The sequence below is a fragment of the Ruegeria sp. C5 genome (assembly GCF_056537605.1).
Genome location: NZ_JBQFRX010000007.1, coordinates 1 through 54,088 on the forward strand (window position 1 = coordinate 1; position 54,088 = coordinate 54,088).

Consider the following 54,088-nt stretch of genomic DNA (forward strand, 5'->3'; position numbering starts at 1 on the left):
CCGATCGCGATGGAAGACGGCCTGCGCTTTGCGATCCGCGAAGGCGGCCGCACCGTCGGCGCCGGCGTCGTCTCGAAAATCATCGAGTAATTCGCGTAAGCGAATATACAAAGAAAGGGCGTCCCTCGGGGCGCCCTTTTTCGTTTTTGCCTAAGCCAACAGTAATGCTAACTTCTTTAGTATTGAGACATTGCAATTAGAAAGAGGTCATAAGATGCACTTTTGGGCGCGTTCAGTTTGTCTTGTCGCAGCGGTTGCTTTCTCATCTACTTCTGCGTCCTCACAACAGATCGCGGATCGGATCTATTTGGGCGGACCAATTGTAACGATGAACGATACGGCTCCGTCCGCCGAAGCTGTCGCAGTCAAAGACGGGCGCATTCTTGCGGTTGGGTCGCTATCTGACTTGTCGGTGCATCAGGGTGAGGAAACCGAAACCTATGATCTGGAAGGGCGCGCGATGCTTCCGGGTTTCGTTGATAGCCACGGACATGTCGTCATGGGCGGCTTGCAGGCACTGTCCGCTAACCTTCTTGCGCCACCGGATGGGGATGTCATTGATATCGCCAGTCTGCAATCCACGCTGACTGACTGGGCCGAGGAGAATGCGCAAGCCGTTGAGCAGGTCAAAATGATCATCGGCTTTGGTTACGACAATGCTCAATTAAGGGAACTCCGTCACCCAACACGACAAGAGCTGGACATTGTGTCTGAAGACTTGCCGGTCGTCATTATTCATCAGTCTGGACATATAGGTGTCGCAAACTCGAAAGCTTTGGAATTGGCTGGTATAACGGCGGCTTCCGAAGCACCTCCGGGCGGGGTGATCCAACGCGATGAGGCCGGAGAGCCAAACGGTGTTCTGGAGGAGTACGCGTTCTTTTCTGTTCTCGTTCCCTTGCTGGGAAATCTGGGTGAAGAGGGTCTGGCAGCATTTGCCCGAGCTGGAACCGACCTTTGGGCAAAGTTTGGATATACGACCGGGCAGGAAGGCCGATCATCAGGTCAGATTGTCGAGGTTCTCAGGAAAGTTGCTGCGGAAGAAGCTCTTCCAATCGATGTAGTAGCCTTCCCGGATGTTCTTGAGTCGAAAGAGTTTATTGGTGCGAACACTTCGAAAAGCTACGAAAACAGGGTTCGGGTCGGGGGCTGTAAACTTACAATTGATGGCTCGCCGCAAGGTTTCACCGCTTTAAGGGATCGGCCCTATTATGATCCGGTTGGGAACTATGCTGCCGGCTACGCAGGATACGCAGCCATCACGATTGAGCAACTCCAGGACGCGGTGAATTGGTGTTACGACAACGATTTCCAAATCCTCGTGCATTCCAACGGTGAAGGGGCATCTGACATGCTGATTGCTGCACTAGAAGAGGCACAGATCAAGTATGGCGATCCCGGCAACCGCCCCGTTCTGATTCACGGTCAGTTCCTTCGAGAGGATCAGGTCGCAAGCCTTAAGCGCCTTGGTGTGTTTCCGTCGCTCTTTCCGATGCATACGTTCTATTGGGGCGATTGGCACCGGGATCATACTGTCGGGCCGATAAATGCGGAAAATATTTCGCCTACAGGATGGCTGCACGAGCGTGGCATGATGTTCGGCACGCATCACGATGCGCCGGTCGCCTTTCCGAACAGCATGCGTGTTCTCGCCGCGACGGTAACCCGCCGCACACGGTCTGGTGACATTTTGGGCCCCCATCAAAGAGTCGACGTTATGACCGCCTTGAAAGCCATGACAATCTGGCCCGCCTGGCAGCATTTTGAAGAAGACGAGAAGGGGTCTATCGAAGTTGGAAAAGTCGCGGACTTTGTGATTTTGTCGGACGATCCTACTGCCGTCGATCCGGAAACACTGGCGGAGCTTGAAGTGCGTGTAACGATTAAAGGCGACGAGGTGGTCTATGAAGCGGAAGGCGATGTCAGAGAGGGAAATCTGCAATTCTCGCCATTTTCAAATGACCCTGTGATTGCACACCTTTTCATGCACGCGGTCTATCAAGGCATGAAGGTTGAAGCCCCGTGGCTTGTTAGGAACTAGCCTGTGGGTTTTGGGAACTGAGACGTCACCGAATTGGTTTTATCCGGCGACAGCTTTGGCTTCACCGTTGAGCTGATCGCGCCGATCGCGATGGAAGACGGTCTGCGCTTCGCGATCCGCGAAGGCGGTCGCACTGTCGGCGCCGGTGTTGTGTCGAAAGTCATCGAGTAATCACGGTAGGTCGGGGTTCAGCCCGGCACATCGGTGAGCCTAAGTAGGCCGCTCCAAAAGGGGCGGCCTTTTTTACATTGCTAAGAACATTTTGATGATCTACTCAAGAGAGAGTTGCCGTAAGCTCAGGGTTGAGCCCCGCCTTCAAGTAGCTCTAAATGCTCCTTTAAAGTGGACGGGTGCGTTCGAGTCGCACGCGGCATCATGTTTTTCGCGAGAACGCTATGTACGAACTGAACAGAACACTGGCGCGGCGGGCGTTCAAAGAAATGCTGGGTCAAGCTAACCATTTCCTGATCACAATTTTGGTCGGTTTGAACGGAGTTAGATCGGGCCGTGCGGGTATTGAGAAAGAGTTCCACACAAGCTGGAATCCACAATCTGTCCCGCGATCAGCGGATCGAAGTAGAGAGTTCGTCTTAGACCTTGCCTTGGTTCGCGCAATTGACGCGTTTGATACATATATGATGACGACTGTTCGCAAACCGTGCGCGCTTTCAGAATCTGATTTTCTAACTAAAATGAATGCGACTGGCCAAAGCGTAGCGAGGCGGCTTGAAGTTTTCGACGAACGACTTGCTCCTTTGCCGCGCTACCAAAAAGCGGCACTTTCAGTTGCCATTGATTGGCGAAATAGACGGGTTCACAGCCTTTCAACGCCTTCGTTGGATAAGCGCACAGCCAGACTACTTTTGGGTAACTCAAAAACGTTTTCAAGTGAGTATAGTGGCTTGAAAATTGAAGAATTTGTTTCTCATTTCAAAGCTGGTTCACCTCCAACCTTTAAAGAGGCAGCATCGATAATCCGAATGGTTCACGAAGCAGTTGAACATTACGATCAGTATTTGCTTCGACATGTTCCAATCGAGAGCTACCTGAAAACTGCACTTCTACAATTTTTGAGCGCTGGTGTATCGAGCCCAGCAAATGGTATTCACAAGACTTGGAACAGCCCCAAAAAAGAGCGCAAAGTTAAACGTCTTTTGAGAATGGTAGGAGTGAACGAAACTGAGCAGGCTACAGGTAGAAAAGTACCCGATGATTTTGTTCAGCAGCTGATAACTCTTCAAAGCAATGAAGTATTGGAATTTCTTCAGGTGTGACAGTCTATTTATTGGAGACAGTAGAATTGCCCTTGCCAAACCCCACCAACCCCACTAATACGCGCGAGTTCTCAACAAGAACATCAAGGCGGGGTGATTCCCGCCTTTTGGGTTCGATGAGGGTTGGCGATGCGCGTCTGTCCTCCTCTCAACCTCAACGCCTGATAAAAGGCTGTATCTATGCAAAGCCAAAACATCCGTATTCGGCTGAAGGCATTTGACTATCGCGTTCTGGATGCCAGCACGCAAGAGATCGTCAACACTGCCAAGCGGACCGGCGCGAACGTGCGCGGCCCGATCCCGCTGCCGAACAAGATTGAGAAGTTCACGGTTCTCCGTGGCCCTCACGTTGACAAGAAATCCCGCGACCAGTTCGAGATCCGTACGCACAAGCGTCTCTTGGACATCGTTGATCCGACCCCCCAGACCGTTGACGCGCTGATGAAGCTCGACCTCGCTGCTGGTGTGGACGTCGAGATCAAGCTGCAGTCGTAAGATCGGAGGGTATAGATTATGCGCTCTGGTATTATCGCAAAAAAAGTTGGCATGACCCGCCTGTTCATGGAAGACGGCAAGCAGATCCCTGTGACCGTTCTCCACCTGGACAACCTGCAGGTCGTTGCACAGCGCACCGCTGACAAAGACGGCTACACTGCCGTTCAGCTGGGCGCCGGTGCTGCCAAAGCAAAACGCACCTCGAAGGCCATGCGCGGTCACTATGCCGCTGCCAAGGTCGAGCCCAAGCGTAAGCTGGCCGAGTTCCGCGTCTCCGAAGATGGCCTGATCGATGTGGGCGCCGAGATTTCGGCGGAACACTTCCTGGAAGGTCAGAAGGTTGACGTTTCGGGCACCTCGATCGGTAAAGGCTTTGCCGGTGCAATGAAGCGCTGGAACTTTGGTGGTCTGCGCGCCTCGCACGGTGTTTCGATCAGCCACCGTTCGCACGGTTCGACCGGTCAGTGTCAGGATCCGGGCAAGGTGTTCAAAGGCAAGAAGATGGCCGGTCACATGGGTGCTGCCCGTGTTACCACTCAGAACCTGGAGGTTGTCAAAACCGACGCCGACCGTGGTCTGGTCTTCATCAAAGGCGCCGTTCCCGGACCGAAATCGGGCTGGGTCACTGTCAAGGACGCCGTCAAGAAGAAAGCACCGGAAGGCCTGCCTTTCCCGGCTGCTGTGAAATCGGCTGCAACCGAAGCACCTGCGGAAGAAGCCCCCGCGGAAGGTGGTGAAGCATGAAACTTGATGTAATCAAACTGGACGGCGGCAAAGCCGGCAACATCGAGCTGGATGCGGACCTGTTCGGCCTCGAGCCGCGCGCGGACATCCTGCACCGTGTGGTCCGTTGGCAGCGCAACAACGCGCAGGCCGGCACCCACAAGGTCAAGACCCGCTCGGAAACCAGCTACTCGACCAAGAAGATCTATCGCCAGAAGGGCACCGGTGGCGCACGCCATGGTGACCGTAACGCACCGATCTTCCGTGGTGGTGGTATCTACAAAGGCCCCGTCGTGCGTTCGCACGGCCACGACCTGCCGAAGAAGTTCCGCAAGCTTGGCCTGCGCCACGCTCTGTCGGCAAAAGCCAAGGCAGGTGAACTGGTCGTAATCGAGAACGCCGAAGCCGAAGGCAAGACCGCCGCTCTGGCCAAACAGGTTGCAAACCTGGGCTGGAAACGCGCTCTGGTCATCGATGGCGCGACCGTGAACGAAGGGTTCCTGAAAGCGTCCAAGAACATCGAAGGTCTGGATATCCTGCCGTCGATGGGCGCAAACGTCTATGACATCCTCAAGCGTGACACTCTGGTGCTCACCAAAGCGGCTGTCGAAGCACTGGAGGCTCGTCTGAAATGAGCGCGAAGGCAGAACACTACGACGTGATCCGCAAGCCGGTCATCACCGAAAAGTCGACCATGGCGTCCGAAAACGGCGCGGTTGTCTTTGAAGTGGCGATCGATAGCAACAAGCCGCAAATCAAAGAGGCCGTTGAGGCTCTGTTTGGTGTGAAGGTCAAAGCGGTGAACACCACCGTGACCAAAGGCAAGGTCAAGCGGTTCCGCGGCCAGCTGGGCCGTCGCAAAGACGTCAAAAAAGCATATGTGACCCTGGAAGAGGGGAACACCATCGACGTGAGCACCGGTCTTTGATCCGACGCTTACTGCGACTATTCACGGCCCCGGCGGTTCAACCCGCCGGGGCCGATTTCGTTTCAGACCCTGAAACTGCCCGTGCGCAGGTGTTGGAGAAGATGCGGGCTTTCAGCGCCGAGCCCTATTTTCAGATCGCCGATGAAAAGCTGGGGCTTTTGTCGGTTTTCGACGATCTGAAATACGACCGGGCGGATGTGGACATGATCTCTCCGGCGATGCGCAATCATGTGGTCGATAAGCTTGGTCCGCTGGGGTTTCGCCAGACCTCGGGTACGGTGTTGGAACACGTCGAGGCCGAGATGCGTGTGCACATCCCCAAGTTCCACGCCCTCGGTGCGTCGCCCTTCGACATCACGCGCTATACCGAGAAACGTCCGCAGGATTACTGTCTCCTTACGCCCACACAGGTGGCCTGCCAGTACGTGGATCACTACGTGCTGGACGAAGCGGTGCAGCGGATCGAGGCGTTAATTACGAAGCACCCTATCAACCTGCTCAAACTGGCGGATTATCTGGAAGGGAAACCCAAGCACCGCGCATTTCGCGAGGTTTTGGGTCATATCAAACTCAAGCAACGTATCGCGGTAGAGTCTGAGCCGCTCTGCAGAAGGCGGTCGTTGGGGTAAGAGTTGCGTTGACTCATCAGAAACGCGTCAGAAGCACGTGCAACCCTGGAAGAGAGACCACACATCGATATATCCGGCGGTCCGTGATTGGACGCGTCTTTGGGGAGAGGTAAGTGGCGTGCTCATGGGGGTTGTTCTTACGCGGCGACACAAAAATTTGAGCACTAAACTCTCATATTTTGCACAATTCGCTTGCTATGTCGCGCGGGTAGTCTATCCGGCTTCCAACAAGCAAAAGACATGGCAGGCGCATGACCGAAACCTCTCTCTCGACCCGGGAAAACCCGGATAGAACTGCCGCGCGGGATTGGGTTTCGACGCTTGCCAAATACCGCGAACCTAATCAATGGCGCAGTTCCTTTGAGCTGGGTGTCAGCATTATCCCATTCTTTGTGCTTTGGGCGCTGTCCTGGATGGCATTATCCATCAGCTACTGGCTGGCATTTGCCATTGCGGTCCTGAATGCGGCCTTCCTGCTGCGCCTGTTTGCGATCCAACACGATTGCGGGCACGGGGCGTTCTTCAAGAACCGGACAGTCAGCGACTGGGTTGGACGGGTGATCGGGGTGCTGACCCTTACACCCTATGATGTCTGGCGCCGCACTCATTCTTACCATCACAACAGTTCGGGTAACTTGGACAAGCGGGGAATGGGGGATATCCACACGCTGACAGTGGCTGAGTACCAATCCAAGTCTCCCATGAACCGGTTCTGGTATCGCGTTTACCGCAATCCGGTCACACTGTTCGTACTTGGTCCCGGCTATTTGTTCCTGCTCCAAAACCGTCTGCCCTTGGGTTTAACTGGTAGCGCTCGGTTCTGGGTCAGCGCGATGGGTACCAATATAGCTATTCTGACCGCCCTTTTTGCTGTCTACTACTATGGCGGCTTGATGCCGGTCCTATTGATTTTTCTGCCCTCAACCCTGATTGCGGCAACTGCAGGAGTATGGCTGTTTTATGTTCAGCACCAATTCGAAGAAACGCATTGGGAATCGGACAAGGATTGGCAGTTGCACGAGGCGGCCCTGCACGGAAGCTCGCATTATATTCTGCCGCCGGTGCTACAGTGGTTCAGTGCCAATATCGGCATCCACCACGTGCACCATCTGTACAACCGCATTCCGTTCTACCGCCTGACCGAAGTGCTGCGCGATCACGACGAGTTGGCAAACAGCAACAGGATGACCATTCGTGAGAGCATTGCCAACGCGCGGTTGCACCTGTGGGACGAAAAACACCGCCGCCTGTTGTCCTTCGCCGAGGTTCGCGCATTGTATCAGTGAGTGGCAAGTTACCTGAGTTCTTCCGGCCGAATAAGTAATACCCACTGATCGCGCGACTTGCGAAATTGAAACCTGGGGCAAATGTTGCGGTGACTTTTTCTTTGGTCTCCATAAGAATCTTGGGCCGCACCCTATAGACACCCATCCCCAACACTGCTACACGCTCCCAATCTTGCGGCCTCGGATTCGTTCCGGGGCCTCTGATATTTGTAACCGGGGACCTTCGGGGCCCTATACCCTTGGCACCTACGGGGGCCTATCACATAGCGGGGAAATCCCTGCACTTGCTAAACGGAAGACAGAAAGCATGGCACTCAAGTCGTACAAGCCGACGACGCCGGGCCAGCGCGGGCTGGTGCTGATCGACCGTTCGGAGCTTTGGAAAGGACGTCCGGTCAAGTCTCTCACAGAGGGTTTGACCAAATCGGGCGGCCGGAACAACACCGGACGGATCACTTCACGCCGCCGCGGCGGTGGCGCAAAGCGTCTCTACCGGATCGTTGACTTCAAACGGAACAAATTTGATGTCGCGGCAACCGTCGAGCGGATCGAATATGACCCGAACCGGACCGCATTCATCGCACTGGTAAAATACGAAGACGGCGAGCAGGCATATATCCTGGCTCCGCAGCGTCTGGCTGTTGGTGACAAAGTCGTGGCATCCGCCAAGGCCGACATCAAGCCGGGCAACGCAATGCCCTTCTCGGGCATGCCCATTGGTACCATCGTCCACAACATCGAGATGAAGCCTGGTAAAGGCGGTCAGATCGCACGTGCGGCCGGTACTTACGCTCAGTTCGTTGGTCGCGATGGCGGCTACGCTCAGATCCGTCTGAGCTCGGGCGAGCTGCGCATGGTCCGTCAGGAATGCATGGCCACCGTTGGTGCCGTGTCCAACCCCGACAACAGCAACCAAAACCTCGGTAAAGCCGGTCGTATGCGCCACAAGGGCGTTCGTCCGTCGGTTCGTGGTGTTGCAATGAACCCGATCGACCACCCGCACGGTGGTGGTGAAGGTCGTACCTCGGGTGGCCGTACGCCGGTTACTCCGTGGGGTAAGGACACCAAGGGTAAGCGTACCCGCAACAAGAACAAAGCGTCCCAGAAGCTGATCATCCGCTCGCGGCACGCCAAGAAGAAGGGACGTTAATCTATGTCTCGCTCTGTTTGGAAGGGTCCTTTCGTCGATGCTTACGTGCTGAAAAAAGCCGAAGCAGCGCGCGAGTCGGGCCGCAACGAAGTCATCAAGATTTGGTCGCGTCGTTCCACCATTCTGCCCCAGTTCGTGGGTCTGACCTTTGGTGTGTACAACGGCCATAAGCATATCCCCGTCAACGTCTCGGAAGACATGATCGGTCAGAAGTTCGGTGAATACTCTCCGACTCGTACCTATTACGGTCACGCCGCTGACAAAAAAGCGAAGCGGAAGTAAGTCATGGGCAAGGAAAAGAACCCCCGCCGCGTGGCTGAAAACGAAGCAATGGCGAAAACGCGCATGCTCCGTACTAGCCCGCAGAAACTGAACCTGGTTGCGCAGATGATCCGTGGCAAGAAAGTTGAGAAGGCTCTGACTGACCTGACTTTCTCGAACAAGCGTGTCGCGCAGGACGTCAAGAAGTGCCTGCAGTCTGCAATCGCCAACGCCGAGAACAACCACAACCTGGATGTCGACGAACTGATCGTCGCCGAAGCCTGGGTTGGCAAGAACCTGGTCATGAAGCGCGGTCGTCCGCGTGCCCGTGGCCGTTTCGGCAAGATCATGAAGCCGTTCTCGGAGATCACCATCAAGGTGCGTCAAGTTGAGGAGCAAGCCTAATGGGACATAAAGTCAATCCGATCGGCATGCGCCTTCAGGTCAACCGCACCTGGGACAGCCGCTGGTACGCCGACACCAAGGACTACGGTGATCTTCTGCTGGAAGACCTCAAGATCCGTGAGTTCATCAACAAAGAGTGCAAGCAGGCCGGTGTTGCCCGTGTGATCATCGAACGTCCGCACAAGAAGTGCCGCGTTACGATCCACACTGCACGTCCCGGTGTCATCATCGGCAAGAAAGGTGCAGACATTGAAGTTCTGCGCAAAAAGCTTGCTCGTATGACCGACAGCGAACTGCACCTGAACATCGTCGAAGTGCGCAAGCCCGAGCTTGACGCGCAGCTGGTTGCCGAGTCCATCGCTCAGCAGCTGGAACGTCGTGTTTCGTTCCGTCGCGCCATGAAGCGCTCGGTTCAGAACGCCATGCGCATGGGCGCCCTGGGTATCCGGGTGAACGTCGCTGGTCGTCTGGGCGGCGCCGAAATCGCACGGACCGAGTGGTACCGTGAAGGCCGCGTGCCTCTGCACACCCTGCGTGCCGACATCGATTACGCACATGCCGAAGCGATGACTCCTTACGGGATCATCGGGATCAAGGTCTGGATCTTCAAAGGTGAGATCATGGAGCACGATCCGCAGGCACGTGACCGTAAAGCACAGGAACTCCAGGACGGCCCTGCACCTCGTGGTGCTGGTGGCGGTCGTCGCTAAGGAGGGAAAGATATGCTTCAACCAAAGCGTACTAAATTCCGCAAGATGCACAAAGGCCGGATCAAGGGGCTCGCCAAAGGCGGTTCCGATCTGAACTTTGGCACCTACGGTCTGAAAGCACTGCAGCCCGAGCGCGTCACCGCGCGTCAGATCGAAGCTGCACGTCGTGCCATGACCCGTCACATGAAACGTCAAGGCCGCGTCTGGATCCGGATCTTCCCGGATACTCCCGTGACCTCGAAGCCGACCGAAGTCCGTATGGGTAAAGGTAAAGGCTCCGTTGACTTCTGGGCCGCGAAAGTAAAGCCCGGTCGTGTGATGTTCGAAATTGACGGCGTCAATGACGACATCGCCCGCGAGGCCCTGCGCCTGGCCGCGATGAAGCTGCCGATCAAGACCCGCGTTGTGGTCCGCGAAGACTGGTAAGCGATTGGGGCTTTGATCCCACTCGTTACAAGAATGACCCTCGTCGGGAAACCGGCGGGGGTTTTCTTTTGGTTCGGCAGCCCGTGCTTCGTGGATCGTGAAAAACGTCGACCTCCCTCTGCCGCACCACTAGGCTAGCTTGCAGGAATGGGAGGGCCCTATGGTTCAGCTACGCAAAAAGATGCTCATTAAGGAAGTCATAACCAACGACCAGTTGGGCCAACCTTGTGATCCGATCAGTCGAGTCGCAGCGATGGCGGTGATGCAGAACCCTTTGGCCGGGCACTTCTCGGACGATCTTTCAGAGTTGTTCGAGATCGGCGCCATTCTGGGCCCGGAACTCGCCGCTGAGGCAGTTTCTCAGCTTGATGGGCCGCCGGTTTCGTACGGCAAAGCCGCGCTTGTCGGCATGAACGGCGATCTTGAGCAGGGCGGGGCGGTGATCCACCCCAAACTCGGTGCGCCCATGCGCGCTGTGGTGGGCGGAGGTGAGGCGGTGATACCGTCCAACGCCAAGCTGGGCGCGCCGGGTTGCGCGATTGATCTTCCGCTGGGGCACAAGGACAATCCGTGGTCGTTCGATCATTTCGACACGATGACGCTGAACATCCCAGATGCGCCGAAACCGGATGAGATCGTGCTGTGCCTCGCCTATGCCGACGGAGGTCGCCCGATACCACGCTGTGGCAAAGGGCCCATCAAGACCTAAGCGGCTGGTCTTGCCGAGAGGGCTGGGGTATGCCCAGCCCATGGCACAGATTGAATCACTCTTCGTCACCCGTCTCTATCGCGCAAACTTGTCCGAATTCGATCCCAGGATCGACGCGGAGGAATTGGAAAGTTCATGCCTTGTTATTGCTGAAGATGATGAGGCCGGGCAGGACTGGTGTGAAGCGAACGCGTATCCCGGCTACACCAGTTATGCTTCGCTGACCGATTTGCCTTGGCGATTTCCGATATTTGCCGATCTTGTCAAAGTGCTGGATCAGCACGTCGCGGCTTTCGCCAAGGATTTGGAGTTTGATCTGGACGACCGCGCGTTGAAGCTTGAGGATCTGTGGATCAATATCCTGCCCGAGGGCGGAATGCATGCCAGTCACCTGCATCCGCACAGTGTCATTTCGGGCACGACCTATGTGTCCATGCCGGAAGGGGCCAGTGCACTGAAACTGGAAGACCCACGTTCGGGCCGTATGATGGCCGCCCCGACGAGGCTGAAAGGCGGGCGTCGGGAATTACAGCCTTTCATCTACATGAAGCCGCAGGTGGGCGACGTCCTGCTGTGGGAAAGCTGGCTGCGCCACGAGGTGCCGATGAATATGGCCGAGGACGAGCGGATTTCTGTTAGCTTCAACTATAAATGGGAGTGAAGCGTCTTAAAGCGTCAAGGTGAAAGCGCTCCAGTTACTTCGTCGGAGGATACTATGACCAAAACAGCTCTCGTCACAGGCGCATCATCCGGAATTGGTCGGGAATTGGCACGTTATCATGCGTCGCGAGGCGGCAATCTGATCATCAGTGCGCGACGCGGAGATGCGTTAGATGCCCTCAGATCAGAGCTTGAGGCAGCCCACTATGTTACTGTCACTGCCATTCCGCTTGATCTGGGTGCTGTTGGAGGCGCGGAAAAACTTTATGAGGCCGTCAAGTGCAAAGACCTGACGGTCGACTACCTGATCAACAATGCTGGATTCGGAGGGCATGGGGCTTTTTTGGATCGCCGCCTTTCGGACGATCTGAATATGATCCGGCTGAACGTCGAAGCCCTTGTCTCTCTGTGTCATCTGTTCGGCACGGATATGATCAGTAGCGGTGGCGGAAAGATACTGAATGTCAGTTCGACTGCGGCGCATATGCCGGGTCCATTGCAGGCGACCTATTTTGCCACCAAGGCCTATGTTTCGAGTTTCAGTCAGGCGCTCGCGGAGGAGCTGAAAGGTAAGGGCGTCACTGTGACGGCGCTGGAGCCGGGCTATGTCGTGACCGAATTTGCTGCTGCTGCAAATCTTGAGGGAACGAAGCTTGTTGCCCAAAAAGGGGCGACCGCTGAGGCCGTGGCCAAAGTCGGCTATGACGCCATGATCGATGGAAAGCTCACGGTGATCAACGATAAGTCGCTCGCGTTTGTGCTGGGTTGGGTCATGCCGCTGCTGCCGCGACGCGCGCGCCTGAAAATGGTTCGGAAAATGCAGGAGAAGGGTACCTGAGCACTCGGCCGCGTTTGTCGGGATCCAGAAAGGTCGCGGTAGTGATCTGCTGCCCGGTTTCAGAGGGCAGCGGTAATTTGGAAACAGGTAGTTTCATCTGCTCGAAAACGGTTTGAAACTTTCCCTTGCCACCCACCCCCCAAACCCTTATACGGCGGCATCCTGCGATCTCCCGGCGTTGTCGGGCGATTCGTATGTCTATCATTCATCCACCAGGTCAAAGGTGACCCTGTAAGGGGGCCTTCTGGTGTTTTGAGCAAAGGAAAAAGGCGATGAACGCCCAAGAACTGCGTGACAAGACCCCGGACCAGCTCCGCGAGGAACTGGCCAACCTGAAGAAAGAAAGCTTTAACCTGCGCTTTCAACAGGCAACCGGTCAGCTGGAAAACACAGCCGGCATCAAAGCGGCCCGCCGCAATGCTGCCCGTGTCAAAACCATTCTGAACGAAAAGGCCGCTGCAGCGGCATCCGAGGAGTAATCAGATGCCCAAGCGTATCCTGCAAGGCACCGTAACCAGCGACGCCAACGAACAGACCGTAACCGTATCCGTCGAGCGTCGCTTTACGCATCCGGTTCTGAAGAAAACCATCCGTAAGTCCAAGAAATACCGGGCTCACGATGAAAAGAACGCCTTCAAGGTCGGTGACACCGTACGCATCATCGAATGCGCGCCGAAATCGAAGACGAAACGTTGGGAGGTTCTGGAGGCGTAAGCCCCCAGGACTTTTCATTTGTCGAAACCCTGGGGGATTTAACGAGACCAGCCCCCACAGGTCGGGAGAAACCACATGATCCAGATGCAGACCAATCTGGATGTCGCTGACAACTCCGGCGCACGCCGAGTTCAGTGCATCAAGGTCCTGGGTGGTTCCAAGCGTAAATACGCCTCCGTAGGCGACATCATTGTCGTCTCGGTGAAGGAAGCCATCCCGCGCGGCCGCGTGAAGAAAGGGGACGTCCGCAAGGCCGTCGTCGTACGCACCGCCAAGGAAGTCCGTCGCGAAGACGGCACCGCGATCCGTTTCGATCGCAACGCCGCCGTCATCCTGAACAACAACAACGAGCCCGTGGGTACCCGTATCTTTGGCCCCGTTGTTCGTGAACTGCGCGGCAAGAACTTCATGAAAATCATCTCGCTGGCTCCGGAGGTGCTGTAATCATGGCTGCTAAACTCCGCAAAGGCGACAAGGTCGTCGTGCTGGCCGGCAAGGACAAGGGCAAAGAGGGAACTATCACCTCGGTTGATCCTAAAGCCGGTAAAGCTGTTGTCGATGGCATCAACATCGCCATCCGCCACACCCGTCAGTCGCAAACCTCGCAAGGTGGTCGCCTGCCTCAGGCAAACCCGATCGAGCTGTCGAACCTGGCACTGCTGGACAAAAACGGCAAAGCAACCCGCGTTGGCTTCCGCATGGAAGGCGACAAGAAGGTGCGCTTCGCCAAGACCACAGGGGACGTGATCGATGCTTGATAACGCAACCTACACCCCGCGTCTGAAAGCTCAGTACGCCGAAACCATCCGTGCCGCTCTGAAAGAAGAGTTCGGCTACAAGAACGACATGCAGCTGCCCAAGCTGGAAAAAATCGTTTTGAACATCGGTTGTGGTGCTGAGGCCGTCAAAGACTCGAAAAAAGCGAAAGCTGCTGTCGAGGATCTGACTGCGATTGCTGGCCAGAAGGCCGTTGCAACCAAGGCGAAGAAGTCGATCGCGGGTTTCCGCGTCCGTGAAGACATGCCGCTGGGTGCGAAAGTGACCCTGCGCGGCGACCGGATGTACGAATTCCTGGATCGTCTGATCACCATCGCGATGCCTCGCGTTCGTGACTTCCGCGGTGTGAAGCCGTCTTTCGATGGTCGTGGCAACTTTGCCATGGGCATGAAAGAGCACATCGTGTTCCCGGAAATCGACTTCGACAAGGTCGACGAGGTCTGGGGCCTGGATATCGTAATTGCCACCACAGCGAAAACCGACGCTGAAGCAAAGGCATTGTTGAAAGCATTCAACATGCCGTTCAACGCGTAAGCGCCGGGAGGATTGAGACATGGCTAAAAAAGCAATGATCGAACGCGAGAAGAAGCGCGAACGCCTGGTGGCCAAATATGCCGCAAAGCGTGCCGAGCTGAAAGAAATCGCGAATGACGAGAGCAAGCCGATGGAAGAGCGTTTCAAAGCGCGTCTGAAACTGGCGAAACTGCCGCGCAACAGCTCGGCTACCCGTCTGCACAACCGTTGTCAGCTGACCGGTCGTCCCCACGCTTACTACCGTAAGCTGAAGGTCAGCCGTATCGCGCTGCGCGAGCTGGGTTCTGCTGGTCAGATCCCCGGCATGGTGAAATCGAGCTGGTAAGGGAGACATAGATATGAATGATCCTATCGGCGATATGCTCACCCGTATCCGCAACGCGCAAATGCGCGGCAAGTCCACCGTTTCCACCCCGGCTTCCAAGCTGCGCGGCTGGGTTCTGGACGTGCTGGCGGACGAAGGTTACATCCGTGGCTACGAAGCGACGACCGGTGAAAACGGTCATCCGGCCATCGAAATCAGCCTGAAATACTACGAAGGCACCCCTGTTATTCGCGAACTCAAGCGGGTTTCCAAGCCTGGCCGTCGCGTCTACATGGGCGTCAATGACATCCCGCAGGTCCGTCAGGGTCTGGGCGTGTCGATTGTCAGCACTCCGAAAGGTGTGATGTCGGACGCAAACGCTCGCTCCAACAATGTTGGCGGCGAAGTGCTCTGCACCGTCTTCTAAGGAGGTCTGCAATGTCTCGTATTGGTAAAAAACCGGTCGAGCTGCCCAGCGGCGTTACCGCCTCTGTGTCGGGTCAGACCATCGAAGTGAAAGGTCCGAAAGGCACTCGTAGCTTCACCGCCACCGACGACGTTACGTTGTCGGTTGAAGACAACGTGGTCAAGATCGATCCCCGTGGCATGTCCAAGCGTGCGCGACAGCAGTGGGGCATGAGCCGCACCATGGTCGCTAATCTTGTTGAAGGCGTAACAAACGGCTTCAAAAAAGAGCTGGAGATCCAGGGTGTTGGTTACCGGGCTCAGATGCAGGGTAATACCCTGAAGCTGAACCTGGGCTACAGCCATGATGTTGATTTCACTGCTCCGGAAGGTGTCACCATCACCGCGCCGAAGCAGACCGAGATCGTTGTGGAAGGTATCGACCAGCAGCAGGTGGGCGAAGTCGCGGCCAAAATCCGCGAATGGCGCCGTCCCGAGCCGTACAAAGGCAAGGGCATCCGCTATAAGGGCGAGTTCATCTTCCGCAAGGAAGGCAAGAAGAAGTAAGGACGCAGACAATGGCAAACAGCAAAAGAACCCTGTTTCTGAAGCGCCGCCTGCGCGTTCGGAACAAACTTCGCAAGGTCAACGCGGGTCGTCCGCGTCTGTCCGTACACCGTTCGAACAAGAACATCTCTGTTCAGCTGATCGACGACGTACGTGGCGTGACTCTGGCCGCAGCCTCGACCCTGGAAAAGGATCTGGGCGTTGTGGGCAAGAACAACGTCGAAGCGGCCACCAAAGTGGGCGCGGCCATCGCCGAGCGCGCCAAAAAGGCAGGCGTCGAAGAGGCCTATTTCGATCGTGGCGGCTTCCTGTTCCACGGCAAGGTGAAGGCTCTGGCCGACGCCGCGCGTGAAGGTGGTCTGAAGATCTAAGACTTGCGGGCAGCTTTGCGGCTGCCCCGATGATCCGGGGGCCTCGGCGACAGTCGGGGCTCACTTGGATTGAACTAAACGGCGCCGCATGCGCCACATGAGAAAAGGGATGCCAAATGGCAGAACGTGAAAACCGTCGGGGCCGTGGCCGCGATCGTGAAGAAGCGCCGGAATTTGCAGATCGTCTGGTCGCAATCAACCGCGTGTCGAAAACCGTAAAAGGTGGTAAGCGCTTTGGCTTCGCCGCTCTGGTGGTTGTCGGCGATCAGAAAGGCCGCGTCGGCTTTGGCAAGGGTAAAGCAAAAGAAGTACCTGAGGCCATTCGTAAGGCAACCGAACAAGCCAAGCGTCAGATGATCCGCGTGCAACTGCGCGAAGGTCGTACGCTGCACCACGACATCGAGGGCCGTCACGGCGCCGGTAAAGTGGTTATGCGCACCGCACCTGAAGGTACCGGTATCATCGCCGGTGGTCCGATGCGTGCTGTGTTCGAAATGCTGGGCGTTAAGGACGTTGTTTCCAAGTCGCTGGGCTCGCAGAACCCGTACAACATGATCCGTGCCACCATCAACGGCCTGCAAAAAGAGCAGAGCCCGCGTTCGGTTGCCGCACGTCGCGGTAAAAAGGTCGCCGACATCCTGCCCAAGCGGGACGAAGCACCGGCTGCTGCCGAAGCAGAAGCGTAAGGAGAGCGAACAATGGCAAAAACCATCGTCGTCAAGCAGATCGGTTCCCCGATCCGCCGCCCCGCCGAACAGCGCGCAACCCTGATCGGCCTGGGCCTGAACAAGATGAACCGCACCCGCGAGCTGGAGGACACTCCTTCGGTCCGCGGCATGGTCAACAAGATCCCGCATCTGGTTGAGATCATCGAAGAGCGCGGCTAAGCGCAGTCTTTTTTTGAGAATTGAAAGGCCCTCGAAAACTCGGGGGCCTTTTTTCGTGTTTGCGATTATGTTTGTCTGCTGCGAGCCCAACGCAGCTATAAAACATGAGCGCGTTTGCGGTGAAGTGTTACCCCTCCGGAGTGTACCAAATGGGCGAAGTATAAGCCCGTTCTTGTGTGGATGTAGGTACTTCTTCAGGTAGTTCGTCGCCGAACCGAATAGCTTCGTAAACCGTCCATCGCGGCGTGGGGATTTCCAGCACGCGCGCGTAGTAAAAGGCTTTTTGTCCCGGATCAAACTCGGGATCAGACCAGACGGTTATCAATTCCGGCGATCCGATTGAATTCGTGAACGTGCCGGTTTCGACGTCCATGGTATTGCCGACAGGCGGTAGCTTGCCATCGGCACCGATATCCCGATCGCCGGACCAGACGACATCAAAAACCTTTTCTTGTGTCTCACCGGCTTCTGTTAGCCAGCCCTTGACTATCTGAATACGATCCAGATTACCCGAGTACGGATCCTTGAGTGCAGCGACGAGAAAATTCGGCGCAAAGGCATCACCGGGCGCTTCCGGTAGATCTGCCCCCATCGGTACGCCTTTGCCATACCCAATCTCCGCAGGAAGCCGCGATTGAGCATCGTGTTCTTCGAAATCCCATCCCCCGAAGAAACGTACCGTGATCCGACTACCCGTTGTGCCATATACTTCCTTGCGTTCCATCGCGTCGAAAATAGATGCTCGCGTATTTTCCTTGGCCCAAACCGCCGCATAACCAGAGGCAGCCATCTGCCAGCCCAGAATTCTGGTCGCTTCAAACTCGCCGACAACATGCTGCCAGCGCCCAGGCTCAGGTTCCACGCCTGAGTGCTTACCAAAAAAGTTATCTTCCTGGGCTGTCGCCAAGGCCGTGTGACTGTCTGTGGATCCCACGACACCGAACTTGTAAGGGTTGGTCCCAAGCTGCGTCTCAAGCTTCAATCCATTTTTTAAAGCCTCGCGAGCATACTCGTACTGCAACATCCAGTCTTCTTTGGGGACAGGGCCAAGGTTTGCGACGTCCCATGTTTCGTAATCTGCAAACTCGTCATTTGGGCTCAGGAACGGGTGGGCCTCGCCGTCGCCTTTGATCTGAGTAATCTCATACAGTGGCTCCCATTTGGCGCGTCTTTCCGCGTAATCTCCTGTGAGCGGTTCGCCGGTATCGGGGTTTGTCTCGACAGGAAACATCAAACCATTGGAAACATTTCCGTTGTGCGCCAATGCAAGGACGCGCCCGCCTGTCGTTTCTTCGTATCTTTCCATCCAATCCCACAGATCTTCAGGATTGAAAGTCTCGGCAGTCGTAAACGGCAACATTTGCCGCGCCCGAATTTTGTCGTCCCTATAGATGACATTACGGTGCAAGTTGTTACCACCCTCTGTCGACGTCCATTCGTAGCCGATAAACGCTGTGAACGATCCCGGTTGATCATAGGCATCTGCAGTTTCCGTAAAGTCATCCCAAACCGACTGTACAAAACGACGGTCCGCAATAGCCTCTGGCAAAGCTTCACCGGTAATTCCGGCGAAAGTTTCGATAACCTCCATTGTCGCTCCAAGGGCCACATTGCCTCCTTGGTTCAACCTGTCGTTCCAATCGCGTAAAGTTGGGTCGCCCATCAAAGTTGCGTTCCCCGCGACGATCTCGTTCATCGCCCCCATCGCGTCTGAATGGTCTGAAACAACGAGCCAATCGAGCGGGCGAGACAACTTCGCCCGTAGGCCGTGAGAAGTAGTTACTTCTTCTCCACGTGCAAACCGAAACGCGTCTGAAGGCGAAAGAAGTACACCAAACGCACGCGCGTCAAGTGAGAGCGATGTATGCAAGTGGGTGTCGCCCCAAAGAGGTCTAGTTGGAAAGTCACGTCCCGCATAAGGCGAAAACGCATCTGATGCAGGGGCATGCATGTCGGCCTCCGAGATGGTCATTTCACCAACTTGCCCACCCTCGGCGGTTTCTTGTGCCCACGCAGAGGTAGATGACATACAAAGCCAAATAAATAAGGTCGCACTGAAAGGAATTTTCATGGCTATATTCCCTGCTAATCAGACTATAGCTTATGCGACCATTCTCATATGCTTGCTGTCAACTTCGTTTTTGTTTCCGCGAGGAGCATCTGTGCTTGATTGAATTTGTGTGTAACTACCCGAATCCGTCGCCGCAGCTTAGTCTCGTATACCGCGAAATCAAACAGCGGCTTTGCCTGCTGAGCGGACACTCGGTGCATTCAGAGTAGCAGGTGGACCCTGTATTGCCATTCACAAAACGCATACCGGCTAGACCGAAACACGCGTTGTTAGCGTTATCGTCTGCGCCTATCTCACGCCTGTCCAATGAAGGAACAAATCAAGTGACATCGGGGAATGCGCCCCGACATTCGAAAGGATCAAAGATATGGCACATACAGTTACACTGACACATGGCGGCTTCAATCTGAGCGCCCGTATTGCGAACCTGTTTGAGCGCGTGAAAGAAAACCGCGCCCGGGCGACGGAATATAACCGCACCTATACCGAGCTTCAGCGCCTGACCAACCGCGAACTGGATGATATCGGTATTCGTCGCTGCGATATCGCGGATATCGCGCGCGAACACGCCTACTGTGGGTAACACCCCAACCACTCACCGTTGAAGAGGCGCCTATACGGCGCCTCTTTTGGTATTGGGGATGTGATTGAACAATGCTTGCAACCGAGGCCGCAACGCTGTAGAGCGCTCCGGTGGATTTCCGTCCACAAGAATCAAAATCAAGAAATGCCGTGTTTGGCCCATCACGCTTCGGGGGTCACATCCGGCTTAGGAGAAGCGAAATGAAACTGAACGAATTGCGCGACAATCTTGGCGCCGCACCTAAACGCACCCGCGTTGGCCGTGGTCCCGGTTCTGGCAAAGGTAAAATGGGTGGCCGTGGTATCAAAGGCCAGAAATCCCGTTCGGGTGTGGCCATCAATGGCTACGAAGGCGGCCAGATGCCGCTGTACCAGCGCCTGCCCAAGCGTGGCTTCAATAAGCCGAACCGCAAGGCATTCGCCGTTATCAATCTGGGCCTGATCCAGAAATTCGTCGACGCCGGCAAGCTGGACGCCAAAGCTGCGATCACCGAGGACGCTCTGGTTGCGTCCGGTCTGGTCCGCCGCAAGCTGGACGGTGTCCGCGTTCTGGCCAAAGGTGAAATCACCGCCAAAGTGAACCTGGAAGTCACCGGTGCTTCGAAATCTGCTGTTGAAGCGGTTGAGAAAGCGGGCGGCTCACTGACGGTCACAAAAGCTGCTGCGGCAGAGTAAGCGCTTGTGAGCGGGCGCAGACCCGCTTACATAGACCTCAGAGTTTTCCAAGACGCCGCCCGAGCCGGAAAACGGTTCCGGGCGGTGTTTTCATAAGAGAGACCGATTTATGGTATCAGCAGCAGAACAAATGGCAGCCAACACAAGCTGGGCTGCTTTGGGCAAAGCCACCGATCTGCGCAACCGCATCCTGTTCACGCTGGGTTTGTTGATCGTCTATCGTCTGGGCACCTTCATTCCGGTCCCAGGTATCGACGGGCAAGCACTGCGCGAGTTCATGGAGCAAGCGGGGCAAGGCATCGGCGGCATGGTTTCGATGTTCACCGGCGGGGCGCTGGGGCGGATGGGTATCTTTGCCCTCGGCATCATGCCCTATATCTCGGCCTCGATCATCGTGCAGCTGCTGACATCGATGGTTCCCGCGCTCGAACAGCTTAAGAAAGAGGGCGAGCAAGGGCGCAAGAAGATCAACCAATACACCCGTTTCGGTACCGTGGCTCTGGCTACCGTTCAGGCTTATGGTCTGGCGGTTTCGTTGGAATCGGGCGATCTTGCGACCGATCCGGGCATGTTCTTCCGTATGTCGACCATGATCACTTTGGTCGGCGGCACCATGTTCTTGATGTGGCTGGGCGAGCAGATCACCGCACGCGGCATCGGCAACGGTATCTCTCTGATCATCTTCGTCGGCATTATCGCCGAGGTTCCCGCAGCTCTGGCGCAGTTCTTCGCTTCGGGCCGCAGCGGTGCGATCAGCCCCGCCGTGATCGTGGGTGTGATCATCATGGTCATTGCCGTGATCACCTTTGTGGTGTTCATGGAGCGGGCCCTGCGCAAGATCCATATCCAATACCCGCGCCGTCAGGCTGGTATGAAAGTCTACGAAGGCGGCTCCAGCCACCTGCCGGTCAAAGTGAACCCGGCGGGTGTGATCCCTGCGATCTTTGCAAGCTCGCTGCTGTTGCTGCCGGTAACGATCTCGACCTTCTCGTCGGGCGCCACAAATGGCCCGGTGATGTCGTGGCTGCTGGCCAACTTCGGCCCCGGACAGCCGCTTTATCTGCTGTTCTTCGCTTCGATGATCGTGTTCTTCGCCTATTTCTACACGTTCAACGTGTCGTTCAAGCCGGACGATGTGGCGGACAACCTGAAAAAGCAGAACGGTTTTGTGCCGGGTATCCGTCCCGGCAAGAAGACCGCCGAATATCTGGAATACGTGGTCAACCGCGTGCTGGTTCTGGGTTCGGCCTATCTGGCGGCCGTTTGTCTGCTGCCTGAAATCCTGCGGGGCCAGTTTGCTATCCCGTTCTATTTCGGTGGTACCTCGGTTCTGATTATCGTCTCTGTGACCATGGACACGATCCAACAAGTCCAGAGCCACCTGCTGGCGCATCAATACGAAGGGCTGATTGAAAAGTCCCAGCTGCGCGGCAAAGGCAAGAAACGCGGCAGAAAGGGAGCTGCTCGTCGATGAACATCATTCTTCTCGGCCCCCCGGGGGCAGGCAAAGGAACGCAGGCGCGTCACCTGGTTGAAACCCGCGGTATGGTGCAACTCAGCACCGGAGACATGCTGCGCGAGGCGAAAACCTCGGGCACGGAAATGGGCCAGAAGGTTGCTGCGATCATGGACGCGGGCAAGCTGGTCACCGATGAGATCGTGATCGGCCTGATTGAAGAGAAACTGACCACCGAAAAAGGTGCCGGTTTCATCTTTGACGGCTTCCCCCGGACGCTGGCACAGGCAGACGCGCTGTCGGCTCTGCTGACCAAGCTGGGCCAGTCGCTGCATACGGTGATCGAGATGCGTGTGGACGATGACGCGCTGGTGGACCGGATCACGGCGCGGTCAACCTGCGGCGGGTGTGGTGAGGTATATAATGACAACACCAAGCCGATCCCGGCGGATGGAAAATGCACCAATTGCGGCAAGGAAAATGACTTCGTCCGTCGCGCCGACGATAACGAAGACAGCCTTCGTACGCGCCTGATGGAATACTACAAGAAGACCTCGCCGCTGATTGGCTATTACTACGCCAAAGGCGATCTGCGCCCGGTGAACGGGCTGGCGGATATCAAGGAAGTCACCGCGTCGATCGAGGCCGTTCTAGGCTGATATCAATATGGGCTTGACGGCACCGCCAAAAGCCCATATCGACCCCCATCCCTAAAGGGAATCAAGATCGCATGCGGGATTCGTCCCAATTGCCCCGACCACCTCGAATAATACTGGACCCTCTGGCGTCACTGCCACGGTCAAGTGTTGTGAAAAAAGGTTCCGGAGTTACGGAACCGCAACAAAAAGGAAAGTGACACGTGGCACGTATTGCCGGCGTAAACATCCCGACTGCAAAGCGGGTACCAATCGCCCTCACATATATCACCGGTATCGGAAACACTTCGGCCAAAGCGATCTGCGAAGCCGTAGGCATTGAAGCGCACCGTCGCGTCAACGAACTGTCCGACGCCGAAGTTCTGGCCATCCGCGAGCACATCGATGCAAACTTCACCGTTGAAGGTGACCTGCGTCGTGAAGTTCAGATGAACGTCAAGCGCCTGATGGACCTGGGCTGCTATCGCGGACTGCGTCACCGCCGCAACCTGCCGGTTCGCGGTCAGCGTACCCACACCAATGCTCGTACCCGCAAAGGCCCCGCAAAGGCCATTGCCGGTAAGAAGAAATAAGGGAGGGTCTGACCGATGGCACGTGACAAGACTCGCGTTAAGCGCAAAGAGCGTAAGAACATCGCATCGGGCGTTGCCCATGTGAACTCGACCTTCAACAACACCAAGATCCTGATCTCGGACGTACAGGGCAACGCCATCTCGTGGTCGTCTGCCGGTACCATGGGCTTCAAGGGATCGCGGAAATCGACCCCCTACGCCGCTCAGATGGCTGCAGAAGATGCAGGCAAAAAGGCGCAGGAACATGGCGTCAAGACGCTGGAAGTCGAAGTTCAGGGCCCCGGTTCGGGTCGTGAATCGGCTCTGCGTGCGCTGGCTGCAGTGGGCTTCAACATCACGTCGATCCGCGACGTGACCCCGATCGCTCATAACGGCTGCCGTCCGCCGAAGCGTCGTCGCGTCTAAGCGATTTTGAATTAAGCTGGGGCTGTGTTTTTGCACGGCCCCAGCACGTCATTTTGAACCTCGGGCGTCTGCACCTTGTTGGTCATGGGGCGCGGACAGGAATGGAGGGATTACATGATCCATAAGAATTGGGCAGAATTGATCAAGCCGACCCAGCTTGACGGCAAGCCGGGCAACGACCCTGCACGTCAGGCAACCCTGGTTGCCGAGCCGCTGGAGCGTGGCTTTGGTCTGACCCTGGGTAACGCGCTGCGCCGCGTTCTGATGAGCTCGCTGCAAGGCGCGGCCATCACCAGCGTTCAGATCGATAACGTACTGCACGAGTTCTCCTCGGTCGCGGGCGTACGTGAAGACGTCACCGACATCATCCTGAACCTCAAAGGCGTGTCGCTGCGCATGGAAGTCGAAGGCCCCAAGCGCCTGTCGATCAATGCCAAAGGCCCCGCAGTAGTTACCGCTGGCGACATCAGCGAAAGCGCTGGCATCGAGGTTCTGAACCGTGATCACGTCATCTGCCACCTGGATGATGGCGCAGACCTGTTCATGGAGCTGACCGTCAACACCGGCAAGGGCTATGTCTCGGCTGAGAAGAACAAGCCCGAAGACGCACCCATCGGCCTGATCCCGATCGACGCGATCTATTCGCCGGTCAAAAAGGTTGCTTATGACGTTCAGCCGACCCGCGAAGGTCAGGTTCTGGACTATGACAAGCTGACCCTGAAGATCGACACCGACGGTTCGATCACGCCGGAAGACGCGCTGGCATTCGCCGCACGCATCCTGCAGGATCAGCTGTCAATCTTCGTCAACTTCGACGAGCCGGAATCGGCTGGCCGCCAGGACGAGGACGATGGTCTGGAGTTCAACCCGCTGCTGCTGAAGAAAGTGGACGAGCTGGAACTGTCGGTCCGTTCGGCAAACTGCCTGAAGAACGACAACATCGTTTACATCGGCGATCTGATCCAGAAGACCGAAGCCGAGATGCTGCGCACTCCGAACTTCGGCCGCAAGTCGCTGAACGAGATCAAGGAAGTGCTATCCGGCATGGGTCTGCACCTCGGCATGGATGTCGAGGACTGGCCGCCCGACAACATCGAAGATCTGGCCAAGAAATTCGAAGACGCGTTCTAAGCGCGTCTTCACAAATGCCCGGGCTGCCGGGGACCATATGGGCACTTCCGCCCCAAGGAGAGCCGGTGACACGCATCGCCGGCCAGACAAAGCAAAACGCGAAAGAAGGAACTAGAAAATGCGTCACGCACGTGGTTATCGCCGCCTGAACCGTACTCATGAGCACCGCAAAGCTCTGTTTGCAAACATGGCTGGCTCGCTCATCGAGCATGAGCAAATCAAAACAACTCTGCCCAAGGCAAAAGAACTGCGCCCGATCGTTGAAAAACTGATCACTCTGGGCAAGCGCGGCGACCTGCACGCCCGCCGTCAGGCCGCAGCACAGCTGAAAGAAGACAAAGACGTCGCCAAGCTGTTCGAAGTTCTGGGCCCTCGTTACGCCGAGCGTCAGGGCGGTTATGTCCGTATCCTAAAAGCAGGCTTCCGCTATGGTGACATGGCACCGATGGCGATCATCGAATTCGTTGACCGCGACATCGACGCCAAAGGCGCAGCTGACAAAGCTCGTGTTGCCGCCGAAGAGGCCGCAGACGAAGAATAAGCCTTGGCTATATCTGAGTCTCAGCCCCCGCGTCGCAGACGCGGGGGTTTTCTTTTGCTCCGTGTGAAAATCCAAGTCGGCCTAAATTTAATTGCTTTCGGCTTTCAGGATACCATCCGCTGACGCTCCCGCGGACAAATTGGCGTCAGAGAAATCCTCTGTCTCTGGCAGTTCCAGATGAAGAGACGAGGTGTGATCGATTTCGATCTTTCCCCGGGTCAATGTGTAATCAAGTACGTGCCCACCGGTGGTCCGGTCGTCAGAGATGAAATGCAAGTGGTAACCCGGTACGCCGATCCCGACTGCGTAGTCAGGGCAGCGGAACCCGAGAATAGTTCCCTCCACGTTTTCCAATTCAAACTCGGCCTGCGTTTTGACCACTTCCAGCAAAGGTTTGTATGGCCGTTCCTGTTTCAAAACGTTTCGATACCTAATGTGTTTGATCAATCCGGTGAAACGAACCGCATAAAACAGGTTCTTTGCATCGGCCATGTCATCCAAACCCTCCTCGAAACCGTATTTGTTAACCCGAGAATCCAACGCAAGCGAAATCGTTGGTTCAAAGTCAATGACGGCTGCGTATGGTGTTAGCGCGCCGTTATCCGCAATTGTCGCTTTGCCTTCCCCATCCAGGCGATAAGCGACACCATCCAGCACCACCATTTCTCCGTCCAGGGCGTTGAACGTGCCGAGACCGAAATCTCCGTGTTCCAGCAGCTGACCGATGGAAACAGTCCCGTCATAGACGCCCTGCATGACGGCACTCAGTAGTGAGGCCTGGTAATACTCGTGGGCGTGCTCTTCCCGCACAAAGCTCTTTTTTTGATGATGAGAGGCAAGGGCCGTTGCAAAGGTCAACTCCCGGTCTTTGTGCATGGTCGTTCCCTCTGATTGGATTCAGCGCCAAGTCCAACACATAGCACAATTCCCTGTGAAACTTTTCCAACGCTTTGCGAAGCCATAATGCTCAAGCAGGATATTTGAGCGAATAGCTCAAAAGAAAGCGGTAGGTCCTCAGCATTGTCGAAGGCAGCGGGTTATGTCGCTTGCAATCTTTGCATCGGCCCCGCATATCCGGTTGGCGATATTGCCGGAGGGCCGATGATGCTAAGACTATTGTGTTTCCTAGTATTGCTGATGGGCGCAATACCGGCAGCCGCAGAGACTCAGGTACCAAAAAGCCAGACCGAAATCAGCCTCGGGTTCGCCCCTGTCGTAAAGCAGGCTGCCCCGGCGGTTGTGAACATCTACGCCAAGATTGTGCGCGAAGGGCGGGCAAATCCGCTGTTCTCTGACCCGTTCTTTCAGGACTTCTTTGGCCGTGGATTTGGGACGCCACGCCCCCGTGTGCAGAATTCGCTGGGCTCTGGCGTGATCCTCACTGGTGATGGGTATGTAGTGTCAAACTACCACGTTGTGGGGATGGCATCGGAAATTCAGGTCGTGACTACCGACCGTCGTGAATTCACTGCCGAAGTGGTTTTGGGCGACAAAGAAAGCGACATTGCAATCTTGCGGCTGAATGAGGCAAGCGATCTGCCGTTCCTGCAGATGCGCGATTCCGATCAGGTCGAGGTCGGAGAATTGACGCTGGCGATCGGCAATCCGTTCGGCGTCGGCCAAACTGTTTCGTCAGGTATTATTTCAGGGCTGGCGCGCACAGGAACCGCAACCGGAAACGCAAGAGGGTACTTCATTCAAACCGATGCGGCGATCAACCCGGGCAATTCCGGTGGCGCGCTGATCGATGTGAATGGTGATCTGATTGGTATCAATACTTCAATCCTGACCCGCTCGGGCGGGTCGAACGGTATCGGCTTTGCCATTCCGGCCAATTTGGTAGCCGAATTCCTGCGTCAGGCGCAGGCGGGCAATGAGAACTTTGTCAGCCCTTGGGCGGGTATGGCCGGTCAGCACATGAGCGCGGATATTGCCGAGTCTCTGGGCATGGTCATTCCTTTGGGTGTCGTGATTTCCGACTTGCATGAACTGAGCCCGCTTGCCGAAGCGGGCCTTCGGGTTGGCGATGTCGTCACCCATGTCGACGGGGACGAGGTGAATTCTCCGGCCGAGATGAAATTTCGCATGGCGGTTGCCGGGGTGGGTGGAAAGTCGGTCCTGACCCGGCTGCGCGGTGAAGACCGCTCGGACATCGAAGTGGCGCTGATCCGGCCGCCTGAAACGCCTGCTGCGGATGAGACCACGTTGGACGAAGATACGGTGATGCCGGGTCTGATCGTCTCGGGCGTAAATCCGGCGGTGATTGTTAAGCTTGGCTTGTCGCTGTCTCAGACCGGCGTCGTGGTGGTTGATCCGAACCGCTATGGCGGGCGCTCAGGATTGCGTGTGGGCGATGTCATAAAAGGTATCAACGGAGCCAGAACCGAGACACCGGAGGATGTCGTTCAGGCCCTGACCGATCCAGGTCGCCGGGTGCAGGTCGAGATTGAACGGGGAGGCCGGTCAATCTCAGTGCGGTTCAGGCTGTAAGACGTGAGTGATCTGTTCGATACCGGTTCTGCCGAACCAACCGCGTCGCCGCACAGGCCGCTTGCCGATCGCTTGCGCCCTCAATCCCTGTCTGAGGTGATCGGGCAAGAGCAGGTGTTGGGGCCGGATGCGCCGCTGGGGGTGATGCTGGCCTCGGGTAGCTTGTCCAGCCTGATCTTCTGGGGCCCGCCGGGTGTGGGAAAGACAACCATTGCCCGGTTGCTGGCGCAGGAAACCGATCTGCATTTCGTACAGATCAGCGCGATCTTCACCGGTGTCCCGGATCTGAAGAAGGTGTTCGAGGCTGCCAAAATCCGTCGGCAAAACGGACAGGGCACTTTGCTGTTCGTTGACGAGATCCACCGTTTCAACAAAGCGCAGCAAGACGGGTTCTTGCCGCATATGGAGGACGGTACGATCCTGCTGGTTGGCGCAACCACCGAAAACCCCTCATTCGAACTGAATGCTGCTGTTCTCAGCCGGTCTCAGGTGCTGGTACTGGAGCGTCTCAGCCTCGCCGATCTTGAGCGGCTGACCCAACGCGCCGAGAAAGAGCTGGACCGAGCTTTGCCCCTGACACCTGCAGCCCGAGAAGCGTTGCAGGAGATGGCAGATGGTGACGGCCGGGCGCTGTTGAACCTGATTGAGCAGGTCGCTGCTTGGAAAGTCGATACTGCTCTGGACTCGGATGCATTGTCGACGCGCCTGATGCGCCGGGCTGCGAAATACGACAAATCGGGGGATGAGCATTACAATCTGATCTCGGCCCTGCACAAATCGGTGCGCGGATCGGATCCCGACGCGGCGCTCTATTGGTTTGCGCGGATGCTGACCGGCGGCGAAGACCCGCGCTATCTGGCGCGCAGGATCACACGGATGGCGGTTGAAGATATCGGTTTGGCCGATCCGCAGGCGCAATCGATCTGTTTGCACAGTTGGGAGACCTATGAACGGCTGGGCTCGCCCGAGGGCGAATTGGCGCTGGCTCAGGCGGTGGTCTATCTCGCGCTCGCTCCGAAATCGAACGGCGCTTATGTGGGCTATAAAGCGGCGATGCGTCTGGCCAAGCAATCGGGCAGTGAACCGCCGCCCAAACATATCCTGAACGCTCCGACATCGCTGATGAAGGATCAGGGATATGGTGCAGGGTATGCCTATGACCACGATGCCGAAGATGGGTTCTCGGGTCAGAACTATTTCCCGGATGATATGAAGCGCCCGGTTCTCTATCAGCCGGTAGAGCGTGGTTTTGAGCGCGAGCTGAAAAAACGGCTGGAATACTTCGCCAAGCTGAGAACGCAACGCAATCAGGGCTAGACTTGACTCTGCACCCGATGCGCGCGACAGACGCGCATGATTTCTAAGGCACTGAAACAAGCACAATCCGGGCGGATCAGCCGTGCGGAACAAGGGGCAATGGCATGAGCGGCGTACAGGTGATCACCGTAGCAGAGGGGGATGGCGACCAGCGGCTGGATCGTTGGCTGCGCCGCCTGTTTCCTCATGTCAGCCAGGGCCGGATCGAGAAGATGTGCCGCAAGGGTGAACTGCGCGTAGATGGCAGTCGGGTCAAAGCTTCGACGCGGTTAGAGGTCGGGCAGTCCGTGCGTGTGCCGCCGCTGCCAGACGCCGACCATAAGCCCGCTGTCGTAAAGCATCGTGTTTCGGACGCTGACGCAAAGATGATCCAGTCTTGCGTGATTTATAAAGACGATCACGTGCTGGCGCTGAACAAGCCGCATGGGCTGCCGGTTCAAGGTGGCAGTGGTCAGACCCGCCATGTGGATAGCCTGTCTGAGGCATTGCGCTTTGGGTATGACGAGAACCCGCGCCTTGTGCATCGGCTGGACAAAGACACCTCGGGCGTACTGCTGTTGGCCCGCACGCGCGAGGCTGCCAAGGGGCTGACCGCTGCGTTCCGGCATCGTAACACCCAGAAAATCTATTGGGCGCTCGTTGCCGGGGTGCCGACGCCTTATTTGGGAGAGATCAAGACCGGGCTGGTCAAGGCTCCGGGACATGGCAAACAGGGTGAAGGCGAGAAGATGATCGCTGTTCATCCGAGCGAAGTGAACGATACGCCCGGCGCGAAACGTGCGCATACGCTCTATGCAACGCTGTATCGCGTTGCAGGGCGGGCAGCCTGGGTCGCGATGGAGCCGGTGACGGGGCGGACCCATCAGCTGCGCGCACATATGGCGGCGATCGGTCACCCGATCATTGGCGATGGGAAATATGGCGGCTCGGGGCAGGAAAACCTCGGCGATGGCTGGGGCGCGCAGTTGGGAGGTATCATCAGCAAAAAGCTGCACCTCCACGCCCGCAGCCTGTCCTTTGAACACCCGATGACCCGCAAACCCATCTCGCTTACGGCGCCTTTACCGGATCATATGAAACACAGCTGGGATACGCTGGGCTGGACCGAAGACCTCGCTGCAGATGATCCGTTTGAGGAGTTGCGATGAACGCCCCATTGCGGCTAGTCCTGTTTGATGTGGATGGCACTCTGGTCGATAGTCAGGGTGCCATTGTTTCGGCAATGACCGCCTGTTTTCAGGCGCAGTCACTACCGGTCCCGGACCGTGACGCCATCCTGTCCATCGTCGGTTTATCTCTGCCCCATGCAATGGCGCGTCTGGCAGCAGATCAGTCCGAGCGGATACAAAGCGCATTGGTTGACGGATATAAGCAGGCCTATCACGCGCAAAGGTTGGAGCAGGGCGCCGCAAGCTCGCCGCTTTATCCCGGTGCGCGCCAAGTGATTGAGGCTCTTCACGCTCAGCCCGAGGTTCTTTTGGGAGTGGCCACAGGCAAATCTCAGCGCGGGCTTGATGCGCTGCTTGAAGGGCATGGGTTGCAGCAGCATTTCATTACTCGTCAGGTTGCAGATCACCACCCGTCCAAGCCGCACCCGTCGATGATAGAAACAGCTTTGGCTGAAACGGGCGTGCCGGCTGCGCAAGCCGTCATGGTGGGCGACACCAGCTTTGACATGGATATGGCCGCAGCCGCGCAAGTTGCCGGGATCGGTGTCAGCTGGGGTTATCACGATCGTCGGGCACTGACGACCGCAACACATGTGATCGAAACATTCGAAGAATTGCCAGGCGCACTGGCCAAGATCTGGGGCTAAAGAGATGAGCGACTGGAAACCCAAACGCTTCTGGACGACAAGCACGGTCGTTGAGACCGACGGGGGCTATACGGTTGAACTGGATGGTCGGCGGGTCAAAACGCCCGCCAAGGCTGCGCTGGACCTGCCCACGCGCCCTATGGCCGAGGCTGTTGCCCGGGAATGGGATGCACAGGAAAAGGAAATTGATCCGACCACGATGCCATTCACCCGTTCGGCCAATGCGGCGATCGACAAGGTGCGGCACCAGCATGGTGAGGTTGCCGATATGCTGGCCGATTACGGCGACTCGGATCTGTTGTGTTATCGGGCGACCCATCCCGAAACGTTGCAGCAGCGGCAGTCCGAGGCCTGGGATCCTGCATTGGATTGGGCTGCGGACGTGCTGGGCGCGCGGTTGATCCCGCGTGCAGGGGTGGTGCATCAACCGCAAGCTGCCGAGGTGCTGCACGGCCTGCGTGACCGGGTGCATGGACTGAATGCGTTCCAGCTGGCGGCGTTTCATGACCTCGTCAGCCTGTCGGGATCATTGATTCTTGGTTTCGCGGCAGCCCAGAATTGGCGCAAACCGGACGAGATATGGCGCATTTCTCGACTGGACGAGCTTTGGCAGATCGAACAATGGGGCCACGACGATGAGGCACATGCCGCCGCCGAAGTGAAACGGGCCGCCTTTCTGCACGCAAAGCAGTTCTTTGACCTCTCGTTCTGAGACGGATTCTCGTCAAATCGTGAATTTGTGTCCGATTCTGCCCGAAAAGACCTATCGTTTTCCCTGATCCAGCCCTTGACGTTTGTTGATGAATACGCCCAAACTCGGGCCACTAAAGGGGAGACACCTTTTGGGTAACCTTTCTGGCGCCTATGCGCCGGATCGAACCGTTCTATTCAGGGATGGAAAATCAGGAAGAGGTAAAAATGAAAAAATCCGTAATTTTGGGCGTGGCAACCATTGCCGGCCTGGCTGCTGGCGCGGCTGCAGCGGGTACCGTTGACGACGTGAAAGCCCGCGGCAAGCTGAACTGCGGCGTTGCAACCGGCGTACCCGGCTTTGCCAGCCCCGATGCCAATGGTGAGTGGCAGGGTTTTGACGTGGCCGTATGCCGCGCGGTAGCCGCTGCCGTTCTGGACGACCCAAGCGCCGTTGAGTTCATCCCGACCACCGGTAAAACACGTTTCACCGCGCTGGCTTCGGGCGAGATTGACATGCTGGCCCGTAACACCACGTGGACCTTCAGCCGCGACGTCGACCTGAAGTTCGAATTCGTCGGCATCAACTACTACGATGGTCAGGGCTTCATGGTTCCCAAGGCACTGGGCGTCAGCTCGGCCAAGGAACTGGACGGTGCAACCGTTTGCATCCAGACCGGCACCACAACTGAGCTTAACCTGGCGGATTTCTTCCGCATCAACAACATGAGCTACGAGCCGGTTCCGATCGAAACCAACGCCGAAGCGCAGCAGCAGTATCTGGCTGGTGCCTGTGACGTTTACACCACCGACGCATCGGGTCTGGCTGCTACGCGCGCCACCTTTGAAAACGCAGGCGACCACGTGATCCTGCCCGAAATCATCTCGAAAGAGCCGCTGGGCCCGCTTGTCCGTCATGGCGATCACGAGTGGGGCGATGTGGTCCGCTGGACCCTGAACGCACTGATCGCAGCGGAAGAGCTGGGTGTAACCTCGGCGAACATCGACGAGATGTCCAGCGGTGCCACCGACAACCCAGAGGTAAACCGCCTGTTGGGTACCGAAGGTACGCTGGGTGAGATGCTGGGTCTGGACGCGAACTGGGCACAGCGCGCGATCAAAGTCGGCGGTAACTACGGCGAAGTGTTTGCCAAGAACATCGGCGAGGAAACCCCGATCGGTCTGGCACGCGGCCTGAACGCACAGTGGACCGATGGTGGCCTGCTGTACGCACCGCCTTTCCGCTAAGATCCACGGAAAAGGGCGCGGGGGAACCCGCGCCCTTTTTCCTTCCATAAGAAACACGCCCGGAACGATCTGAGCAGAGGCAAACTCTGCCAACATCCGGGATGCACGGGGATATACATAGGTCATGACGACACTCACTGACCCGCCGAAGGAGCACTTCCGGCTGTCCATGCTCCTTTATGATACGCGGTACCGATCTGCGACCATTCAGGTCATAGCGATGATCGGTTTCATGCTTCTGGCAGCCTGGATTATCAACAACACCATTCAGAACCTTGAAACGCTGGGCAGAACAGTCGGGTTCGACTTTTTTGCCGAACCGGCCAGCTATGACATCAACCAACGCCTGCTGGAATACGACTCGCGCGATACACATCTGCGCGCGGCGTTTATAGGCCTGCTAAACACTCTGGTTGTTGCAGTTCTGGGCTGTATCACAGCAACGATCATCGGTGTCATGGTCGGTGTTTTGCGCCTGTCGAATAACTGGCTGATCGCGCGGATCATGACAGTCTATGTCGAGATGTTCCGTAACGTTCCAGTGCTGCTTTGGATCGTGTTCGCCATGGCGATCCTGATTGAAAGCCTGCCAGCACCGCGCGCCTTCCGAGGTGAAAACCCAGAAGCCACGATGGATCTTTTTGGCACGGTCGCGGTCACAAATCGCGGGGTCTATATCCCCGAGTTTCTGTTCTCGCGCGGATTGGGCGATATCCACCTTTTCGGTACCTCAAGCCTGCGCTTTGATGTTTCGCTTGACCTGATCGCCTTCCTGATCGTGTTTGGCGGCAGCATCTTTGCGATGCGCAAGGTTTCGGCCTGGGCCAATTCAACGCAAGAAAAGACCGGCGATCGCCCGACCATCTGGCACATCCAACTGGGCCTTTTGTTCGTGCCATCAGCCATCCTGCTGGGCGTTCTGGGTTTTCACCTGGGCTACCCTGAGCTGAAAGGCTTCAACTTCAGCGGCGGTACCCACCTTCGTAACTCGCTGATTGCCTTGTGGCTGGCCCTGTCGCTGTACACTGCGGCATTCATCGCCGAGATCGTGCGCGCCGGTATTCTGGCCATTTCCAAGGGTCAGACCGAGGCCGCATCCGCACTGGGCCTGCGCCCGGGCCGGACCATGCGTCTGGTGATCTTGCCGCAGGCGTTGCGGGTGATCATCCCGCCAATGATCTCGAACTATCTGAACCTGACCAAGAACTCGTCGCTGGCGATCGCGGTCGGATATATGGACATCACGGGTACGCTGGGTGGCATCACAATGAACCAGACCGGTCGCGAGCTGGAATGCGTTCTGCTGCTGATGCTGGTCTACCTGTCCATCTCGCTGAGCATTTCGGCGGTGATGAACTGGTACAACAACCGTGTCAAACTGGTGGAGCGGTAATATGAGTGATGTTTCATTTGTCCGCACGGAAATGTTGCCGGAACAGGCACCACCCGCCTCCGAGGTCGGTGTACTGGGCTGGATCAAGCATAACCTGTTTTCAAGCTGGCTGAACGCCATCCTGACAATCGTCTCGCTGGTCTTCATCTACTATGTGCTCTCCAACATCCTGTCCTGGACGTTCGAATCCGTTTGGAACGCCAATTCCCTGTCGGAATGTCGTGAGATCATGATGGCTACGTGGGGCGATACGCATGGTCATGCCTGCTGGGGTGTGATCAAGGATCGTTGGCTACAGCTGCTATATGGGTTCTATCCGCCGTATCCGGCGCATCCGGATGCCACATGGTCGAATCCGCCTGAAACAGGGGCATGGCCGGCCTATTTCCGTCCGAACCTGACCTTCATCCTGTTGTTGGTTGCTATTGCGCCGGTGTTGTTCACTAAGGTGCCGCGTAAGCTGTTGATTGTAACGGCGGCTTATCCGTTCCTGCTGCCTTGGCTGATGTGGGGTGGCTCGATCTGGGGGCCGCTCATGGTCGCCGCCGGATTTGCCATCGGGTATTTCGCGTACAAGTTTGCGCTTCCGGTTGCCGGGTCTCTTGCCGCGATTATCCTTGCGATTGCGCTGCCCATACTATGGTGGCTGTTTGCTGCCGGTTCCGTGGCTGACGCAATCAATGCAATCATTCCGATCGGTATCGCGCCGGTGGAAAGCCGCGACTTTGGTGGCTTTATGCTAGCGATCCTGTTGGGTGTCGTGGCCATTGGTGTTTCGCTGCCTATCGGTATCGTGCTGGCGCTGGGTCGTCAGTCCGATCTGATGATCGTCAAATACCTGTGCGTGGGCTTTATCGAGTTCATTCGGGGCGTGCCGCTGATTACCCTGCTGTTTGTGGCATCGCTGTTGCTGAACCTGTTCCTGCCGCCGGGCACTAATTTTGACATCATCCTGCGGGTGATGATCATGATGACCCTGTTCTCGGCCGCCTATATGGCCGAGGTGATCCGGGGTGGTCTGGCCGCCCTGCCGCGTGGTCAGTACGAAGGCGCAGACAGTCTGGGCCTGAACTACTGGCAGGCGCAGCGGCTGATCATCATGCCACAGGCGCTGAAAATCTCGATCCCGGGCATCGTGAGCACGTTCATCGGTATCTTCAAGGATACGACTTTGGTCTCGATCATCGGTCTGTTCGACGTGATTGGCCTGACCAACGGCATCCGCGCCGATACCGCCTGGAACGGCGTCTACTGGGAACTGTTTGCCTTTATCGGCGTTCTGTTCTTCGTGGTTTGCTTCTCCATGTCCCGTTATTCCATGTACCTGGAGCGCAAGCTTCAGACTGGCCACCGTTAAGGAGTTCAACACATGTCTGAACTTGCAATTGAACGCGAAATCGACCGCTCCAAAATGCAGGTGAGCGACGAAATCGCCATCGAAATCACCAACATGAACAAGTGGTACGGGGCCTTCCACGTGCTGCGCGATATCAATCTGACCGTCAATCAGGGCGAGCGGATCGTGATCGCGGGGCCGTCGGGGTCGGGCAAGTCTACCCTGATCCGCTGCCTGAACGCGCTGGAGGAACACCAGCAGGGCACGATCATTGTGGATGGGACCGAGCTGTCGAATGACCTGAAAAACATCGACAAAATCCGGTCCGAGGTTGGCATGGTGTTCCAGCACTTCAACCTGTTCCCGCACCTGACCATTCTGGAAAACTGCACGCTGGCCCCGATCTGGGTGCGCAAGACGCCCAAGAAAGAGGCCGAAGAGCGCGCGATGCATTTCCTGGAAAAGGTGAAGATCCCTGAGCAGGCCGACAAGTATCCCGGTCAGCTATCGGGTGGTCAGCAGCAGCGTGTGGCGATTGCCCGCTCGCTGTGCATGATGCCACGGATCATGCTGTTCGATGAACCGACATCGGCGCTGGACCCCGAGATGATCAAAGAGGTGCTCGACACCATGATTGAACTGGCCGAGGAAGGCATGACGATGCTGTGTGTGACCCACGAGATGGGCTTTGCCCGCCAGGTCGCCAACCGCGTGATCTTTATGGATGCGGGTCAGATTGTGGAGCAGAACGAACCGGAAGAGTTCTTCAACAACCCGCAGAGCGAACGGACCAAGTTGTTCCTCAGCCAGATTCTGGGACACTAAATTCGGATCAGAAAACCAAGAAGGCGGGGTGTCGACCTCGCCTTTTTCTATTCCAGCAGCTCGCGTGGGATCGTGAAGCCCAGAACCTCACCCTGATGCCATTCGAGCGCATTCCAGTCGGGGATATCGAACCGGACTACAGTCGTTGCACAAGTCGGATAGTCGTAGAATCTCGAATGATCGGGCTGGTTGCGTACCAGCCGATTTGCAAAAGCAGCGATGCCGGGATTATGCCCCAGCATGAGTACGGTATTGCCGGTGGCTGTGGCCAATTCGGCGAACATCTCATCGGGGCCTGTCAGATACAAGGCGGGGGTAAAGCGGAATTCCGGGGTGCTCAGCCCCAATCTGTCCCACGTTTCCCGGGTGCGTTTGGCGCTTGAGCAGATAACGTCATCCGGCAGCCAGCCATTGCTTTGCAGCCACGCCCCAATCGCGGGGGCCGATTTGCGTCCTCGATTGTTCAACGGGCGGTCGTGATCTTCGGCAAAGGGATCGCCCCAACTGGACTTGGCATGGCGCATTAGGATCAGTGTGCGGGTCATGATCGGTGAAATGCTTTCATGTGATGCGCAGATTGCTCTGGCTGGCGCTCTGCGCCGGCGCTGAGAGGGCAGGCGAGCCGGGCGAGGCAGCCTTTGTTCATGCAGCTGTGTCCCGCCTTGGTATCGAGATGGTCATGACAGGCTGCCACGTCATAGAAGCTGTGGGTGTTCAATGCCCCAACCGGACAGGTTGTTGCACAAGGCGCGGGGCATTCTGTGCAGGGTGACGATTGAGACACGGATGGAATTGAGAACTCATCCGCAAAATGCAACGCACCACGGAATGATATCATCATCCCTACCGTATCGTGCACCAGGGCCCCGACCGGACTGCTGAAGGTGCGACCGGACTTAAGTGCCCAGTCAATGAAGGGTGCGTATGGTGGGCCGCCGAACGGATAGTAGGCGGTGCCCCTCAAGTCCCGCGCAAGCTGGCCGATCACCCGTCTGGACCAGCGATCAACCGGGTCGGGTTGGCCATCCTGCCATTCAGCCGAGGCCTTCAGAGCAGGCCAGAATGCCCCTGCAGCCCCCAGAAGGATCAGGGTTCCGTCATTAAGTTGCTTTGCTTCACTGGGCCTTGGATGAAGTGCACCCATAACTATCAGCCCAACCTGAGTGGCTGCTCGTTCGACATTGGCGTAGGTCATCAACGGCGGAAGGGCAGAGCCAGGCTCCAGCCCAGTTTTGTTGGTCGATCGTCCTGCCATTCCAATCCCACGCTCATTTGTTCGTGCCCGTCCCGAGGTTGTGCAATGTAAGTCCCCAGCATTCGGTCCCAGATAGACAGTGCAAAGCCATAATTGCTGTCATGCTCTGTTCGGAATACCGAATGATGTACGCGATGCATATCGGGTGTCACAAGAATCCTACGTACCACAGCGTCAACGGCAAGGGGGAGCTTCAAGTTTGAATGATTGAACAACGCTGTTCCATTAAGAAGGATCTCGAACAGGATCACAGCCAGGGCGCTGGCGCCGAGCAGATAGATTAGCCCGATTTTCAGGATCATGGACAACGCGATTTCAACAGGGTGAAAGCGGACTGCAGTAGTGACGTCCATGTCTCGGTCGGCGTGATGCACACGATGTAGCCGCCAAAGGATTGGCACCTTGTGGGTAATCAGATGCTGTAGCCAGATTGCAAAGTCCAGAATCAGCACACATAGAATAAGCTCAACCCACCCTGGCCAGGCGAGCCAATTAAAAACGCCCAATCCATTTTTCCCGGCATCAATGGCAGCGCCAACTGCCAATAAGGGCAACCCAATCGCCATAGTCCTGAGCATCAGTGTGTTCAAAACAGTGATTGATAGATTGGTTAGCCACCGATTTTTTCGCGGACAGGTTCGTAAGCGTTTTGGTGCAATTGTCTCTGCCGCCGCAAACACAACAAACAGGATCAAAAACACGCTTAGGCGAAATAGGGGCTCGTTCTCCATACATTCACAATCGAGCATGTTAATGCCCGGTGCAAGATGTTGAAGATCACTATGGCGTTAATCAGGACGGATCAAGGATCCGGCACCGTGTTCCGTAAACAGTTCGAGCAACACCGCATTTGGTGCGCGCCCGTCCAGAATAACGACCGCCCGAACGCCATTATGCAGCGCGTCCAGCGCAGTTTCGGTTTTTGGAATCATCCCACCCGCAATAGTGCCTTCACGCGTCATCTCACGAATCTGGCCGGCTTTGAGCTCGGTCACGACATCGCCCGCTGCGTTCTTGACGCCCGCTACATCGGTCAGCAGCAGCAGGCGGTCTGCCTTAAGAGCTGAGGCGATCGCCCCGGCTGCAGTGTCGCCATTCACATTGAAGGTTTCGCCATTCCGACCTGCGCCCAGCGGCGCGATCACAGGGATAACATCATGCGCAAACAGGTCATGCAGGACTTTGGGGTTCATCTCGGACGGTGTGCCGACAAACCCGAGCGAGGCGTCGGTCTGTTCGCACATCATCAAATGGGCATCCTTGCCCGACAGACCCACAGCCATGCCACCCTGCGCATTGATCGCCTGCACGATCCGCTTGTTCACAAGGCCCGACAGGACCATTTCGACCACTTCGACTGTGGCTTTGTCCGTCACGCGTTTACCACCCACAAACTCGGACTGGATGTCCAGTTTGTCGAGCATCGCATTGATCATTGGGCCACCGCCGTGCACGACGACCGGGTTTACGCCAACCTGACGCATAAGCACCACATCGCGCGCAAAGCTTTCCATGGCTTCGTCGCTGCCCATGGCGTGGCCACCTAGCTTGATGACGACAATCGCACCGTCGTATCGCTGCAGATAGGGCAGGGCGCTGTTCAATGTGGCGGCGGTGGCGATCCAATCCCGGTTCATATCTCGTGTCTTCATGGCTGATTGTCCCTCTGGGACCCTGTGTTAGGGCGTTTGGAGGATGGTGCCAAGACCGGATCGCGGAAACAGCCAATCTGAACGGGCCGTACCCGATGGGCGCGACCCGGCTTCCTTAGCTCATGACTTGTATATTGCTGAACAGCGTCACTCCAGATGCGCAATGATCGAACGCAGGGTCGGAATGCCGTCGCCCTTCTCGGATGAGGTCAACACGATCTCCGGGAATGCCGCAGGATGTTTTGAAAGCGCGGCGCGTACCTGGTCCAGCACCTTTTCCCGGTCTTTTGCTTTGACCTTGTCGGCCTTTGTCAGAACGCATTGAAAGGTCACTGCGCTGGTATCCAGCAGCTTCATGATCTCGGCGTCCACAGGTTTCACCCCGTGGCGCGAGTCGATCAGGACGAAGGCACGGCGCAGGGTCTGACGTCCACTCAGATACTGTTTCAGCAGACGTTGCCATTTTTCCACGACCTTCACCGGCGCGTTCGCATAGCCGTACCCTGGCAGGTCGACCAAATAGAGTTCAGGCCCTTGCGTGAAAAAGTTGATCTCTTGTGTACGCCCCGGCGTGTTCGAGGCACGTGCTAACCCCTTGGTGCCCGTTAGCGCGTTGATCAAGCTGGATTTACCGACATTCGAACGCCCGGCGAAACATACCTCCAGCCGATCGGGGGCAGGCAGGCCATCCATGGCAACGACGCCTTTGACGAATTCGGATGGCCCGGCAAACAGCTTTCGACCGGTTTCCGTTGCGAATTCATCTGGAGTTTCAGCTAGTGGAAAGGGAAGTGTGGTCATAGAACCTGAACCTCGTCACCGGTGTGAATGGTGGCGCCTTCCAGAACTTCGGCATAAACGCCAAAATCCTGATGATCCCAGCTGCTCAGCGCACCCAGTGTGTCGGCATCCCGCTCACCCGTTTCAGGGTTGGCGGTTGTCGCCAAACACCGCGTGATGCGTTCGCGCACATGAAAAACGGCCTCGCCGATCCGGATGTCGCGGCCAATCCAGTCGAACTCATTCCACAGCGGCAGGCCATCGAACCAGATATTTCCGCGCCAGCGAGCGATAGAAAGATCCCTGCCTAGCTTCTGTTCGACCGCCCGATGCGACGACATGTTGCACAAACTGATCGAAGGAAAATCGCTGTCCGTCATGCCGCGATTAGCGGCGCGGACAATGCGGGCAGACGCAGCGCGATCTGCAGGCATCAGCGGTTTGACCCAGTCCAGAAAGGTATCCTGTTGCACGTCGGGCTCAAAGCTTAGATCGGGGCGATTGGGATGGCTCAGCGTGACCGAGTCGCCTTGCAGCTGCGCCGAGATTGCCATCAACTGAGGGGCCTTCGCGCCTCGGCTGAAATTGGCGCAGGGTGCCCATTCCGATCCATCCGCTTTCGACGCCTCATGTGCAACCGCCCAAACACGATCCCCGGGCATGGTATGCCCGGGGATCATGGTAATGCGATCAAGGCGTTCACGCCCGTGACTTTTGATCGGGTGCCGCCAAATGCTGGTGACCGAACCGCTCATTTGTCGTCCGTCTTTGGCGTTCGTTTGAAGCCTGATTTGATGTTGCCGAATACATCGGGCGTATAGCCCTGACTCCGCATGATCAGGTATTGCTGGGTAAATGTGATCGTGTTGTTCGCGATCCAGTAGACCACCAAACCGCTGGCAAATCCGCCCAGCATGAACATGAACACCCATGGCATCCAGGCAAAGATCATCGCCTGTGTTGCATCGGTCGGTGCCGGGTTCAGTTTCTGCTGCAGCCACATCGAGATACCCAGCAGCAGTGGCAGGATACCGATAAAGATCAGCGCCATGAAGCTTTCAGGCTGCGGTGCCGCCCAAGGCAGCCAGCCAAAGAAGTTGAAGATTGAGGTCGGATCCGGAGCGCTGAGGTCCTGGAACGGGCCAAACCATGGGGCTTGACGCAGTTCGATGGTGACAAAAATCACCTTGTACAGCGAGAAGAAGATGGGGATCTGCATCAGGATCGGCAAACAGCCTGCGGCCGGGTTAACCTTTTCCTTCTTGTACAGCTCCATCATGCCTTGCTGCATCTTCTGGCGGTCATCCCCTGCGGCCTCTTTCAAGGCCTCCATCTGGGGCTGCAGTTCCTTCATCTTGGCCATCGAAACGTAGGATTTGAACGCCAGCGGGAACAGGATCGCCTTGATGATCAGGGTCAGGCCGATGATCGACCAGCCCATGTTGCCGATCAGCAGATTGATGTTGTGCAGCAGCCAGAAGATCGGCTTGGTCAGGAAGAAGAACCAGCCCCAGTCGATGCTGTCGATGAATTTCTGTACGCCTTCTGCCTGGTATTCCCGAATGGCTTCCCATTCCTTGGCACCAGCGAACAGGCGTGTGGTCACTTCAGCAGTCTCACCCGGCGCTACGGTCAGCGTCGGCAGCACCGTTTCGGTTTGATAGATTTTGCGGCGCGAGTCATATTTTGCGGCTGCTTTGAAGGTCGAGCCCGGCTCTGGGATCAGCGTGGTCATCCAGTAGTGATCCGTGAAGCCGATCCAGCCGTCTTCCTTGACCTGATAGACCTCGGCCTGCGCCCGTTCGTTCGGGTCGATGTCAAAATCGCGGACATCACCATAGTCAACTTCTGACAGCGTGCCGTCCGCCATGCCGATCACACCCTCATGCAGGATGAAGAAGTTTTTCAGGCCCGGAAGGTCGCCATCTTCACCAATACCGTGGCGTGCAAGAATGCCATAGGGGGCCATGCCCACCTCGGATTGGGTCGCGTTTTCAACCGATTGGGTAACTGTGAACATGTAGTCCTGGTCGACCGCGATGGTGCGGCGGAAAGTCAGGCCATTGCCATTGTCCCAGGCCAGCGTGATGGGGTTGTCCACGCCAAGCGTCTCACCCTCTTCCAATGTCCAGAGCGTGTTGGGGCCCGGGACATCCGCACCTGCAACCCCTGAACCCGGTGCCCAGCCGTAAAGGGCATAATAAGCCGATTCCGAACCAACCGGAGACAGCAGCTCAACAATAGGCGCGCCTTCTTCGATCGAGACTTTGTAATCTTTCAGAAACAGCTCATCGATCCGCCCGCCGGACAGGGACAGGCTGCCTTTCAGACGGGGGGTGTCGATGTTGACGCGAGGGGCCTGTTCCTCTGGCAGTGTTTCCTCGGCGGTCGCTGTGGCTTCACCCACGGTGCTGGTCGCGCTGGGTGTTTGCACCTCGTCGCCTTCCAGAGCTGCAATTTCTGCAGCGTCCTGCGTCGTGGTTGATTCCGGCGGTGGGAACAGCACGAACCAGACAAGGATCACCAGAAAGCTGAGCGCGGTTGCAAGGATGAGATTTTTGTTCTGATCGTCCATCGGGGACAGCCACCTTGAGCAGTGAAACACACCCGGTGGGTTCAACAGAGTGCAGCCCCAAAGGTCAAGCGGAATCGCCCATCAAATCGCTCCGGCGCTGGATTTGGCGCACCGTAATTGCTGATTTCATCCCATTTTGCGACCGATCTTGGATGCACCCCTGATCTTGGCACGATGCGCCGCGATCCAATCCAGGGTCTGCTCAAATGGCATTGGCTTTGCAATTCCGAACCCCTGAACGTGGTTACTGCCCAATTGCGCCATCAACGCGTGTTCGCCGGGCGTTTCCACACCTTCAGCGAGCGTTTCGAGATTCAGGCGTTCAGCCATGGTCAGAATGGCGCTGACCAGTTGCTGCTGGCTGGGATCCTGATCCGATTTGGTGACAAACGTCCGATCAATCTTGATCCTCGAGACGTCAAACCGCTTGATAGAGGCGATTGAAGCATGTCCGGTGCCAAAGTCATCCAGGTCGATACAACATCCAAGCGCAGCCATGCCGGTTACATTCCGGGTGATCACGTCATCCGGCCTGCGAGAGAACACGGTTTCCAGAATCTCAACCGCCAGCCGATCCGGTGTCAAATCAAACTGATCCAACTCCCATTTCAGGCGGTCGATCAAGCCGGGATTGCGCAACTCATCGGATGAGAAATTGATACCGATCCGGGGCACAACGCATGCTGCACGATCCCAAGCTTGCATCGCTTCAAAAGCATGGTGACGCATGATTTGGCCTAGCCGCTCCATCAGTTCGGCTTGCTCGGCGAAGGGCAGGAATACCTGCGGGCTGAGAACACCTTTTATTGGATGCTCCCACCTTGCCAAAGCCTCGAACCCTGTGATGTTCCCATTATCCGTTGAAACCTGAGGCTGAAACCAGGGCCGAATCTCTCCATTGTCCAATGCCGCCTCGAACTCTTTTCTCAAATTGGCTCGGACCAGGGATCGCCGACGGGTCGCGGTTGAATAGGCGCGTATGGTCGAGGGACCGCTTCTTTGCGCGTCGGACAGTGCAGCGGTGGCGGCGCCAATCCACTCATCAGCCTCGGCCTGTCGCAGGTCTGAATGCAGGCAAAACCCGATCGAGCAGGATTGGTAAACTCCTGTGCCATTCAACAAAAGCGGCTCTTCGACTGCGCTTTGGATGCGGCCAGACATTTGAATGCAGGCTTCCAGATCAAGATGTGGGGAGGGATGCAGGCCAATGAGAAACCGGTTCTGATCGATCTGCGAAAAGATGTCCTGATTTCGGATGATCGACAGGATACGATCACTGAATTGCTGCTTTACATGAGTGGCGGCAGCCTGACCGTGCAGATCCTGAAGGTCGGCATAGCCGTCCAAAGCAATTGCAATACAGGCGGCATTCTCACCTGATTTGCTGACCGATTCACTCAACGCCTCCAACTCTGATTGAAAAACGTCATAGGGAACCAGGCCGCTGGGGCGCATACCTGAACTACGGGCTGTATAAGAACGGCTTCCCCAATTTCCGATGACGGCAAAAGCAAGGGGCAAACCCAAAGCCGTGGTAACAAGTGCACGTTCACCGCCCAACCAGAAGGCGGCTAAACACGCCGCGGGAATAAATGCCAGAACCTGCGGTCCGGTGAGAAGTATCCGCAGCGTTTCGGAACAACGGTCGACAAAGAGGAATTTCCGCATAGGTTTTACGGCCTTCAGCTTGGGCTAGGATCGCGCAAGCCAACCGTAGGAAATCAATCTGAGTCAGGCGTTAACGTAACTGGGGAATTTCGTCTGAATTTTCGTCTTTTTGAATCGGATCGATCGAAAGATTTGCGAAATCAAACAGTTTTGGGTCCAGAAGATGCGAAGGCCGCGCGTTGGTCAATGCCCGAAACATCACTTGCCGCCGACCGGGGCTGTTCTTTTCCCACTGATCGAGGATCTGCTTGACCTGCTGACGCTGCAGCCCGTCCTGACTGCCACACAGATCGCAGGGTATGATGGGATAGTTCATCGCCTTGGCGAATTTCTCGCAATCCGCCTCGGCCACATGGGCCAGCGGGCGATAGACGAACAGATCACCTTCTTCATTCACCAGTTTTGGTGGCATGGTTGCAAGACGACCGCCATGGAACAGGTTCATGAAAAAGGTTTCAAGGATGTCATCGCGGTGATGGCCAAGCACAACTGCGGAACAGCCTTCCTCGCGCGCGATACGATAGAGGTTGCCACGACGCAGGCGTGAACACAGCGCACAATAGGTGCGGCCCTGCGGAACTTTGTTCATCACAACGGAATAGGTGTCCTGATACTCAATCCGATGTGGCACCCCCATACGGTCTAGGAATTCTGGCAGGACTGTTGCCGGGAACCCCGGTTGCCCCTGATCCAGATTGCAGGCCAGAAGATCCACGGGCAGCAGACCGCGCCATTTCAGTTCGTAGAGCACCGCCAGAAGGGTATAGCTGTCCTTGCCGCCCGATAGGCAGACCAACCAGCGGGGTGTTTTACCTTCGGCGGTGCGGTCCACCATGCCGTACTGCTCAATGGCCTCGCGCGTCTGGCGCACGATGCGCTTGCGCAGCTTCTTGAACTCGGTGGTTGAAGGCGCACCGGTAAAAAGCGGATGGATATCGTCGGCTTCATCAAACATGGGCGGGGCCTATCGCAGTTGGGTGAACCGGGCAAGGGTCAGGGTCGTTCGTCGTCGGGCACAGGGTCATAGCCATCGCCACCCCACGGATGGCAGCGCCCGATCCGGCGCGCTGCCAGCCATGCGCCCTTGATGGCGCCGTGTTTTTCAAGCGCTTCCAGTGCATAGGCGGAACAAGTCGGCTGATAGCGGCAGTTGAATCCGACCCAGGGGCTGAAGATCAACCGGTAGGCCCGGACGGGCAGGGCGAGGAGATGGGCAAATATGTTCACTTGCCACCCCCATGAATTTTGCGCAGGGCATAGCGCAGATCGTCTTTCAGCGCATCAAAGGGCCGTGCAGCGGTAACCTCGGCGCGGCCGATCAACACGTAGTCCCAGCCCGCATGCCCATGAATAGGTAATACGGCTCGCGCGGCTTCACGCAGGCGGCGTTTGGCGCGGTTGCGGGCGACGGCATTGCCGACCTTCTTTGAGCAGGTGAACCCGATGCGAATGCCCGCAGCCTCATCAGCGCCACGTTTACGCGCCTGCACCATCATCGATGCAGTGCCTTGCCGTTTGGCCCGCGCGGCTTTCAGAAAGTCCGAGCGATTCTGCAGTACGGTCAATGATTCAGATGCGCAAACGGACGCCGCCGGGGGCATCACCCTCGGCTGGTTGTTACCATCCTCAGGGGCCTCCGGCGGCGTCATGTTCATAACCTGAAAGGTCGAGCGGCTTATGCGCTCAGCGACTTGCGGCCGCGTGCGCGACGTGCGTTCAGGATTTTGCGGCCGGCTTTGGTAGCCATGCGCGCGCGGAAACCGTGGCGGCGTTTGCGAACCAGGTTCGAAGGCTGATAGGTGCGTTTCATCGCTCCGTCTCCAATCTATAGCGGTGGGTGCGGCGCGGATTCGCCTGGCCCTAGTGTTCGAAGCCCGTCCTCTACTGGGTAGCGGGGGGTAAGTCAAACCCCTAGGTGGGGGTTTTGGTGCGTTTTGCAACAAATCTGTAATCTGCCCGGGCAAAAGATTTCAAAAACCGGGTTCAGAGCGCGTATCCCTCACATTAAGTGCCATAAACATCAAGGCCCCGTGAGGCCTCTGTTGCAGCGCGCGCGGGCGGCGCATGTTGTGGGCAAGATGAATGAACAAGAACCTGCTACCCAGATGAACGAAACCACCAAGATCCCGCGCAAAGGGCTGGCACGTCATATCCCTTTGGCGGTGATTCTCGCCGTTGCCGCCGTGGGGTTCTTTGCGCTGGGCGACTATCTGACCTTTGAAACCCTGCGCGACAATCGCGAGGCTTTGCTGGCCTGGCGCGATTCAAACTACTGGGCGATGGCTGCGGCTTTCGTGGGGATTTACATCATTATTGTTGCCTTCTCGTTACCCGGTGCTGCGGTTGCTTCGATGACCGGTGGGTTCCTGTTCGGGTTGCTTGCAGGAACGGTTTTTAATGTTTTTGCCGCAACCATAGGCGCTTCGACGATCTTTCTAGCCGCACGCTGGGGTTTGGGTGAATCTCTGACCGCCAAGCTTGAAGCCTCGGAAGGGACGGTCAAGAAACTGAAGGACGGGCTACGTGAGAATGAAATCTCGGTTTTGTTCCTGCTGCGTCTTGTACCTGTGGTGCCCTTCTTCGTTGCCAATCTGGTGCCCGCATTGGTTGGGGTAAAGTTCCGAAACTTCCTGATTACGACGGCGCTGGGCATCATCCCTGGTGGGATTGTCTATACCTGGATCGGTGTTGGGCTGGGTGGTGTTTTTGATCGCGGCGAAACCCCGGATGTCTCGCTGTTATGGGAACCCTTCGTGATCGGGCCAATTATTGGCTTGTGCGCGCTGGCAGCGCTGCCGATTGTCATCAAATCCCTCCGTGGTCGAAAGGGCTCCTGATCCATGCAAGAGTTGAAAACCGATATCCTGGTGATCGGGGCCGGGTCAGGCGGGTTGTCTGTAGCCGCCGGGGCCAGCCAGATGGGTGCGGATGTCATCCTGCTGGAAGGCCACAAGATGGGTGGGGATTGCCTGAACTTCGGCTGTGTCCCATCCAAAGCTCTGATCGCCAGCGGCAAGGCTGCATATGCTCAGGCCCACGCGTCGGCTTTTGGTGTCGCGGATGTGACGCCACGGGTGGATTATGCAGCCGCCAAAGAACACGTGCAAAACGTCATCGCTCAAATCGAACCCATGGACAGTCAGGAGCGTTTTGAGGGCTTTGGCGTCAAGGTAATCCGGGAGTACGGTCGTTTCATCTCACCCACGCAGGTACAGGCCGGAGATCATCTGATCACCGCCCGACGCGTCGTGGTGGCCACCGGTTCATCGCCCTTGGTACCGCCACTGCCCGGGTTGGATCAGGTGCCGTATTACACCAACGAGACAATATTCGACCTGCGCGACAAGCCCGAACACCTTTTGATCATCGGCGGAGGTCCTATCGGCATGGAAATGGCGCAGGCGCATATCCGGCTGGGCTGCAAAGTGACCGTGATCGAGGGCCTTAGTGCGCTGGGCAAAGACGACCCTGAAGCTGCAGCCGTCGTGCAGTACAGCCTTCGGACTGAAGGTGTCGAAATCCATGAAAACGCCATGGTGTCCCAGATCCGAGAAAATGCAGGCACCATTGAGGTGGTCACTGAGAATGATGAGGTCTACGCGGGCTCTCATCTGTTGCTGGCCGTCGGACGCAAGGCCAATATCGACCGTCTGAACCTCGACGCTGCCGGGATCGACAGCACGCGGGCAGGCATCAAGGTGGACGACTCTTTACGCACGAGCAATCGCAAGGTCTATGCCATTGGTGATGTTGCAGGTGGGCTGCAATTTACCCATGTCGCCGGATATCATGCGGGGATCATAATCCGCTCTGCCTTATTTGGGCTTCCGTCGAAAGCGAAGACCGCTCATATCCCATGGGCCACCTATACAGATCCCGAACTGGCACAGGTCGGCCTGACCGAGGCACAAGTCCGTGAACAGCATGGCGACGCGGTGGAGGTTGCCCGGTTCGACTATCACCACAATGACCGCGCAGTTTCCGAGCGCAAGACCAAGGGGTTCATCAAGGTGATGGTCGTAAAGGGCCGACCAGTGGGCGCGACAATCGTCGGATATCAGGCCGGAGAATTGATCAACTTGTGGTCGCTGGCGCTGGCCAATAATCTCAAGATGGGTCAGATCGCAGCGATGGTTTCGCCTTACCCAACGGTCGGAGAGCTTAACAAACGTGTGGCAGGGGCCTATTTCTCTCCAAGGCTGTTTGAGAATCAAATGGTTAAAAGAGTGGTCAGGTTCGTCCAGCGCTGGATTCCCTGACCCAAGGAGGAGCGCAAAGTGAACTCGCTGTCGGGCCGATTTCTGATCCTGACGACGGTCTTCGTCATGTTGGCCGAAGTACTGATCTTTGTGCCCTCGATCGCGCGCTTCCGAGAAGATTTTCTGCTGAACCGGCTGGAACGCGCCCAGATCGCCTCGCTTGCTTTGTTGGCCGACGATATGCTGGCTGATGAGCTTGAAGCGGAACTGCTGTCAAATGCGGGGGTCTATAACGTCGTATTGCGCCGCGACGAGGTGCGTCAGCTCATGCTGTCTTCACCGATCCCGACCCAGATCACCAAAACCTTTGATTTGCGTAATGCCAGCGCTTGGGTGCTGATCCGTGATGCGGTCTCGAGGCTGTTTACCCCCGAAAACGAGGTCATTCGTGTGATTGGCGCGCCGGTCAAAGACGCAGGATTGTTGATCGAGGTGACAATGGACAGTGAGCCCTTGCGCATGGCCATGACGGATTATGGGCTCCGCATCCTTGGGCTGTCCTTTGTGATCTCAATCATAACGGCCTCGTTCCTGTTTCTGGCTGTGCGCGTAGTACTGGTGCGTCCGATCAAAAGCGTTGTTGGCTACATGCAGCGCTATGCCAGCGCACCTGAGGATGCGCGCGGCATCATCTCCCCCAATTCAAAGGTGACCGAACTGCGCGAGGCCGAAGAGGCCCTGCAGATGCTTCAAACCGATCTGACCCAGGCCCTGAAACAACGTGAACGTCTGGCCCAGTTGGGCGGGGCGGTGGCCAAGGTCAGCCACGATCTGCGCAACATTCTGACGTCTGCTCAGCTGTTTACCGATCGAATTGAAGCAAGCAATGACCCCCTGGTGGCGCGAATGGCACCCAAACTTGTCAATTCGATCACGCGGGCGGTTTCTTTGTGCGAAAGCACCTTGGCGTTCGGACGCGCCGAAGAACCAGCCCCAACCCTGACCATGGTGCGCTTGCGGGACGTTACCGCAGATGTTGTCGCCAGCGAACAACTCGCCATTGCCGATGCCTGCGTTGAGATTGTGAACGACGTACCCGAAGATCTTGTTATCCGTGCCGACCCGGAACAGATTTTCAGGGTTGTCATGAATCTTGTGCGCAATGCCCGGCAAGCACTTCTGGTCTCGGGTAAGGCGGGGCGCGTAACGGTGTCTGCATCTGAGCTTGAAACCGACTGGTGCATCGAAATCAGCGATACGGGTCCAGGCCTGCCCCCTAAGGCCCGAGAGAATCTGTTTACACCATTTCAGGGTGGTGTTCGCAAAGGCGGCTCGGGACTTGGGCTTGCGATTTCGCAAGAATTGGTGCGGGGTCACGGCGGAGACCTGTTTCTGAAAGACACAGGGCCTGATGGAACCACCTTTGAAATAAGGCTTCCACGCGGCGATATGACTTTTTGAAGTTTTTTTGAAGAATCGACTTGCGCGCCCTCGGCCTCAGGTCTAAACACCGCCTCACCAACGCGGACCGATAGCTCAGCTGGATAGAGTACTTGACTACGAATCAAGGGGTCGGGGGTTCGAATCCTCCTCGGTCCGCCACTTAAACCCTTGTCAGGCGACACATAGTTCTGCCACCAGCGACAGAACCTTGCCATTTTCGCCTCACTTCCTTCATCCAGCACCTAGACCGATTTCAATGATCCTGACTTCGCTTTTGGGAAAATCAGGGCTGATTTGCAGATCAGACGCCGAAGGCGCGTGTTCCTGCTGATCTGCCACGTGGCGAACGCGGATGGGGGCGAGGCAATGCTATTCGACAATAGTGGTGCGGCCCGCAGGCGTAGCCGAGGACACGGTGTTGTCTAATAGGGTTGCCCGAGGGGGAAGGCAGCGTCTTACCTCTGATGGCAGGGGGCGTTTGGCTTGTCCAAATCCCGCGGCCCCCAAAAAAAGCACGGCGGTGTAGGCCTCGCCGGTACTTATTGTGCCAGAACGCGTTGTTATTCTAATGAATCGGGCGGAAAGCGGTCTTTCGCTGCACGTGCAATGGAAACCTTTCTTCAGGGGAAAGCGGATGTTGGATTTCGTCCAATGCACGGGGTGTTGCATTTAGACGCCAGGGAATTCGCCAATACCAGCAGTCGGCTTTCCAAGAACATGCTGTTTTTCTGTCTCAAATCTGAGCGTCCCGAAATCTCACAATTTGAATTTTCCGGGGAAAAGTCCGCACAAGAAACGTCTGATAAGATCAACAGAGCGTCGTCGTGAAAAACCCTGCATATCTGTTAGGTAATTGACCCACATACCTTCCAGCAAAGCCAGCGTTCCGGCGGTGGCATCGTCCACCAAGTTTGGGTCACGCTCGTTTTTTTGAGCTATCTCCTTAAACGCAAGCCGCAAGGTCTCGACAAGTTTTTGATCTTGGGTGCTGCTGTAGCGGGCAATACCTGGGTGTGAGCTCGCGATGCCGCGGAATGCATGCCAGATTTTCGTACTTCTTGGATTGAGCAGAGCTTCTGATAGGTCCGCCTCGATCACGGCCATCACACGGTCTTCGGGCGATGCATCCGAACCCAGGTCGGTCAATTTATCCATTTCGGCATAATATTGAGCACTGAAATGCTGGGCTGCTGCCGTCAGCAAATTGTCCTTCCCGCCGAAATGCAAATGGATCATTCCGCGCGATAAACCAGAACGCTCGCAGATGCGGCTGACCGTCGTATCGGTGACTCCAATATCCGCGATAGAGTCCAGAGTCGCCTTGATCAGAAGTTGCTTATTGGCATCCGGAGCACGTTTCGAGCCACGTTTTCTTCCTCTGACGTTTTCCACTTTATTCAATAATTCCATCCTCTTGATGGTATCCCTCAAGTCTATCTCACAGGAAGATTGACACGAAAGACCGTTCTGGCGCAACATTTAATGGACGATCGTCCATTAGTGACTCGTGAAAATCCGGAAAGGAGGTTGGGTAATCTTTCGTAGCGAAGCATCCCGGGGCTATACCCTCAGCGCACCAGCCACGGCTTATGTGGGTTTTCTGGTGACGGCTCCATTGTTGATCCTGATCGCCTATTCGTTCTGGACGCAATCTTACGTAACGCTCGACAAGACGCCGACACTAAAAAATTATAGCGACGCGTTTGCAGATCCTCTGGTCCGACACTTGATGCTAAGGTCGATCTGGATTGCCGGAGCAGTAACAGCAGTTACCGTCGCACTGGCATATCCCATCGCTTATTTCATCGCGATGAAGGCCCGGAAAAAGACCATCTGGCTTCTGCTCATCACCATTCCATTCTGGTCTAGCTACCTCCTGCGCGTTTTTGCCTGGAAACTCATTCTAGGGTTCAATGGAGTGATGAACTCCGCACTGTTGATGCTTGGCTTGATTGACGAACCGCTGGACTTCCTTCTCTACAATGAATTTGCAGTCGTGCTGACGCTTGCTCATGCCTGGGCGCCATTTGCGATCCTGCCGATCTATGTCTCATTGCAGAAGATCGATCCAAGCTTACTAGAAGCCGCCACCGACCTCGGTAACAGCCCTTTTCAACGCTTCATGCGGGTGACGCTGCCACTAACCATCCCGGGGATTATTGCTGCTTGTCTGATCATATTTATCCCCACGGTAGGTGACTATGTGACCCCGGCACTGGTTGGAGGGTCGGACGGGAAGATGATCGCCAACCTAATTCAGGTGCAGTTCGGGGCCGCCAACAACTGGCCACTGGGCGCCACCCTTTCACTGATCGCGATGCTATCGGTTGGCTTTGTCGCTATAGTGTTTGTAATTACCGCCACCCGGCTAGGGAGGCGTATAAGATGAGACGCCCTTCGACCCTGACAGCCTACGCTTTTCTGTATTTGGTTTTTCTTTACCTGCCCGTCCTTTTTCTGCCCTTGTTTTCATTCAATAGCGGCACAATAGTTGCCTTTCCGATCAAGGGCTGGACGCTGGACTGGTATCGGAAGCTGGGCGAACAGGATACCTTGATCCAGGCCCTTTGGAATTCGCTTGGCGTCGGCACCGTCGTGGCACTTCTGTCTACCGCAATGGGGTTGTTCGCCGCTCGCGCCTTTATTCGGTACCGTTTTCGGGGTCAGCGTGCTGCCGAAGGTCTGGTGATGCTGCCTTTGGTTATTCCCGGCATTATAGTTGCTTCTTCAATGCTGGTTCTGTTTCTGTTTGTCGGACTCAAGCCGTCTTTGCTGACCGTCGTTCTGGGCCATACGTTTCTTGCGCTGCCGTTTTCCGTCTCGATCCTGAAGTCTGCTTTCGATGACTTCGATGCGTCGCTGGAGGAAGCATCTTACGATCTGGGCGTCGGCGTGTTCGACACCTTCCGCCGCGTGACGCTTCCGGTCGTTTCCCCGGGTATCGTAGCCAGTTTGTTGGTCACTTTCACAGTCAGCTTCGACGAATTCGTCCTCGCCTTTTTCCTGTCCGGCAACCAACCAACCTTGCCAGTATACATCTGGAGCCAGATTCGTTTCCCCGCCAAGCTTCCAAACGTTTTGGCCCTAGGCTCTATCCTGCTGCTTACATCGGTCCTGCTTTTGGTGCTGGCTGAGTATTTCCGGCGCCGCTCATCCGCATCAGAGGTCAGATGACAGACAAAAACATCATAGAACTCAGGGGCGTCGAAAAGCGCTATGGTACATTCCTGGCGGCTAGCGGGATCAATCTCGATCTTAAAGAAGGCGAGTTTTTCTCACTCCTCGGCCCATCGGGATGTGGCAAAACCACGGTATTGAGGATGATCGCGGGATTCCAAGAGCCGACCAAAGGCACTGTGCTGATCGACGGTCAGGATATGGATGGTGTGCCTGCCAATAACCGGCCGACCAACATGGTATTTCAGAGCTATGCTATCTTCCCGCACCTGAATGTCGGGAACAACGTGGCCTACGGATTACGCGGCAAGGCCCCCAAAGCCGAAATCGATCAGCGCGTAGCCGAAGCCTTGGAAATGGTCGAGTTGGGGGGGCTTGAGGATCGCGGCGCAAGTGAGTTGTCAGGCGGGCAACGGCAAAGGGTGGCGCTCGCCCGCGCGCTGATCATGCGACCCAAAGTATTGTTGCTGGATGAGCCCTTGTCGGCCTTGGACAAGAAGCTGCGCGAGCAGATGCAATTTGAAATGCGCAATCTGCAGCAATCGCTGGGTATTACCTTTGTGATGGTCACACACGACCAATACGAGGCGATGACAATGTCTGACCGCATTGGCGTGATGTTCAATGGGCGCCTCAAGCAGGTGGATACGCCAACAACGCTTTACGCCCGGCCTTGCGATCAGCAGGTTGCCAGTTTCATCGGTGAGATGAACATTCTGCCTGCCCAGTTGCTAAAGGAAAATGGCGATACGCTTTCAATCCACGCGAAGGCCTTTGGCCAAATGGAAATTGGAAGAAACCCCAACGTTGCAACCAGCGCCCGAGATATGAACATCGGTATTCGACCCGAACAATTAGAAATCACCGCTGAAAAACCCGAAGACTATCCATCAACCGTTCAGGGCAAAGTCAGCAATGTGGCCTTCTATGGCGAGAACATTCACTACCACATTCAGGTTGCGGAAGCCGACGTGCCGATCGCGGTCTCGGTTCCGAACTACTTTCACACGGTTGATTTCAGTCGCGGCGACGCAGTTTGGC

General features: G+C 56.5%; 66 protein-coding genes, 1 tRNA gene and 1 pseudogene (1 of these 68 cut by a window edge). 53 read left to right on the forward strand and 15 right to left on the reverse strand.

Translation table 11 applies throughout. The features are described from left to right. The 29 genes and pseudogenes from ACR0AW_RS18305 to rpmD all read left to right on the forward strand — a co-directional run. Positions 1-90: EF-Tu C-terminal domain-related protein (locus tag ACR0AW_RS18305; protein ID WP_211330766.1), on the forward strand; the 90-nt coding region annotated here is incomplete at its 5' end. Positions 91-328: 238 nt separating this feature from the next. Continuing rightward, on the forward strand, positions 329-2,041 hold the full coding sequence (locus tag ACR0AW_RS18310) for an amidohydrolase (RefSeq protein WP_480439410.1): 1,713 nt from the start codon (positions 329-331) through the stop codon (positions 2,039-2,041). A 27-nt stretch (positions 2,042-2,068) separates the two neighbouring features. Further along, positions 2,069-2,212, forward strand: a pseudogene (locus tag ACR0AW_RS18315) (EF-Tu C-terminal domain-related protein); the annotation flags it as partial. Between the two features lie 224 nt (positions 2,213-2,436). Then, positions 2,437-3,315 (forward strand): hypothetical protein, encoded by an 879-nt coding sequence (locus tag ACR0AW_RS18320; protein ID WP_170733969.1) that lies wholly within the window; start codon positions 2,437-2,439, stop codon positions 3,313-3,315. Between the two features lie 180 nt (positions 3,316-3,495). After that, positions 3,496-3,810, forward strand: a complete 315-nt coding sequence (rpsJ, locus tag ACR0AW_RS18325; RefSeq protein WP_008756422.1) for a 30S ribosomal protein S10 — start codon at positions 3,496-3,498, stop codon at positions 3,808-3,810. 18 nt (positions 3,811-3,828) lie between these two features. Continuing rightward, the gene (gene rplC / locus ACR0AW_RS18330) at positions 3,829-4,554 is read left to right on the forward strand and encodes a 50S ribosomal protein L3 (protein ID WP_170515968.1); all 726 of its coding nucleotides are present in this window, start codon (positions 3,829-3,831) and stop codon (positions 4,552-4,554) included. Beyond that, positions 4,551-5,168: a 50S ribosomal protein L4 gene (gene rplD, locus ACR0AW_RS18335; protein WP_010437039.1), complete on the forward strand. Its 618-nt coding sequence runs from the start codon at positions 4,551-4,553 to the stop codon at positions 5,166-5,168. Before rplC ends, rplD begins: the two co-directional genes overlap by 4 nt. Then, positions 5,165-5,461: a 50S ribosomal protein L23 gene (locus ACR0AW_RS18340; protein ID WP_010437040.1), complete on the forward strand. Its 297-nt coding sequence runs from the start codon at positions 5,165-5,167 to the stop codon at positions 5,459-5,461. The genes rplD and ACR0AW_RS18340 overlap by 4 nt, the downstream gene beginning before the upstream one ends. Then, a complete protein-coding gene (locus tag ACR0AW_RS18345) occupies positions 5,458-6,090 on the forward strand; it encodes a hypothetical protein (RefSeq protein ID WP_170515965.1) in 633 nt (210 codons plus the stop codon). Before ACR0AW_RS18340 ends, ACR0AW_RS18345 begins: the two co-directional genes overlap by 4 nt. A gap of 251 nt (positions 6,091-6,341) precedes the next feature. Then, on the forward strand, positions 6,342-7,376 hold the full coding sequence (locus ACR0AW_RS18350) for a fatty acid desaturase (RefSeq protein WP_170733971.1): 1,035 nt from the start codon (positions 6,342-6,344) through the stop codon (positions 7,374-7,376). Positions 7,377-7,683: 307 nt separating this feature from the next. Continuing rightward, a complete protein-coding gene (rplB, locus tag ACR0AW_RS18355) occupies positions 7,684-8,526 on the forward strand; it encodes a 50S ribosomal protein L2 (protein WP_008757664.1) in 843 nt (280 codons plus the stop codon). Positions 8,527-8,529: 3 nt separating this feature from the next. Then, positions 8,530-8,808 (forward strand): 30S ribosomal protein S19, encoded by a 279-nt coding sequence (gene rpsS, locus ACR0AW_RS18360; protein ID WP_010437056.1) that lies wholly within the window; start codon positions 8,530-8,532, stop codon positions 8,806-8,808. Between the two features lie 3 nt (positions 8,809-8,811). After that, positions 8,812-9,192, forward strand: a complete 381-nt coding sequence (rplV, locus tag ACR0AW_RS18365; protein ID WP_039538267.1) for a 50S ribosomal protein L22 — start codon at positions 8,812-8,814, stop codon at positions 9,190-9,192. Then, on the forward strand, positions 9,192-9,902 hold the full coding sequence (rpsC, locus tag ACR0AW_RS18370; RefSeq protein ID WP_008758042.1) for a 30S ribosomal protein S3: 711 nt from the start codon (positions 9,192-9,194) through the stop codon (positions 9,900-9,902). The genes rplV and rpsC overlap by 1 nt, the downstream gene beginning before the upstream one ends. 12 nt (positions 9,903-9,914) lie before the next feature. Further along, a complete protein-coding gene (gene rplP, locus ACR0AW_RS18375; RefSeq protein ID WP_039538270.1) occupies positions 9,915-10,328 on the forward strand; it encodes a 50S ribosomal protein L16 in 414 nt (137 codons plus the stop codon). Between the two features lie 160 nt (positions 10,329-10,488). After that, positions 10,489-11,037 (forward strand): amino acid synthesis family protein, encoded by a 549-nt coding sequence (locus ACR0AW_RS18380; protein WP_170733972.1) that lies wholly within the window; start codon positions 10,489-10,491, stop codon positions 11,035-11,037. A 40-nt stretch (positions 11,038-11,077) separates the two neighbouring features. Further along, positions 11,078-11,698, forward strand: a complete 621-nt coding sequence (locus ACR0AW_RS18385) for a 2OG-Fe(II) oxygenase family protein (RefSeq protein ID WP_170392899.1) — start codon at positions 11,078-11,080, stop codon at positions 11,696-11,698. A gap of 54 nt (positions 11,699-11,752) precedes the next feature. Beyond that, on the forward strand, positions 11,753-12,535 hold the full coding sequence (locus ACR0AW_RS18390; RefSeq protein WP_170733973.1) for an SDR family NAD(P)-dependent oxidoreductase: 783 nt from the start codon (positions 11,753-11,755) through the stop codon (positions 12,533-12,535). Between the two features lie 272 nt (positions 12,536-12,807). Beyond that, a complete protein-coding gene (gene rpmC / locus ACR0AW_RS18395) occupies positions 12,808-13,014 on the forward strand; it encodes a 50S ribosomal protein L29 (protein WP_010437082.1) in 207 nt (68 codons plus the stop codon). Between the two features lie 4 nt (positions 13,015-13,018). Continuing rightward, positions 13,019-13,249 (forward strand): 30S ribosomal protein S17, encoded by a 231-nt coding sequence (gene rpsQ, locus ACR0AW_RS18400; RefSeq protein ID WP_068340771.1) that lies wholly within the window; start codon positions 13,019-13,021, stop codon positions 13,247-13,249. Between the two features lie 75 nt (positions 13,250-13,324). Beyond that, complete coding sequence (rplN, locus tag ACR0AW_RS18405; RefSeq protein WP_008757934.1) at positions 13,325-13,693, forward strand: 50S ribosomal protein L14; 369 nt, start codon at positions 13,325-13,327, stop codon at positions 13,691-13,693. Between the two features lie 2 nt (positions 13,694-13,695). Continuing rightward, positions 13,696-14,007 (forward strand): 50S ribosomal protein L24, encoded by a 312-nt coding sequence (gene rplX, locus ACR0AW_RS18410; protein ID WP_010437096.1) that lies wholly within the window; start codon positions 13,696-13,698, stop codon positions 14,005-14,007. After that, positions 14,000-14,560: a 50S ribosomal protein L5 gene (gene rplE, locus ACR0AW_RS18415; protein ID WP_170392897.1), complete on the forward strand. Its 561-nt coding sequence runs from the start codon at positions 14,000-14,002 to the stop codon at positions 14,558-14,560. The genes rplX and rplE overlap by 8 nt, the downstream gene beginning before the upstream one ends. Positions 14,561-14,579: 19 nt before the next feature. Beyond that, a complete protein-coding gene (rpsN, locus tag ACR0AW_RS18420) occupies positions 14,580-14,885 on the forward strand; it encodes a 30S ribosomal protein S14 (protein WP_010437098.1) in 306 nt (101 codons plus the stop codon). 13 nt (positions 14,886-14,898) lie between these two features. Further along, the gene (gene rpsH, locus ACR0AW_RS18425; RefSeq protein ID WP_010437099.1) at positions 14,899-15,291 is read left to right on the forward strand and encodes a 30S ribosomal protein S8; all 393 of its coding nucleotides are present in this window, start codon (positions 14,899-14,901) and stop codon (positions 15,289-15,291) included. A gap of 11 nt (positions 15,292-15,302) precedes the next feature. After that, complete coding sequence (gene rplF, locus ACR0AW_RS18430; protein WP_170392896.1) at positions 15,303-15,836, forward strand: 50S ribosomal protein L6; 534 nt, start codon at positions 15,303-15,305, stop codon at positions 15,834-15,836. A gap of 11 nt (positions 15,837-15,847) precedes the next feature. Then, a complete protein-coding gene (gene rplR, locus ACR0AW_RS18435; RefSeq protein WP_170392895.1) occupies positions 15,848-16,207 on the forward strand; it encodes a 50S ribosomal protein L18 in 360 nt (119 codons plus the stop codon). Positions 16,208-16,323: 116 nt separating this feature from the next. Then, a complete protein-coding gene (gene rpsE, locus ACR0AW_RS18440; protein ID WP_155148691.1) occupies positions 16,324-16,893 on the forward strand; it encodes a 30S ribosomal protein S5 in 570 nt (189 codons plus the stop codon). Positions 16,894-16,905: 12 nt separating this feature from the next. Then, positions 16,906-17,094 carry a 50S ribosomal protein L30 gene (rpmD, locus tag ACR0AW_RS18445; protein WP_039538297.1) on the forward strand — a complete coding sequence of 63 codons (189 nt, stop codon included), beginning with the start codon at positions 16,906-16,908 and terminating at the stop codon, positions 17,092-17,094. A 127-nt stretch (positions 17,095-17,221) separates the two neighbouring features. Here the strand turns inward: rpmD and ACR0AW_RS18450 are convergent, their stop codons facing one another. Next, positions 17,222-19,123: a DUF3604 domain-containing protein gene (locus ACR0AW_RS18450; protein WP_480444256.1), complete on the reverse strand. Its 1,902-nt coding sequence runs from the start codon at positions 19,121-19,123 to the stop codon at positions 17,222-17,224. Positions 19,124-19,532: 409 nt separating this feature from the next. Between ACR0AW_RS18450 and ACR0AW_RS18455 the strand changes: the two genes are divergently transcribed. From ACR0AW_RS18455 to rplQ, 8 genes are all read left to right on the forward strand, one after another. Then, complete coding sequence (locus tag ACR0AW_RS18455; RefSeq protein WP_170663167.1) at positions 19,533-19,748, forward strand: DUF1127 domain-containing protein; 216 nt, start codon at positions 19,533-19,535, stop codon at positions 19,746-19,748. Between the two features lie 200 nt (positions 19,749-19,948). Then, positions 19,949-20,422, forward strand: coding sequence for a 50S ribosomal protein L15 (rplO, locus tag ACR0AW_RS18460; RefSeq protein ID WP_480439416.1), 474 nt, complete (start codon positions 19,949-19,951; stop codon positions 20,420-20,422). Between the two features lie 109 nt (positions 20,423-20,531). Then, entirely contained in the window at positions 20,532-21,896 is a 1,365-nt protein-coding gene (secY, locus tag ACR0AW_RS18465) for a preprotein translocase subunit SecY (RefSeq protein ID WP_170392890.1), read from the forward strand. After that, entirely contained in the window at positions 21,893-22,537 is a 645-nt protein-coding gene (locus tag ACR0AW_RS18470) for an adenylate kinase (protein WP_170424551.1), read from the forward strand. Before secY ends, ACR0AW_RS18470 begins: the two co-directional genes overlap by 4 nt. A 200-nt stretch (positions 22,538-22,737) precedes the next feature. Next, on the forward strand, positions 22,738-23,106 hold the full coding sequence (gene rpsM / locus ACR0AW_RS18475) for a 30S ribosomal protein S13 (protein ID WP_008757392.1): 369 nt from the start codon (positions 22,738-22,740) through the stop codon (positions 23,104-23,106). A 15-nt stretch (positions 23,107-23,121) separates the two neighbouring features. Next, the gene (gene rpsK, locus ACR0AW_RS18480) at positions 23,122-23,511 is read left to right on the forward strand and encodes a 30S ribosomal protein S11 (RefSeq protein WP_008757289.1); all 390 of its coding nucleotides are present in this window, start codon (positions 23,122-23,124) and stop codon (positions 23,509-23,511) included. A 114-nt stretch (positions 23,512-23,625) separates the two neighbouring features. Beyond that, positions 23,626-24,642, forward strand: coding sequence for a DNA-directed RNA polymerase subunit alpha (locus ACR0AW_RS18485; RefSeq protein ID WP_010437127.1), 1,017 nt, complete (start codon positions 23,626-23,628; stop codon positions 24,640-24,642). Between the two features lie 118 nt (positions 24,643-24,760). Beyond that, positions 24,761-25,183, forward strand: coding sequence for a 50S ribosomal protein L17 (rplQ, locus tag ACR0AW_RS18490; RefSeq protein ID WP_170392888.1), 423 nt, complete (start codon positions 24,761-24,763; stop codon positions 25,181-25,183). A gap of 87 nt (positions 25,184-25,270) precedes the next feature. Here rplQ and budA read toward each other — a convergent pair whose 3' ends face one another. Then, on the reverse strand, positions 25,271-26,059 hold the full coding sequence (gene budA, locus ACR0AW_RS18495) for an acetolactate decarboxylase (protein ID WP_170733975.1): 789 nt from the start codon (positions 26,057-26,059) through the stop codon (positions 25,271-25,273). Positions 26,060-26,287: 228 nt separating this feature from the next. On the opposite strand from budA, the gene ACR0AW_RS18500 reads away from it, so the two are divergent. The 9 genes from ACR0AW_RS18500 to ACR0AW_RS18540 all read left to right on the forward strand — a co-directional run bounded on the left by ACR0AW_RS18500 (position 26,288) and on the right by ACR0AW_RS18540 (position 36,298). After that, the gene (locus tag ACR0AW_RS18500) at positions 26,288-27,673 is read left to right on the forward strand and encodes a trypsin-like peptidase domain-containing protein (RefSeq protein ID WP_170733976.1); all 1,386 of its coding nucleotides are present in this window, start codon (positions 26,288-26,290) and stop codon (positions 27,671-27,673) included. Positions 27,674-27,676: 3 nt separating this feature from the next. After that, on the forward strand, positions 27,677-28,990 hold the full coding sequence (locus ACR0AW_RS18505; RefSeq protein ID WP_170733977.1) for a replication-associated recombination protein A: 1,314 nt from the start codon (positions 27,677-27,679) through the stop codon (positions 28,988-28,990). Positions 28,991-29,094: 104 nt separating this feature from the next. Beyond that, a complete protein-coding gene (locus ACR0AW_RS18510; protein WP_170733978.1) occupies positions 29,095-30,138 on the forward strand; it encodes an RluA family pseudouridine synthase in 1,044 nt (347 codons plus the stop codon). Then, positions 30,135-30,806 (forward strand): HAD-IA family hydrolase, encoded by a 672-nt coding sequence (locus ACR0AW_RS18515; protein WP_170465253.1) that lies wholly within the window; start codon positions 30,135-30,137, stop codon positions 30,804-30,806. The genes ACR0AW_RS18510 and ACR0AW_RS18515 overlap by 4 nt, the downstream gene beginning before the upstream one ends. Positions 30,807-30,810: 4 nt before the next feature. After that, complete coding sequence (locus tag ACR0AW_RS18520) at positions 30,811-31,518, forward strand: ATP12 family protein (protein WP_170567416.1); 708 nt, start codon at positions 30,811-30,813, stop codon at positions 31,516-31,518. 206 nt (positions 31,519-31,724) lie between these two features. Then, positions 31,725-32,744: an amino acid ABC transporter substrate-binding protein gene (locus ACR0AW_RS18525; RefSeq protein WP_170392882.1), complete on the forward strand. Its 1,020-nt coding sequence runs from the start codon at positions 31,725-31,727 to the stop codon at positions 32,742-32,744. Positions 32,745-32,868: 124 nt separating this feature from the next. Continuing rightward, entirely contained in the window at positions 32,869-34,137 is a 1,269-nt protein-coding gene (locus tag ACR0AW_RS18530) for an ABC transporter permease subunit (RefSeq protein WP_170392881.1), read from the forward strand. Position 34,138: 1 nt separating this feature from the next. Beyond that, complete coding sequence (locus tag ACR0AW_RS18535; protein WP_170392880.1) at positions 34,139-35,494, forward strand: amino acid ABC transporter permease; 1,356 nt, start codon at positions 34,139-34,141, stop codon at positions 35,492-35,494. A gap of 12 nt (positions 35,495-35,506) precedes the next feature. Beyond that, complete coding sequence (locus tag ACR0AW_RS18540) at positions 35,507-36,298, forward strand: amino acid ABC transporter ATP-binding protein (protein ID WP_304621965.1); 792 nt, start codon at positions 35,507-35,509, stop codon at positions 36,296-36,298. Between the two features lie 47 nt (positions 36,299-36,345). Here ACR0AW_RS18540 and ACR0AW_RS18545 read toward each other — a convergent pair whose 3' ends face one another. The 12 genes from ACR0AW_RS18545 to rpmH all read right to left on the reverse strand — a co-directional run bounded on the left by ACR0AW_RS18545 (position 36,346) and on the right by rpmH (position 46,038). Further along, complete coding sequence (locus ACR0AW_RS18545; RefSeq protein ID WP_170733979.1) at positions 36,346-36,843, reverse strand: histidine phosphatase family protein; 498 nt, start codon at positions 36,841-36,843, stop codon at positions 36,346-36,348. Then, positions 36,840-37,493, reverse strand: a complete 654-nt coding sequence (locus ACR0AW_RS18550) for a ferredoxin (RefSeq protein ID WP_170733980.1) — start codon at positions 37,491-37,493, stop codon at positions 36,840-36,842. The genes ACR0AW_RS18545 and ACR0AW_RS18550 overlap by 4 nt, the downstream gene beginning before the upstream one ends. After that, the gene (locus ACR0AW_RS18555) at positions 37,493-38,284 is read right to left on the reverse strand and encodes a sterol desaturase family protein (protein WP_170508739.1); all 792 of its coding nucleotides are present in this window, start codon (positions 38,282-38,284) and stop codon (positions 37,493-37,495) included. The genes ACR0AW_RS18550 and ACR0AW_RS18555 overlap by 1 nt, the downstream gene beginning before the upstream one ends. A 57-nt stretch (positions 38,285-38,341) precedes the next feature. After that, positions 38,342-39,205 carry an acetylglutamate kinase gene (gene argB, locus ACR0AW_RS18560; protein WP_170508738.1) on the reverse strand — a complete coding sequence of 288 codons (864 nt, stop codon included), beginning with the start codon at positions 39,203-39,205 and terminating at the stop codon, positions 38,342-38,344. Positions 39,206-39,352: 147 nt separating this feature from the next. After that, a complete protein-coding gene (gene yihA, locus ACR0AW_RS18565; RefSeq protein ID WP_170392875.1) occupies positions 39,353-40,006 on the reverse strand; it encodes a ribosome biogenesis GTP-binding protein YihA/YsxC in 654 nt (217 codons plus the stop codon). Then, positions 40,003-40,740, reverse strand: coding sequence for an MOSC domain-containing protein (locus ACR0AW_RS18570; protein WP_170733981.1), 738 nt, complete (start codon positions 40,738-40,740; stop codon positions 40,003-40,005). Before ACR0AW_RS18570 ends, yihA begins: the two co-directional genes overlap by 4 nt. After that, positions 40,737-42,560, reverse strand: a complete 1,824-nt coding sequence (gene yidC, locus ACR0AW_RS18575) for a membrane protein insertase YidC (RefSeq protein ID WP_170733982.1) — start codon at positions 42,558-42,560, stop codon at positions 40,737-40,739. The genes ACR0AW_RS18570 and yidC overlap by 4 nt, the downstream gene beginning before the upstream one ends. A 126-nt stretch (positions 42,561-42,686) precedes the next feature. Continuing rightward, entirely contained in the window at positions 42,687-44,228 is a 1,542-nt protein-coding gene (locus tag ACR0AW_RS18580; RefSeq protein WP_170733983.1) for a GGDEF domain-containing phosphodiesterase, read from the reverse strand. Positions 44,229-44,298: 70 nt separating this feature from the next. Further along, positions 44,299-45,183 carry a tRNA 2-thiocytidine(32) synthetase TtcA gene (gene ttcA / locus ACR0AW_RS18585; protein ID WP_170733984.1) on the reverse strand — a complete coding sequence of 295 codons (885 nt, stop codon included), beginning with the start codon at positions 45,181-45,183 and terminating at the stop codon, positions 44,299-44,301. Between the two features lie 38 nt (positions 45,184-45,221). Further along, positions 45,222-45,455 (reverse strand): membrane protein insertion efficiency factor YidD, encoded by a 234-nt coding sequence (gene yidD, locus ACR0AW_RS18590; RefSeq protein ID WP_170392870.1) that lies wholly within the window; start codon positions 45,453-45,455, stop codon positions 45,222-45,224. Continuing rightward, entirely contained in the window at positions 45,452-45,877 is a 426-nt protein-coding gene (rnpA, locus tag ACR0AW_RS18595) for a ribonuclease P protein component (RefSeq protein ID WP_170392869.1), read from the reverse strand. Before rnpA ends, yidD begins: the two co-directional genes overlap by 4 nt. A gap of 26 nt (positions 45,878-45,903) precedes the next feature. Beyond that, complete coding sequence (rpmH, locus tag ACR0AW_RS18600; RefSeq protein ID WP_005980833.1) at positions 45,904-46,038, reverse strand: 50S ribosomal protein L34; 135 nt, start codon at positions 46,036-46,038, stop codon at positions 45,904-45,906. Between the two features lie 268 nt (positions 46,039-46,306). Here rpmH and ACR0AW_RS18605 point away from each other — a divergent pair, with 268 nt between their 5' ends. The 4 genes from ACR0AW_RS18605 (at position 46,307) to ACR0AW_RS18620 (ending at position 50,029) form a co-directional block, all read left to right on the forward strand. After that, a complete protein-coding gene (locus ACR0AW_RS18605; RefSeq protein WP_480444258.1) occupies positions 46,307-47,065 on the forward strand; it encodes a TVP38/TMEM64 family protein in 759 nt (252 codons plus the stop codon). Between the two features lie 3 nt (positions 47,066-47,068). Next, positions 47,069-48,487 (forward strand): FAD-dependent oxidoreductase, encoded by a 1,419-nt coding sequence (locus ACR0AW_RS18610; RefSeq protein WP_170733985.1) that lies wholly within the window; start codon positions 47,069-47,071, stop codon positions 48,485-48,487. 18 nt (positions 48,488-48,505) lie between these two features. After that, positions 48,506-49,888 carry a sensor histidine kinase gene (locus ACR0AW_RS18615; protein ID WP_480439421.1) on the forward strand — a complete coding sequence of 461 codons (1,383 nt, stop codon included), beginning with the start codon at positions 48,506-48,508 and terminating at the stop codon, positions 49,886-49,888. 64 nt (positions 49,889-49,952) lie between these two features. Further along, positions 49,953-50,029: transfer RNA gene (locus tag ACR0AW_RS18620), tRNA-Arg, on the forward strand. Between the two features lie 597 nt (positions 50,030-50,626). Here ACR0AW_RS18620 and ACR0AW_RS18625 read toward each other — a convergent pair. Next, positions 50,627-51,262 (reverse strand): TetR family transcriptional regulator C-terminal domain-containing protein, encoded by a 636-nt coding sequence (locus ACR0AW_RS18625; RefSeq protein ID WP_480684558.1) that lies wholly within the window; start codon positions 51,260-51,262, stop codon positions 50,627-50,629. 142 nt (positions 51,263-51,404) lie between these two features. Here ACR0AW_RS18625 and ACR0AW_RS18630 point away from each other — a divergent pair, with 142 nt between their 5' ends. The 3 genes in view from ACR0AW_RS18630 to ACR0AW_RS18640 are tightly spaced (each overlapping or abutting the next) and all read left to right on the forward strand, a layout consistent with a single transcriptional unit that may run on beyond the window. Then, the gene (locus tag ACR0AW_RS18630; RefSeq protein WP_170474779.1) at positions 51,405-52,259 is read left to right on the forward strand and encodes an ABC transporter permease; all 855 of its coding nucleotides are present in this window, start codon (positions 51,405-51,407) and stop codon (positions 52,257-52,259) included. Next, entirely contained in the window at positions 52,256-53,044 is a 789-nt protein-coding gene (locus ACR0AW_RS18635) for an ABC transporter permease (RefSeq protein WP_170733987.1), read from the forward strand. Before ACR0AW_RS18630 ends, ACR0AW_RS18635 begins: the two co-directional genes overlap by 4 nt. Continuing rightward, a protein-coding gene (locus ACR0AW_RS18640) for an ABC transporter ATP-binding protein (RefSeq protein WP_170474744.1) crosses the window boundary here: on the forward strand, positions 53,041-54,088 show its 5' portion. 50 nt of this gene lie beyond the right edge of the window; 1,048 of the gene's 1,098 nt are visible here — the first part of the coding sequence; its start codon is at positions 53,041-53,043; the stop codon falls past the right edge of the window. Before ACR0AW_RS18635 ends, ACR0AW_RS18640 begins: the two co-directional genes overlap by 4 nt.

Excerpts from the sequence above, each read along its gene's own strand:
- ACR0AW_RS18310 (WP_480439410.1), top strand. The coding sequence starts at position 329 with ATGAACGATACGGCTCCGTCCGCCGAAGCTGTCGCAGTCAAAGACGGG.
- ACR0AW_RS18320 (WP_170733969.1), top strand. The coding sequence starts at position 2,437 with ATGTACGAACTGAACAGAACACTGGCGCGGCGGGCGTTCAAAGAAATG.
- rpsJ (WP_008756422.1), top strand. The coding sequence starts at position 3,496 with ATGCAAAGCCAAAACATCCGTATTCGGCTGAAGGCATTTGACTATCGC.
- rplC (WP_170515968.1), top strand. The coding sequence starts at position 3,829 with ATGCGCTCTGGTATTATCGCAAAAAAAGTTGGCATGACCCGCCTGTTC.
- rplD (WP_010437039.1), top strand. The coding sequence starts at position 4,551 with ATGAAACTTGATGTAATCAAACTGGACGGCGGCAAAGCCGGCAACATC.
- ACR0AW_RS18340 (WP_010437040.1), top strand. The coding sequence starts at position 5,165 with ATGAGCGCGAAGGCAGAACACTACGACGTGATCCGCAAGCCGGTCATC.
- ACR0AW_RS18350 (WP_170733971.1), top strand. The coding sequence starts at position 6,342 with ATGACCGAAACCTCTCTCTCGACCCGGGAAAACCCGGATAGAACTGCC.
- rplB (WP_008757664.1), top strand. The coding sequence starts at position 7,684 with ATGGCACTCAAGTCGTACAAGCCGACGACGCCGGGCCAGCGCGGGCTG.
- rpsS (WP_010437056.1), top strand. The coding sequence starts at position 8,530 with ATGTCTCGCTCTGTTTGGAAGGGTCCTTTCGTCGATGCTTACGTGCTG.
- rplV (WP_039538267.1), top strand. The coding sequence starts at position 8,812 with ATGGGCAAGGAAAAGAACCCCCGCCGCGTGGCTGAAAACGAAGCAATG.
- rpsC (WP_008758042.1), top strand. The coding sequence starts at position 9,192 with ATGGGACATAAAGTCAATCCGATCGGCATGCGCCTTCAGGTCAACCGC.
- rplP (WP_039538270.1), top strand. The coding sequence starts at position 9,915 with ATGCTTCAACCAAAGCGTACTAAATTCCGCAAGATGCACAAAGGCCGG.
- ACR0AW_RS18380 (WP_170733972.1), top strand. The coding sequence starts at position 10,489 with ATGGTTCAGCTACGCAAAAAGATGCTCATTAAGGAAGTCATAACCAAC.
- ACR0AW_RS18385 (WP_170392899.1), top strand. The coding sequence starts at position 11,078 with ATGGCACAGATTGAATCACTCTTCGTCACCCGTCTCTATCGCGCAAAC.
- ACR0AW_RS18390 (WP_170733973.1), top strand. The coding sequence starts at position 11,753 with ATGACCAAAACAGCTCTCGTCACAGGCGCATCATCCGGAATTGGTCGG.
- rpmC (WP_010437082.1), top strand. The coding sequence starts at position 12,808 with ATGAACGCCCAAGAACTGCGTGACAAGACCCCGGACCAGCTCCGCGAG.
- rpsQ (WP_068340771.1), top strand. The coding sequence starts at position 13,019 with ATGCCCAAGCGTATCCTGCAAGGCACCGTAACCAGCGACGCCAACGAA.
- rplN (WP_008757934.1), top strand. The coding sequence starts at position 13,325 with ATGATCCAGATGCAGACCAATCTGGATGTCGCTGACAACTCCGGCGCA.
- rplX (WP_010437096.1), top strand. The coding sequence starts at position 13,696 with ATGGCTGCTAAACTCCGCAAAGGCGACAAGGTCGTCGTGCTGGCCGGC.
- rplE (WP_170392897.1), top strand. The coding sequence starts at position 14,000 with ATGCTTGATAACGCAACCTACACCCCGCGTCTGAAAGCTCAGTACGCC.
- rpsN (WP_010437098.1), top strand. The coding sequence starts at position 14,580 with ATGGCTAAAAAAGCAATGATCGAACGCGAGAAGAAGCGCGAACGCCTG.
- rpsH (WP_010437099.1), top strand. The coding sequence starts at position 14,899 with ATGAATGATCCTATCGGCGATATGCTCACCCGTATCCGCAACGCGCAA.
- rplF (WP_170392896.1), top strand. The coding sequence starts at position 15,303 with ATGTCTCGTATTGGTAAAAAACCGGTCGAGCTGCCCAGCGGCGTTACC.
- rplR (WP_170392895.1), top strand. The coding sequence starts at position 15,848 with ATGGCAAACAGCAAAAGAACCCTGTTTCTGAAGCGCCGCCTGCGCGTT.
- rpsE (WP_155148691.1), top strand. The coding sequence starts at position 16,324 with ATGGCAGAACGTGAAAACCGTCGGGGCCGTGGCCGCGATCGTGAAGAA.
- rpmD (WP_039538297.1), top strand. The coding sequence starts at position 16,906 with ATGGCAAAAACCATCGTCGTCAAGCAGATCGGTTCCCCGATCCGCCGC.
- ACR0AW_RS18450 (WP_480444256.1), bottom strand. The coding sequence starts at position 19,123 with ATGTCATCTACCTCTGCGTGGGCACAAGAAACCGCCGAGGGTGGGCAA.
- ACR0AW_RS18455 (WP_170663167.1), top strand. The coding sequence starts at position 19,533 with ATGGCACATACAGTTACACTGACACATGGCGGCTTCAATCTGAGCGCC.
- rplO (WP_480439416.1), top strand. The coding sequence starts at position 19,949 with ATGAAACTGAACGAATTGCGCGACAATCTTGGCGCCGCACCTAAACGC.
- secY (WP_170392890.1), top strand. The coding sequence starts at position 20,532 with ATGGTATCAGCAGCAGAACAAATGGCAGCCAACACAAGCTGGGCTGCT.
- ACR0AW_RS18470 (WP_170424551.1), top strand. The coding sequence starts at position 21,893 with ATGAACATCATTCTTCTCGGCCCCCCGGGGGCAGGCAAAGGAACGCAG.
- rpsK (WP_008757289.1), top strand. The coding sequence starts at position 23,122 with ATGGCACGTGACAAGACTCGCGTTAAGCGCAAAGAGCGTAAGAACATC.
- ACR0AW_RS18485 (WP_010437127.1), top strand. The coding sequence starts at position 23,626 with ATGATCCATAAGAATTGGGCAGAATTGATCAAGCCGACCCAGCTTGAC.
- rplQ (WP_170392888.1), top strand. The coding sequence starts at position 24,761 with ATGCGTCACGCACGTGGTTATCGCCGCCTGAACCGTACTCATGAGCAC.
- budA (WP_170733975.1), bottom strand. The coding sequence starts at position 26,059 with ATGCACAAAGACCGGGAGTTGACCTTTGCAACGGCCCTTGCCTCTCAT.
- ACR0AW_RS18500 (WP_170733976.1), top strand. The coding sequence starts at position 26,288 with ATGCTAAGACTATTGTGTTTCCTAGTATTGCTGATGGGCGCAATACCG.
- ACR0AW_RS18510 (WP_170733978.1), top strand. The coding sequence starts at position 29,095 with ATGAGCGGCGTACAGGTGATCACCGTAGCAGAGGGGGATGGCGACCAG.
- ACR0AW_RS18515 (WP_170465253.1), top strand. The coding sequence starts at position 30,135 with ATGAACGCCCCATTGCGGCTAGTCCTGTTTGATGTGGATGGCACTCTG.
- ACR0AW_RS18520 (WP_170567416.1), top strand. The coding sequence starts at position 30,811 with ATGAGCGACTGGAAACCCAAACGCTTCTGGACGACAAGCACGGTCGTT.
- ACR0AW_RS18525 (WP_170392882.1), top strand. The coding sequence starts at position 31,725 with ATGAAAAAATCCGTAATTTTGGGCGTGGCAACCATTGCCGGCCTGGCT.
- ACR0AW_RS18530 (WP_170392881.1), top strand. The coding sequence starts at position 32,869 with ATGACGACACTCACTGACCCGCCGAAGGAGCACTTCCGGCTGTCCATG.
- ACR0AW_RS18535 (WP_170392880.1), top strand. The coding sequence starts at position 34,139 with ATGAGTGATGTTTCATTTGTCCGCACGGAAATGTTGCCGGAACAGGCA.
- ACR0AW_RS18540 (WP_304621965.1), top strand. The coding sequence starts at position 35,507 with ATGTCTGAACTTGCAATTGAACGCGAAATCGACCGCTCCAAAATGCAG.
- ACR0AW_RS18545 (WP_170733979.1), bottom strand. The coding sequence starts at position 36,843 with ATGACCCGCACACTGATCCTAATGCGCCATGCCAAGTCCAGTTGGGGC.
- ACR0AW_RS18550 (WP_170733980.1), bottom strand. The coding sequence starts at position 37,493 with ATGACCTACGCCAATGTCGAACGAGCAGCCACTCAGGTTGGGCTGATA.
- ACR0AW_RS18555 (WP_170508739.1), bottom strand. The coding sequence starts at position 38,284 with ATGGAGAACGAGCCCCTATTTCGCCTAAGCGTGTTTTTGATCCTGTTT.
- argB (WP_170508738.1), bottom strand. The coding sequence starts at position 39,205 with ATGAAGACACGAGATATGAACCGGGATTGGATCGCCACCGCCGCCACA.
- yihA (WP_170392875.1), bottom strand. The coding sequence starts at position 40,006 with ATGACCACACTTCCCTTTCCACTAGCTGAAACTCCAGATGAATTCGCA.
- ACR0AW_RS18570 (WP_170733981.1), bottom strand. The coding sequence starts at position 40,740 with ATGAGCGGTTCGGTCACCAGCATTTGGCGGCACCCGATCAAAAGTCAC.
- yidC (WP_170733982.1), bottom strand. The coding sequence starts at position 42,560 with ATGGACGATCAGAACAAAAATCTCATCCTTGCAACCGCGCTCAGCTTT.
- ACR0AW_RS18580 (WP_170733983.1), bottom strand. The coding sequence starts at position 44,228 with ATGCGGAAATTCCTCTTTGTCGACCGTTGTTCCGAAACGCTGCGGATA.
- ttcA (WP_170733984.1), bottom strand. The coding sequence starts at position 45,183 with ATGTTTGATGAAGCCGACGATATCCATCCGCTTTTTACCGGTGCGCCT.
- rnpA (WP_170392869.1), bottom strand. The coding sequence starts at position 45,877 with ATGACGCCGCCGGAGGCCCCTGAGGATGGTAACAACCAGCCGAGGGTG.
- rpmH (WP_005980833.1), bottom strand. The coding sequence starts at position 46,038 with ATGAAACGCACCTATCAGCCTTCGAACCTGGTTCGCAAACGCCGCCAC.
- ACR0AW_RS18605 (WP_480444258.1), top strand. The coding sequence starts at position 46,307 with ATGAATGAACAAGAACCTGCTACCCAGATGAACGAAACCACCAAGATC.
- ACR0AW_RS18610 (WP_170733985.1), top strand. The coding sequence starts at position 47,069 with ATGCAAGAGTTGAAAACCGATATCCTGGTGATCGGGGCCGGGTCAGGC.
- ACR0AW_RS18635 (WP_170733987.1), top strand. The coding sequence starts at position 52,256 with ATGAGACGCCCTTCGACCCTGACAGCCTACGCTTTTCTGTATTTGGTT.